Annotated in this window: 41 protein-coding genes (1 of these 41 running past the window's edge); 32 read left to right on the forward strand and 9 right to left on the reverse strand. The window is 46.2% G+C overall.

What is annotated here, in order from left to right:
- From D2V93_RS07025 to D2V93_RS07065, 9 genes are all read left to right on the forward strand, one after another.
- A partial coding sequence (locus tag D2V93_RS07025; protein ID WP_147377364.1) for a 3-keto-disaccharide hydrolase occupies window positions 1-720 on the forward strand: 720 nt, incomplete at its 5' end.
- Window positions 721-736: 16 nt separating this feature from the next.
- Window positions 737-2,164, forward strand: a complete 1,428-nt coding sequence (locus D2V93_RS07030; protein WP_119618936.1) for a Gfo/Idh/MocA family protein — start codon at window positions 737-739, stop codon at window positions 2,162-2,164.
- Between the two features lie 79 nt (window positions 2,165-2,243).
- Entirely contained in the window at window positions 2,244-3,092 is an 849-nt protein-coding gene (locus tag D2V93_RS07035; protein WP_119618937.1) for a fumarylacetoacetate hydrolase family protein, read from the forward strand.
- A 180-nt stretch (window positions 3,093-3,272) separates the two neighbouring features.
- The gene (locus D2V93_RS07040) at window positions 3,273-5,084 is read left to right on the forward strand and encodes a sodium:solute symporter family protein (RefSeq protein WP_119618938.1); all 1,812 of its coding nucleotides are present in this window, start codon (window positions 3,273-3,275) and stop codon (window positions 5,082-5,084) included.
- A gap of 18 nt (window positions 5,085-5,102) precedes the next feature.
- Window positions 5,103-7,028, forward strand: coding sequence for a glucosamine-6-phosphate deaminase (gene nagB, locus D2V93_RS07045; protein ID WP_119618939.1), 1,926 nt, complete (start codon window positions 5,103-5,105; stop codon window positions 7,026-7,028).
- An 8-nt stretch (window positions 7,029-7,036) separates the two neighbouring features.
- A complete protein-coding gene (locus D2V93_RS07050) occupies window positions 7,037-7,867 on the forward strand; it encodes an N-acetylglucosamine kinase (RefSeq protein WP_119618940.1) in 831 nt (276 codons plus the stop codon).
- Between the two features lie 143 nt (window positions 7,868-8,010).
- The gene (locus D2V93_RS07055; RefSeq protein WP_119618941.1) at window positions 8,011-9,291 is read left to right on the forward strand and encodes an NAD(P)/FAD-dependent oxidoreductase; all 1,281 of its coding nucleotides are present in this window, start codon (window positions 8,011-8,013) and stop codon (window positions 9,289-9,291) included.
- Window positions 9,292-9,481: 190 nt separating this feature from the next.
- Window positions 9,482-10,237: a sulfite exporter TauE/SafE family protein gene (locus D2V93_RS07060; RefSeq protein WP_072882986.1), complete on the forward strand. Its 756-nt coding sequence runs from the start codon at window positions 9,482-9,484 to the stop codon at window positions 10,235-10,237.
- Window positions 10,238-10,455: 218 nt separating this feature from the next.
- Window positions 10,456-11,751, forward strand: coding sequence for a PQQ-dependent sugar dehydrogenase (locus D2V93_RS07065; protein WP_245978121.1), 1,296 nt, complete (start codon window positions 10,456-10,458; stop codon window positions 11,749-11,751).
- 101 nt (window positions 11,752-11,852) lie between these two features.
- Here D2V93_RS07065 and D2V93_RS07070 read toward each other — a convergent pair whose 3' ends face one another.
- The 3 genes from D2V93_RS07070 to D2V93_RS07080 form a co-directional block, all read right to left on the reverse strand.
- The gene (locus D2V93_RS07070) at window positions 11,853-22,637 is read right to left on the reverse strand and encodes a T9SS type B sorting domain-containing protein (RefSeq protein ID WP_119618943.1); all 10,785 of its coding nucleotides are present in this window, start codon (window positions 22,635-22,637) and stop codon (window positions 11,853-11,855) included.
- A gap of 338 nt (window positions 22,638-22,975) precedes the next feature.
- Window positions 22,976-23,992 carry an LLM class flavin-dependent oxidoreductase gene (locus D2V93_RS07075; RefSeq protein WP_119618944.1) on the reverse strand — a complete coding sequence of 339 codons (1,017 nt, stop codon included), beginning with the start codon at window positions 23,990-23,992 and terminating at the stop codon, window positions 22,976-22,978.
- A gap of 37 nt (window positions 23,993-24,029) precedes the next feature.
- On the reverse strand, window positions 24,030-24,299 hold the full coding sequence (locus tag D2V93_RS07080) for an ArsR/SmtB family transcription factor (RefSeq protein ID WP_119618945.1): 270 nt from the start codon (window positions 24,297-24,299) through the stop codon (window positions 24,030-24,032).
- Window positions 24,300-24,605: 306 nt separating this feature from the next.
- Here D2V93_RS07080 and D2V93_RS07085 point away from each other — a divergent pair, with 306 nt between their 5' ends.
- The 9 genes from D2V93_RS07085 to D2V93_RS07120 all read left to right on the forward strand — a co-directional run bounded on the left by D2V93_RS07085 (window position 24,606) and on the right by D2V93_RS07120 (window position 33,470).
- Window positions 24,606-27,515 carry a hybrid sensor histidine kinase/response regulator transcription factor gene (locus D2V93_RS07085; protein WP_119618946.1) on the forward strand — a complete coding sequence of 970 codons (2,910 nt, stop codon included), beginning with the start codon at window positions 24,606-24,608 and terminating at the stop codon, window positions 27,513-27,515.
- 126 nt (window positions 27,516-27,641) lie between these two features.
- Window positions 27,642-27,806, forward strand: a complete 165-nt coding sequence (locus tag D2V93_RS18630; RefSeq protein ID WP_177190126.1) for a hypothetical protein — start codon at window positions 27,642-27,644, stop codon at window positions 27,804-27,806.
- A 5-nt stretch (window positions 27,807-27,811) separates the two neighbouring features.
- Window positions 27,812-28,390: a lipocalin-like domain-containing protein gene (locus D2V93_RS07090; RefSeq protein WP_182849958.1), complete on the forward strand. Its 579-nt coding sequence runs from the start codon at window positions 27,812-27,814 to the stop codon at window positions 28,388-28,390.
- A gap of 13 nt (window positions 28,391-28,403) precedes the next feature.
- A complete protein-coding gene (locus D2V93_RS07095) occupies window positions 28,404-29,024 on the forward strand; it encodes a hypothetical protein (protein ID WP_119618948.1) in 621 nt (206 codons plus the stop codon).
- A gap of 4 nt (window positions 29,025-29,028) precedes the next feature.
- Window positions 29,029-30,423 (forward strand): hypothetical protein, encoded by a 1,395-nt coding sequence (locus D2V93_RS07100; RefSeq protein WP_119618967.1) that lies wholly within the window; start codon window positions 29,029-29,031, stop codon window positions 30,421-30,423.
- Window positions 30,407-30,835, forward strand: a complete 429-nt coding sequence (locus D2V93_RS07105; RefSeq protein ID WP_119618949.1) for a hypothetical protein — start codon at window positions 30,407-30,409, stop codon at window positions 30,833-30,835. The genes D2V93_RS07100 and D2V93_RS07105 overlap by 17 nt, the downstream gene beginning before the upstream one ends.
- The gene (locus D2V93_RS07110) at window positions 30,832-32,571 is read left to right on the forward strand and encodes an OmpA family protein (RefSeq protein ID WP_182849959.1); all 1,740 of its coding nucleotides are present in this window, start codon (window positions 30,832-30,834) and stop codon (window positions 32,569-32,571) included. Before D2V93_RS07105 ends, D2V93_RS07110 begins: the two co-directional genes overlap by 4 nt.
- Before the next feature lie 55 nt (window positions 32,572-32,626).
- On the forward strand, window positions 32,627-33,163 hold the full coding sequence (locus D2V93_RS07115; RefSeq protein WP_147377378.1) for a hypothetical protein: 537 nt from the start codon (window positions 32,627-32,629) through the stop codon (window positions 33,161-33,163).
- Window positions 33,153-33,470: a hypothetical protein gene (locus D2V93_RS07120; RefSeq protein ID WP_119618952.1), complete on the forward strand. Its 318-nt coding sequence runs from the start codon at window positions 33,153-33,155 to the stop codon at window positions 33,468-33,470. Before D2V93_RS07115 ends, D2V93_RS07120 begins: the two co-directional genes overlap by 11 nt.
- A 74-nt stretch (window positions 33,471-33,544) precedes the next feature.
- Here the strand turns inward: D2V93_RS07120 and D2V93_RS07125 are convergent, their stop codons facing one another.
- The 4 genes from D2V93_RS07125 to D2V93_RS07140 are packed head-to-tail and all read right to left on the reverse strand — an operon-like array spanning window position 33,545 to window position 38,396.
- Window positions 33,545-36,784: a M1 family aminopeptidase gene (locus D2V93_RS07125; RefSeq protein ID WP_119618953.1), complete on the reverse strand. Its 3,240-nt coding sequence runs from the start codon at window positions 36,782-36,784 to the stop codon at window positions 33,545-33,547.
- A gap of 11 nt (window positions 36,785-36,795) precedes the next feature.
- A complete protein-coding gene (locus tag D2V93_RS07130) occupies window positions 36,796-37,656 on the reverse strand; it encodes an ABC transporter ATP-binding protein (protein ID WP_072882959.1) in 861 nt (286 codons plus the stop codon).
- A gap of 23 nt (window positions 37,657-37,679) precedes the next feature.
- The gene (locus tag D2V93_RS07135) at window positions 37,680-37,883 is read right to left on the reverse strand and encodes a helix-turn-helix domain-containing protein (RefSeq protein ID WP_072882958.1); all 204 of its coding nucleotides are present in this window, start codon (window positions 37,881-37,883) and stop codon (window positions 37,680-37,682) included.
- A 3-nt stretch (window positions 37,884-37,886) separates the two neighbouring features.
- Entirely contained in the window at window positions 37,887-38,396 is a 510-nt protein-coding gene (locus D2V93_RS07140; RefSeq protein WP_119618954.1) for a DUF2975 domain-containing protein, read from the reverse strand.
- Between the two features lie 285 nt (window positions 38,397-38,681).
- On the opposite strand from D2V93_RS07140, the gene D2V93_RS07145 reads away from it, so the two are divergent.
- On the forward strand, window positions 38,682-39,746 hold the full coding sequence (locus tag D2V93_RS07145; RefSeq protein WP_119618955.1) for a cellulase family glycosylhydrolase: 1,065 nt from the start codon (window positions 38,682-38,684) through the stop codon (window positions 39,744-39,746).
- 11 nt (window positions 39,747-39,757) lie between these two features.
- Here D2V93_RS07145 and D2V93_RS07150 read toward each other — a convergent pair whose 3' ends face one another.
- Complete coding sequence (locus tag D2V93_RS07150; RefSeq protein ID WP_147377380.1) at window positions 39,758-40,441, reverse strand: NUDIX hydrolase; 684 nt, start codon at window positions 40,439-40,441, stop codon at window positions 39,758-39,760.
- 96 nt (window positions 40,442-40,537) lie between these two features.
- Here D2V93_RS07150 and D2V93_RS07155 point away from each other — a divergent pair, with 96 nt between their 5' ends.
- The 9 genes from D2V93_RS07155 to D2V93_RS07195 all read left to right on the forward strand — a co-directional run bounded on the left by D2V93_RS07155 (window position 40,538) and on the right by D2V93_RS07195 (window position 50,802).
- Window positions 40,538-41,368, forward strand: coding sequence for an SDR family oxidoreductase (locus tag D2V93_RS07155; protein WP_313791662.1), 831 nt, complete (start codon window positions 40,538-40,540; stop codon window positions 41,366-41,368).
- Window positions 41,369-41,384: 16 nt separating this feature from the next.
- Complete coding sequence (uxuA, locus tag D2V93_RS07160; RefSeq protein ID WP_119618969.1) at window positions 41,385-42,599, forward strand: mannonate dehydratase; 1,215 nt, start codon at window positions 41,385-41,387, stop codon at window positions 42,597-42,599.
- Between the two features lie 41 nt (window positions 42,600-42,640).
- Entirely contained in the window at window positions 42,641-44,023 is a 1,383-nt protein-coding gene (locus D2V93_RS07165; RefSeq protein ID WP_245978122.1) for a 3-keto-disaccharide hydrolase, read from the forward strand.
- 1 nt (window position 44,024) lies between these two features.
- The gene (locus D2V93_RS07170) at window positions 44,025-45,353 is read left to right on the forward strand and encodes a Gfo/Idh/MocA family oxidoreductase (protein ID WP_119618957.1); all 1,329 of its coding nucleotides are present in this window, start codon (window positions 44,025-44,027) and stop codon (window positions 45,351-45,353) included.
- 6 nt (window positions 45,354-45,359) lie between these two features.
- A complete protein-coding gene (locus D2V93_RS07175; protein ID WP_119618958.1) occupies window positions 45,360-46,556 on the forward strand; it encodes a Gfo/Idh/MocA family protein in 1,197 nt (398 codons plus the stop codon).
- A 381-nt stretch (window positions 46,557-46,937) separates the two neighbouring features.
- Window positions 46,938-47,873: a hypothetical protein gene (locus D2V93_RS07180; RefSeq protein ID WP_119618959.1), complete on the forward strand. Its 936-nt coding sequence runs from the start codon at window positions 46,938-46,940 to the stop codon at window positions 47,871-47,873.
- Window positions 47,874-47,920: 47 nt separating this feature from the next.
- Window positions 47,921-48,622: a hypothetical protein gene (locus D2V93_RS07185; protein WP_147377381.1), complete on the forward strand. Its 702-nt coding sequence runs from the start codon at window positions 47,921-47,923 to the stop codon at window positions 48,620-48,622.
- Window positions 48,623-48,729: 107 nt separating this feature from the next.
- A complete protein-coding gene (locus tag D2V93_RS07190) occupies window positions 48,730-49,674 on the forward strand; it encodes a hypothetical protein (RefSeq protein WP_147377382.1) in 945 nt (314 codons plus the stop codon).
- A gap of 3 nt (window positions 49,675-49,677) precedes the next feature.
- Window positions 49,678-50,802 (forward strand): gliding motility-associated C-terminal domain-containing protein, encoded by a 1,125-nt coding sequence (locus D2V93_RS07195; RefSeq protein ID WP_245978123.1) that lies wholly within the window; start codon window positions 49,678-49,680, stop codon window positions 50,800-50,802.
- Between the two features lie 20 nt (window positions 50,803-50,822).
- Here D2V93_RS07195 and D2V93_RS07200 read toward each other — a convergent pair whose 3' ends face one another.
- Window positions 50,823-51,830 carry a glycoside hydrolase family 43 protein gene (locus D2V93_RS07200; protein WP_119618963.1) on the reverse strand — a complete coding sequence of 336 codons (1,008 nt, stop codon included), beginning with the start codon at window positions 51,828-51,830 and terminating at the stop codon, window positions 50,823-50,825.
- A gap of 199 nt (window positions 51,831-52,029) precedes the next feature.
- On the opposite strand from D2V93_RS07200, the gene D2V93_RS07205 reads away from it, so the two are divergent.
- The 4 genes from D2V93_RS07205 to D2V93_RS07220 form a co-directional block, all read left to right on the forward strand.
- Window positions 52,030-52,638 (forward strand): RNA polymerase sigma-70 factor, encoded by a 609-nt coding sequence (locus D2V93_RS07205; RefSeq protein ID WP_083569781.1) that lies wholly within the window; start codon window positions 52,030-52,032, stop codon window positions 52,636-52,638.
- A 70-nt stretch (window positions 52,639-52,708) separates the two neighbouring features.
- Entirely contained in the window at window positions 52,709-53,653 is a 945-nt protein-coding gene (locus D2V93_RS07210) for a FecR family protein (RefSeq protein WP_119618964.1), read from the forward strand.
- Window positions 53,654-53,793: 140 nt separating this feature from the next.
- Window positions 53,794-57,168, forward strand: coding sequence for a TonB-dependent receptor (locus D2V93_RS07215; RefSeq protein ID WP_245978125.1), 3,375 nt, complete (start codon window positions 53,794-53,796; stop codon window positions 57,166-57,168).
- Between the two features lie 18 nt (window positions 57,169-57,186).
- Window positions 57,187-57,671, forward strand: the 5' portion of a protein-coding gene (locus D2V93_RS07220; RefSeq protein WP_119618966.1) for a RagB/SusD family nutrient uptake outer membrane protein. 1,093 nt of this gene lie beyond the right edge of the window; the window shows 485 of its 1,578 coding nt (coding positions 1-485); it begins with the start codon at window positions 57,187-57,189; its stop codon lies beyond the right edge, outside the window.

Here is a 57,671-nt window from a genome sequence, read left to right on the forward strand (position 1 = left end):
ACAGAAGAAACAACAACCGCCCAACCTGAAGAGAAGAAAGCCGAATGGGTCCATCTTTTTGACGGTACCAGTCTGGAAGGTTGGAGAGGATACAACATGGACTCCCTGCCCCCCGGATGGACCATCAGGGACAGCATCCTGACCTTCGACACCGAACTGGGCATGGAACAGGACTATACCGGTGGAAAGGACATCATATATGGTGCCGAGGAGTTCGACAATTTCGAGCTCTATCTGGAATGGAAGATCCCCGAAGGGGCCAACAGTGGCATTTTCTACCATGTGAAGGAAGGCTATGACGGCCCCCCCGTGGTGGCCCCGGAATATCAGATCATCGATGACGAGAACTATGCCAGGATACATGATCTGACAGGGTACAACTCGCAATTTGGTGCCGAGCACCCCGAGCTGCTCCAGGACTGGCAGAGGACAGGGGCGGACTATGCCATGCACGTGGCGGACGAATCCCAGAAACAGTTGAACCCGGTAGGGGAATGGAATTCTTCCAAGATCGTGTTCACCCCCGAAAAGGTGGAGCACTGGCTCAATGGCAAGAAACTGTTGGAGTTCGTGCCGTGGTCCGAGGAATGGAACGCCAAGAAGGCCTCGGGGAAATGGGACAATGCCCCCGATTACGGAAAATTCAAAACGGGCTACATCGCTTTGCAAGACCATTCGAGCCCCATTTGGTTCAGAAACATAAAAATCAAGAAACTATAACCTCCAATACCTAACCATGAACAAAAGAGAATTCATCAAAAAAAGCAGTGTGGGAGCCCTAGGGATCATGTTGGCACCTTCTATTTTAAAAGCAGGTTTCCCAAAAGAAAAGTTACGAACGGCCCACATTGGCGTGGGCAATATGGGGATGGAGGATCTCAAGGCGATTTCATCGCATGCCTCGGTCGAGGTGGTCGCCCTCTGCGATGTGGATGCCATCAACCTGTCCACAGCACACAAAATGCACCCCGGTGCCCGTGTGTTTTTTGATTACCGTGCCATGTTGGAGGAAATGGGCGACGAAATCGATGCCGTGATCGTTTCCACACCGGACCATACCCATGCGCCAGCTTCGTTGATGGCGATGAACATGAACAAACCTGTGTACTGTCAAAAACCATTGACCCACTACGTGTCCGAGTCACGGGAAATGAAAAGGATGGCGGCCGAAAAGGGACTGGTCACCCAGATGGGCATCCAGGTACACTCTTTTTATGATTACAAACTGGCCACCTTGCTGATCCAATCCGGAATCATCGGAAAGGTACACACCGTGCATGCATGGTCTCCCAAAAATTGGGGATATGATGGGCCGCTTCCCGAAGGGGAGGACAACGTCCCTGCCCAGTTGGACTGGAACCTTTGGTTGGGCACTTCCAAGGAAAGACCCTATAAAGAGGACATGTACCACCCGGGCAATTGGAGAAAATTGATGGATTATGGTTGTGGGACTTTGGGCGATATGGGTGTGCATATTTTTGATACACCATACAATGCTTTGCAATTGGACGTGCCGACCACCATCACCACTGAGTGTAGGCCCACCAACGGTTTCAGCTACCCGGAAAACAATGTGGTGACCTATGAATTTCCAAGTACTCCTTATACCTCAAAATCCTTCAAGTGGATTTGGTATGATGGCCCTGGTGTTCCTGACATGCATGAAGATCTGGTTTTGCCTGGTGCTAAAAAGACAGTGGACACAAAACCGAAAAAAGATGAGAGTGTAGCCGATAAGATGTCACTCGACACCAAAGTGGCCGGAGAGGGCGAACTACCTGAACAGGGTGCCATGTTCGTTGGTGAAAAAGGCAGGTTGCTGCTTCCCCACTTCATGCAGTTGCCCAAAAAGATCGTGAAGGGCAAGTATGTGGACATCTCCAAGGAGATCGCCAAGGTATCGGCGGCCAACAACATGGGCGAGCCCATCCGAAATTACGAAACCGAAGGCCCAAAGCATTACCACCAATTTGTGGATGCCTGTTTGGGCAAGGCCACCACTACGGCACCTTTCGATTATGGGGCACGGTTGACCGAGACCATTTTGCTGGGCACCATTGCTGGCCGTTTCCCTGGTGAGACCCTGCATTGGGATGCGGAAGCGGCCCGGTTCAAGGAAGAAAAGGCCAACCAATATCTGTCAGGAGATTATCGCGATTTTTAAAGATATCCATTGATCGGCACGGACAATGACCGAGCGGTAGGAACGCTATTATTTTTTAAAACAACAAAATATATTCAATATGAAATTGATACGATACGGGAAGATGGGAATGGAGAAGCCAGGAATATTGATAAATGATAAACGATACAGCCTATCGGCCTACTTTAAGGATTTTGATAGGGATTTTTTTGCGACTGATGGTCTTGCCCAAGTGAAGGAATTGCTCTCCCGGGGAGAAGATTTGCCATTGGTAGGAGAGGAAGAACGATGGGGAGCCCCAATTGCAAGGCCAGGCAAGGTGATGTGCATAGGATTGAATTACTCGGACCATGCCAAAGAAGCAGGAATGCCAATTCCTGCGGAGCCAATCATCTTTCAAAAGGGAAGCAATACCGTGGTCGGGCCCTATGATCCTATTTTGATTCCCAGGGGAAGCGAAAAGACCGATTGGGAAGTGGAACTGGGAGTGGTGATAGGCAAAAGGGCCAGATATCTGGATTCGATAGAGGCATCCAAGGATTGTATTGCTGGGTATTGCTTGGCCAACGATGTTTCGGAAAGAGCTTTTCAATTGGAGAGAGGGGGCCAATGGACGAAGGGCAAATCATCTGATAATTTTACGCCTATAGGACCCTTTTTGTTGGATGCGGACCGCATTGAAAATCCCCAAGACCTGGACATGAAACTATGGGTAAATGGACAGCTTATGCAATCTGGCAATACGGACAACATGATTTTTTCTGTCCATTTCATCGTCCATTACCTATCCCAGTTCATGACCTTGGAAGAGGGTGACCTGATTCTTACGGGCACCCCCCCGGGTGTTGGCATGGGCCAAAAGCCGCAGGTATACCTAAAGTTGAATGATGTTGTCGAGCTTGAAGTTGAACATTTGGGCAGACAAAAACAAATATGTCATAATGCATAAGATTGGACTTTTTGATTTTATGCTCGATGGGTACATAGCAAGAATCCAATACTGTTATTTGAATAGTTAGTTTTTAGTTGTTGAGTTAGTTGATGAAGGCGGGCAGGGGTTGCTCCCTGCCCATTCTTTTCCCTACAGAAAATAACTATTGCCCATTGCCAACCTTTCCATACCATAATCATGATCACATTACAACTGCTGGATTATGCCATCATAATCACATTCTTTGCCATTACGCTGGGGATTGGCCTCTATGTCTCGAAAAGTTCGGGAAAGAGCAGTTCCGAGTTCTTCCTTTCCGGAAGATCAATGCCATGGTGGCTCTTGGGCATTTCCATGGTGGCCACCACCTTTTCCACAGACACCCCCAATCTGGTCACGGATATCGTCCGCACCAACGGGGTAGCGGGCAATTGGGTATGGTGGGCCTTTCTGTTGACAGGTCTGTTAACCGTTTTTATCTATGCTAGGTTATGGAGAAGATCCAATGTGAATACCGATCTGGAGTTCTATGAGCTGAGATACGGAGGGGCACCGGCCCGGTTCTTGAGGGGATTTCGTGCCGTTTACCTTGGGGTAATCTTCAATGTGATCACCATGTCGGCAGTCACCTTGGCGGCCATCAAGATTGGGGGCATTATGTTGGGGCTGGAGCCTTGGCAGACTGTTTTCATCGCAGGAATCGTCACGGTCACTTTTAGCGCCATTGGGGGATTTAAGGGAGTGGTGTACACCGATTTTGTCCTATTTTTTGTGGCCATGGCAGGAACCGTGGGTGCTGCCTATTATTTGGTGAACATCCCAGAAGTTGGTGGTTTGGACGCCATGTTGTCCAATCCCCAAGTGAAACAAAAACTGGCAATTGTGCCCGATCTGGACAACACAGAGGCATTGGTCACCTTGATTATTATCCCCTTGGCGGTACAATGGTGGAGTTCTTGGTACCCGGGATCGGAACCGGGAGGCGGGGGGTATATCGCCCAACGGATGCTTTCGGCCAAAAATGAAAAGCATGCCATTGCGGCCACCTTTTTCTTTAATATCATGCACTATGCCGTGCGACCTTGGCCGTGGATCTTGGTGGCTTTGGCCTCACTGGTGGTCTTTCCGGACCTTGAAAGTTTGCAACAGGCTTTTCCGATAGTTTCCGAGGATAAGCTTGGGCACGACCTTGCTTATTCCGCCATGTTGACCAAATTACCCACAGGGCTTTTGGGTCTGGTACTGGCTTCATTGATAGCAGCATACATGTCCACCATATCCACCCAGCTCAATTGGGGTTCGTCTTACATTGTGTATGATTTTTATAAAGACAGGGTCCATCCAGAGGCATCGGAAAAGAGGTTGGTGGCCGTAGGAAGGATTTCCACAGTCGTTTTGATGATTCTCAGTGCCGCACTGGCACTCTTGCTACAAAATGCGCTCCAACTCTTTGAGATATTGCTTGTTTTTGGGGCCGGGACAGGACTGATTTTTATCCTGAGATGGTTTTGGTGGCGGATCAATGCTTGGAGCGAGATCACGGCCATGTTCGCTTCGGGAATACTCTCGTTGGCACTCAAATTGACACCTCTGGGCGACTTTTTATTTGCTGCTGATGGGGGACTCCTACCCAGTTGGTCCGAATACCCCTTTGTGGTCCTGCTGACGACAGTTGTATGGTTGGTGGCCACTTTTATTACTTCACCGGAGCACAAGGATGTACTCTATGCGTTCTGCGAAAAGATCAGACCGGGAGGCCCGGGGTGGAACAAGATTGTTGTACAGGGAAAAAAAGAGGGAATCGATTTGGAAACAGGGGAAAAATGGAGCGTGCCTAGTGGAATACTGGCAATGCTTTTGGGAACAGTCCTCATATATAGTGCCCTGTTCGCGATGGGCTATTGGATTTATGGGAAATGGTTATGGGCATCGGTCTTGAGCATCATTGTCGTGGTCTCAGCAACGAGTCTTTCACTTTTATGGAAAAAAATTAAAACAATCATTAGATAAAATACTTCAAACTAAATTATGGGAACGGGTCAACAGTCAATTCAACATGAGCCTGCAGGGCAATTTGAAGCTACTCGGTTTGAAAAAATACACAATGTCATCTTTGATGATTCGAAAGAAGGATCGTTACAAGTGGCAAGAGAGATATCGGATCTGATCAGGGACAGGGCGAGCAAGGGCCTTCAGTGCATACTTGGTCTGGCCACGGGCTCCTCGCCCATAAAGGTGTATGAGGAACTGGTGCGCATGCACAGGGAAGAAGGACTTAGCTTCAAAAATGTGGTCACCTTCAATTTGGACGAGTACCATCCCATGGAAAAAGCCAATATCCAGAGCTACCACTATTTCATGCACCAGCATTTGTTCGACCATGTGGACATACCAGCGGAGAATGTGCACATCCCCGACGGAACCATCCCCTCCTATGCGGTACAGGAATACTGCAGGGCGTATGAGCGAGAGATTGAAAAAGCCGGGGGACTTGATTTTCAACTGTTGGGTATAGGCAGGACGGGTCATATTGGCTTTAATGAACCTGGATCCCACTTTAACTCGGCCACAAGGGACATCACTTTGGACCACATTACACGAGTGGATGCCGCTGGATCCTTCAAAGGCCTTGAAAATGTGCCGAGAAAGGCCATCACCATGGGAATAGGCACTATCAGAAAGGCTAAGCGGATTGTACTCATGGCCTGGGGCCAGAACAAATCGGAGATTGTGAAGGAAACCGTGGAAGGAGAGATAAGTTCTGAGGTGCCTGCCACCTATTTGCAGGAACATCCTAATACCACTTTTGTTCTGGACAAGGAAGCGGCCCAAAATCTCACACGCATTGACACCCCTTGGTTGGTGCAGAGCTGTGATTGGACCAAGGACCTGACCCACAAAGCTGTGGTATGGCTGAGCCAAAGGAAGGGTAAGCCCATCCTTCAATTGACCGACAAGGATTATAATGACAATGGAATGTCGGACCTTCTCAGCACAGAGGAGTCCTCTTACGAGATCAACATTAGGACGTTCAACCGTCTGCAACATACCATAACGGGATGGCCTGGGGGAAAACCCGGTTCAGATGACAGCAACCGTCCCGAACGGGCGGAACCTGCGAAAAAGAGGGTGATCATTTTCAGTCCCCACCCAGACGACGATGTGATTTCCATGGGGGGTACTTTCGATCGTTTGGTTTCACAAGGGCACGAGGTGCATATCGTCTATCAAACCTCAGGTAACATTGCGGTGGCCGACCATGAGGTGTTAAAAGTTGCCGAGGTGGCGAATTCCATTCAACCCACAGCATACTTTGAACAGGTGATCCAAGATTTGGGGAACAAAACGGACATGGACTTTGATTCGGAAGCGGTGAGAAAGGTCAAGGGAAGTATCCGAAGGAGTGAAAGTTATGGTGCCACACGATATATGGGTATACCGGACAGTCAGGTACATTTTTTGGACCTTCCGTTCTATGAGACTGGCACTATCAAAAAGAACCCACTAGGGGAGCAGGATATTCAGATCATGAACGATATCATAGAAAAAATAAAGCCACACCAGATTTATGCTGCGGGCGATTTGGCAGACCCCCATGGAACCCACCGCGTATGTTTGGAGGCCCTATTTGCTTCCTTGGATGTGTTGAAGTCAAAACCTTTCATGGAAGAATGTTGGGTTTGGCTCTACCGTGGTGCATGGCATGAATGGGATACCCACGAGATAGAGATGGCAGTTCCGATGAGTCCGGAGCAGGTTCTGAGAAAGCGTAAGGCCATATTTTTTCACCAGACCCAAAAGGATGGGGTCATGTTCCAAGGGGAGGACCTCAGGGAATTTTGGGTACGTGCCGAGGACAGGAACAAGGAAACAGCACAACGGTACCAGTCCCTTGGATTGGCCAGTTACGCTGCCATGGAGGCTTTTGTGCGATATGATTTCTATAAAAAATAGGTTCGGGCATGGTCTTGATTGCGGACAGTGGCTCCACCAAATGTGATTGGCTCGGACATGACTCCAAGGGTGTAGGGATCTTTCAAAAGAGGACCATAGGGGTGAATCCAATGTTGCTCTCCGATATGGAAATAGAAACAGTTATTCAAGAAGTAAGAAAAGATATTCCACAAGGTGTGTCGAGGGTAGAGTTCTATTGTGCCGGTGGCAATCATGATGAATCCAAATCAAGGTTGGGTGATTTGTTCCAAAAGCATTTTCCGCAAGCAAATGTGTTAGTTGCCGATGATTTGGAAATGGCCGTGAAGTGTGGCCAAGGATTACCGGGTGTAGTCTGCATTTTGGGAACGGGATCCAACAGCTGTTTTTTTGACGGTGCCCAAATCCATAAGCGATTGCCCGATCTGGGATTTCATGTTATGGATGAGGGAAGCGGCAATTACTTTGGAAGAGAACTTCTCCGCAGCCATGCTTATGGTTACATGCCTACTGACCTCCGAAAAATTTTTGGGGACCAGTATGATCTGGAGGACAATACCATAGTAAAAGAACTCTATCACGGGGACAACCCCAGCTCTTACTTGGCCAACTTTGCCCAATTCATGGTCCAGTACCAAGAACATGTTTTCATGCAAGGTATGATCAAAGATGGGGTTGATAAGGTTTTTGAACATGTGTTGGGGCCATACAAAAAGGAAATGCAGCGACATCCCATATACTTCATAGGCTCAATTGCCTTTTATCTGCAAAAAACAATTCAAAATGAAGCCCGTAAAAGAGGGTACGACACAGTTTTCTTTATCAAAAATCCTATCCAATATTTTACAACGCTGTCCTGAACATTTCTTTTTTTAGCTTTTGAATGACTTATGCGACAATACCATTTTCAGGGTACAATGATGATTATGGATTTTTAATTTATTAAACTGGTTTAATAAAGAAGCAATTTTATACCCGTACTTTTGAAGTAAAGACGTTTTTGATGGAAAGTAAGCAAAAAGTTGTCGTTGTGGGAGGTGGGTTCGCAGGACTTGAACTGATCAAAGGATTGGGCAGCTCAAAGAAATACGACGTCACATTGGTGGATGTGAACAACTATAACTTTTTTCCACCATTGATCTATCAGGTATCCACTGGCTTTATGGAACCGTCCGCTATCAGTTACCCGTTTAGGAGAATACTTAGAAAAAGTCCAAGTGTCCGGTTCAGGCTTGGAAGTTTGGAGAAGGTGGTGCCTTTGGAGAATAAGATTGTTTTGAACAACGGGGAGCTGTCCTACGACATCTTGGTGATGGCCACTGGTGCGGAGAGCAATTTTTTTGGCAACAAGAATGTTGAGAAATACAGTCTGCCCATGAAGACCATAAGCGATGCCCTTTCGCTCAGAAATACCATTCTTACGAGATTGGATCGTGCCACTCGTTTGCCCAATAAAGTGGACCGCAAGCGTTTGTTGACCTTCGTTATTGCCGGTGCAGGCCCTACAGGTGTTGAGCTGTCCGGAATTCTTGCAGAAATGAGTACTTCCATCCTAAAGAAAGATTACCCCGAACTGAGCCAAGAGGACCTTGGCGGGATTTATTTGATCGATGGGCAAGACGCCGTACTGGCGGCCATGTCGCCAAAGTCACAGCAATATACATTCAAAAAACTCAGGCAGTATGGGGTTGTGATCAAGCTCAACACCTTTGTAAAGGACTTCGACAATGAAAAGGTCTATTTGTCCGACGGAACAGAGATCCAGACCAAAAACCTCATATGGGCCGCAGGGGTTTCAGCCAAGACTTTTGATGGGTTCCAAAAGGACAGCTTTGGCAAAGGCAACCGCCTTAAGACCAATGCCTATAATTTGGTGGAAGGTTACGATAATATCTATGCCCTGGGTGATTGTGCGTTGGTCTCCGGTGATGAAATCTTTCCGAACGGACACCCCCAATTGGCACAACCGGCACTACAACAAGCTAAGAATTTGGCAAGGAACCTAGAGGTAGACAATGGGAAGTGGAGACCTTTTTCGTACAGGGACAAAGGGTCTTTGGCCATCATAGGAAGAAATAAGGCTGTATTGGACTTTCCGGGCCAAAAGAATTCCATTAAGGGATTTTTGGCTTGGCTCATCTGGATCTTTGTACACATTATGGGGTTGGTCAACTTTAAGAACAGAATACGGGCCTTTTTCAACTGGATCGGCTATTATATCTACCGTGATCAATATTTTAGGATGATCATCAAACCCAAGGAACGGGAAAATATCAATGCTTGAGCTCTTCAATATTTCCAAAATACAGTTGGTTCACAACTGCTTTTGATTGTATTGCAAATATTGACATGGGGATTGTCGGACAAAACAACCATCTTAAAGTTTGTATATCCCTACATTGGGCCATCATTCTTTTATAAATTGCGATGAGTGCTCAAAAAAATGAGCATTTTTACCCAAGCTGAAAGTCGATATGTCCATAGAATATTTACCGATTGTTTTTTTTCTGATAGCCCTTTTTTATAGCTCCGTAGGTTTCGGGGGCGGATCCAGTTATTTGGCCATTTTGAGTCTGTTCTTGACCGATTTTTACGAAATACGGTCCACGGCCTTGATCTTGAACATCTGTGTGGTCACCATCGGCACCTTGGTCTTTATCAAAAACAGGGTTTTCAACCTAAAGATGTTCTGGCCATTTTTGGTGGTCAGTATCCCTTTTGCCTACTTGGGCGCACAGGTGAGGCTTTCCCAGACGTCATTTTTTTTAGTGTTGGGCGGTGCTTTGATCCTGGCGGGCATTTTTATGTTGTTGCGATTCGTGAAGAAAAAACTCGAGTCAAGGGAGTTTTCAAACCCCAAGAAACTTCTCTTGGGCGGCAGCATTGGCCTGCTTTCCGGCATATCGGGAATAGGAGGAGGTATATTTCTTTCTCCAGTGCTCAACCTGTTGAAGTGGGCCAATCCAAGAGTGGTCGCTTCCCTGGCCTCTGTTTTTATTTTGGTGAACTCCGTTTCGGGGTTGATCGGATTGAACGTGGCCGGTACTTTCAAACTGAACCAAGAACTGATGTTCAAGCTCATCATTGCTGTGGTCGTAGGTGGTGCTATTGGATCATATTTGTCCAACAAAAAGTTCAACCTGAAGTTTTTGGGTGTCCTTACAGGTATATTGGTGCTTTATGTGGGATTGAGACTGATCTTGTTGCATGGATTCGGAATCAAAATTTAGGGTACTTCCCAGAGGCATACTATCCCAACATGTCAACCCCTTTTTTTGGACTGGTCCAAAACCGATAATGCGTCAAGGTTTCCCGAAGTAACGGACCAAACTCCTTTTTATCCCTTATCAAAGGCTATTTGCATGAAAATGAAGGGGATTTCGTTGAAAAAAGTTAAATAAGTGCTGTGGTCAACACATGTTTGGTAACTTACTAAAAACAGCATTCTATGAAATTTTCAGCAAAATATATAGTATTGATAGACCTTTGTGTCTTATTAGGGGGCATGGTATATTCTTGTGGTTCGGATAATGGCCCTCCAGATTTGGAGTCTGAGGTGCCCAATGAACCAGAAGACCCGAACGATGACGACCCAGAAGGACCAGGAGAACCACAGGACCCAGTGGAAACCAATGATCCCAATACAGATTACTCCCCTGCGTTTGAAGGCCAGACCAGAATCAATGGGGTTACTACAGAGACCACCTATACGGTTACCGTTTTTGCTTCGGGACTATCCAATCCATGGGGGATGGCCCACTTGCCGGATGGTCGTATCCTGGTAACAGAAAAGGCAGGCACCATGCGGTTGGTGTCAACTTCGGGAACTGTGAGTTCCCCCATTACAGGAATCCCCGCGGTCAACAGCTCGGGCCAAGGGGGGCTTCTGGACGTTGCGGTGGACCCAAACTTTCAGGAAAACAGAATGATTTATTGGTCTTTTTCACAAAATGGGCCAGGAGGCACGGCCACGGCAGTTGCCAAAGGAAGATTATCGGATAGCGAAACTGCCATTGAGGATGCCGAAGTGATCTATACCGCCATACCCGAATTTGAAAGCACGGCCCATTATGGATCGCGACTGGCTTGGGACGGCGAAGGAAACCTGTTTGTCAGCACAGGCGACAGGTCAAGTAGGGTAACCCGAGGGGAGGCCCAGGAATTGGATGCCGCTTTGGGCAAGGTGCTCCGGATTACCACAGATGGTGCACCCGCAAGTGGAAATCCTTTTGTGGGTGAGGATGGGGTTCTGCCCGAAATATACTCTTATGGACATCGAAATGTACAGGGATTGGCAGTACATCCTGTCACTGGGGAGCTTTGGGAATCCGAGCTAGGTCCAAGGGGAGGGGACGAGGTCAACCTCATTGAAGCAGGGGCCGACTATGGTTGGCCTACTATTTCCTATGGATTGGAATATAGTGGTGCGGCAATCGGTTCAGGCATCACACAACAAAATGGTATGGAACAGCCTGTTTATTATTGGGATCCCGTGGTATCGCCAAGCGGTATGGATTTTTATTCGGGGAATGCCATTCCAGAATGGACCAACAATTTGTTTTTGGGGGCTTTGAGTGGCCAACATATCGTGCGTTTGGTGATCGAGGACGATAGGGTAGTGGGTGAAGAACGCTTACTGGAAGGTCAAGGCCACCGTTTCAGGGATATATTGGACGGGGCCGATGGGGCACTCTATGCCCTGACCGATGGTGGCGGTGCTGTGATCTATCGCATCGGTCTTTAAGATTTTCAATAGGAAGGATTTATGGGTAATTCCCGATAGATCAAAAATAAAAGGGCAGCATCAAACCTGATGCTGCCCTTATTGGTTGGGTATTCGGTGGGTTATCTGTATAGGGTAAAATGCCCTATGAATTCCCTGGTGTCCGTATCTCCATTGAGTTTGATGATGTACCAATAATCTCCCATCGGCAGGTTGGCATCGTTGTAGAACCCATCCCAGCCTTCAGTATCTTGGACCATTCTGTACAGTTTTCGTCCATATCTATCAAAAATGGAAATGGTGATGTTCGGGAAAATTTCAATGTTCTTGGGTTTCCACCAATCATTGATCCCGTCACCATCAGGGGTGAAAAAGTTCGGGATTTCAATGTCGATGAATTCCATGTAGATTTCTTGGGTGACACTACATCCATTTTCATCGGTCACGGTCACGGTGTAGGTATCGGTCCTTGTAATCAAGAACGTATGGTCGCTGGACGCTATGGCATCATTCGCATTGATTTGGAAGGTATAGTTTGGGTTGCCTCCCAGCGCCTCGGCCGTGATTTCATTGATATTTTCATTGCTCAATTCCAAGGTAAGGGGTTCGTAATTTTCAACGGTAAAGTCGAATGTGCGGATACACCCATTGGAATGTGCAATGGTCAGGGTATGTTCCCCCGGGGTTAAGTTGCTGAAGTCTGGATCCAAAACCAAATCGTTCGGGTCATTGGAATCCAAGCCATACATCAATTCCTGGACCACGGATGCATCCTCCATCTGGATGGCCAGATAGTTGGTGGGCAAATTGCCGTCACACTCATAGACCACGTCCACCGTACCCGCCAAGTTGACCCCAGATGCTATGGTGAACACCTCGTAGATGGTACAGCCGTTGGCATCTCGGATGAAGGCCACATGTGTTCCGCTTGGTAGATTGCCATAGCTCATGATGCCTTCAGTAAAATCAGCATCCGCATTGGAATTTAAGCTGGTGCTATAGGGGGCGGTACCTCCCTGAACATCCAGATAAACTACACCATCTTCGCTGCCAAAGCAGACTTCATCCTCAGTGGTCACGGTTGTTGTCAAGGCCTGTGGTTCGGTCAAGGTAAATTCGAGCACCTCGAAACAACCATTGGCATCCTGTACGATCACCGTATAGTCCCCTGCGGCCAAATCCGTGAAACTACTGTTGTCATCAAACTGGTTGAGGTTGGGTGAAATGGCATATTGGTAGCCCGCGGTTCCTCCTGTTACAGTGAGGGTTATGGTTCCGTCATCAGCACCCATACAGCTTACATTTGCGGTGTCCGCAGTGATCATAAGAGGAGCAGGTTCGTCGATATCAATGGCCGTGGAGACCCATTCACAATCCACACTGGTCACCCCGATATAGTAGGTGCCTTGTGGCAGTTCTCCAAAGAAGCCATTGGTATTCGTTGGGGCTGCTGAAGAGCTTAGGGCCGCATCGTGATACAGTCCGTAGACATAGCTGCCCAAACCACCTGTGGCCTTTGCAGAAATGGCTGCGGTGCTGTCCCCGTTACAATTGATGGATGCTCCACTTTGGTCTATTTCCACGCTCAAAGGAGCAACTTCATGGACGGTTATGGCATTGGAAAGGACAGGTTCACATCCATTGGCATCCATAATATAATATTGATATGCTGTGTTACTGGGCGTCACATCGAAGACATGGCTATTCCCTCCGTCCATGGCTATATATGGCCCTGTTTCCGAAGTACTCCAATGATACACATTTCCAGTAAAGGGTGTTCCTCCGCTCACGGTAAGGGTCAATTGGGCATCCGTGTCACAGGTCAGTGCACGGGAAATGACCAAGGCTCCCCTCACATTTTGAGGATCTTCTATTTCAACTTCGGCAGTGGTGAAAGTACAGTCTGCTCCGTCCAAAATAGTGATGGAATAGGTTCCTGCGCTTAGGTTGTTGAAGGTATTCGACGTTTGGGTTGCCGAAGTCGAGGTAATGGTTCCGTTTTCAATGCGATTCAAGCTGTACAACACAGTACCCTGACCTCCAGAGGTCAATGTCGCGCTGATGCTACCGTCTGTATCCCCGATACAATCCAAGATCTGTGTAGCCGGATTGATATCTGCCATCAATGGATCTACGGTCTGAATGGTTCCGCTCAATGTGGTGTTGTCACAACCCACGGCATCGGTCACCTCAATGGCATAAGTGCCATCTTCCAAATTGGTAAACACATAACTATACACTCCGGTCTGGGACAATCCCAAAGAAGGGATGGAAATGGTATAGGGTGCCACTCCACCTGTAGGGGCAACGGACAACCTTCCCTGATTATTGGAACACGAGGCATTTCCTATTTCAGTGATATAGGCATCCAAAGTGGCTTCCGCTCCTCCAACGGTGACCATGGTCTCGTCGGTACATTCCGGAAAATCCAATTGGGTCACCACGATGCGATAGCTGCCTTTTGGTAGGTCGATGTTACCGCTTGTGGTACCCGTGCCACTTCCGCCAGGACCGAACACTACATCATCACTGGTATTGGAAAGGGTTCCATTGGTGTCGTACACTATGAAGGTAAACCCACCGGAATAGCCGCCGGTCAGTTCAAAATGATATTGGGCGGAGTCTCCGGCACAGATTACGGGATTATCTTCGATTACATTTATGCCAAATTGTGGAATTTCCTCCACTAGATGTGTCCTGACAATAGAACAGCCTGTCACCACATTGGTAATTCTGAACGAGTGCAGGCCAACTTGTAATCCACTGAACGATCCAGTAGTATTGGTGGTTCCTGTGGACACTTCCTCAAAACTGTAGTTATGTGGTCCGACCAATGAATTGGACAATAAACCTTGGGCAGTAATGGTGATGACCTCACCTCCATTACAATCAATATCGCTCACTACAGTTATGTTGGCATCTTGCAATTCATCAAAGGGATCAATCATGACCGTGGTGGTGCCGACACATCCCGAATCATCATAAACGTTGATGGTATAGGTTCCTCCCGAACGGTTGGACACGATCAATCGGTTGTTGTTCCCTTCCTGTGCAACATTATTCGAAGGATCTACAAATTCATATCGAACGTAAGAGCCTGTTCCTCCAGAAATGGAAGAAGAGTTTACGGTGATGGAGGCATTATCTGGATTGTTGCCAGCGGCACAGCCAAACTGAACCACATCCGCAGCAGGAATGGTGACAGCAATGGCTGTGGGTTCCCCAATTTGGATTATGGCAGAGTCAAAGTGACAACTGTTTGTTCCTGTTGCTCTAACGATATAATCTCCAGGTGCCAATCCTTCAAACCTGCGCAAAGTTGCATTGTAGGTGTAATCGGCAGGATTTATAGGGTTCAATACAGCATCCAATAGTTCGTAGGACAAAGGCGTAATACCATTATCGGTCTGTACCATAGCAATGCTTCCATCCGCAGCGCCATTACAGCTTATATCTGTTGGGGTAGCTGCAAAGCTGGGGTCAATCGGGTCTGGAACCGATATGTTAAATGTCCGTTCGCAGGCTTCGTGATCAGCGGTGGCATTCACATATACTTTGATCTCGTAGGTTCCGGCAGCGGATGGTTGGTATAAAACAGTGTTACCTCCCATGGGGGTTCGGGGAACCTCCATGGATGATGTTGTGATATTTTCCACAGAATATTCATACGCGCCTGAGCCTTGTAGCGCTTCAATCTCTATTGTAGCGTCTGGGGTGGTTGAACAATCGATCAATTTGGTCAATTGGGCACTGGCCTGCAAAGCAGGATGGACGGTGAATGTGGTCTGGGTGACGGAACAGCCATTGGCATCGATCACATAAAAGTCATAATCCCCTGCAACTACATTGGTAAATACACCCCCATTGTTAAAATAAGTAGCTGGGGTTGCGGCACCGGCTGTTATCATGGCGTAGCGGATACCTCCTGCTAGAGAAGAGGCCGTAACGGTCACGTCGGCACTGCCATCACAATTGGCCACTTGGATATCGTCAATAGTTGGGTTGGGGGTCAGGGTCATTGCAACCGTATATGGAACACTGGTAGTACATCCATATACATCGGTCACAGTAACATAGTAATCCCCAGCAGGTGAGTTTGCAGGTATTTCAATCGGGTTTTGTGATGTGGCGGTAATCATAGTAAATCCAGCCGGTCCTGTCACATTGAACGTGTATGGGGCAGTACCTCCATTAATATTGGTCACCGAGATCAATCCAGATTGGTTACAACCGATTTCCCTTATGGCCGTTGCGGTCGCAGTGATGGGGAGTTGTTCCCCTACAAAAACATTTTCGCTTCCTCCATTACAGCTATCCACATTGGAAGCATCCACTTGGGTTACTTCGATATAATAATCACCAGGGGCCAGGTTGATAAAATCAATGGTGGACGAATAGGGTACATTGCTGGCAGAAGCACCGCCACCACTAAATTGTACAGGGGTGGCATTGCCCACTTCAAAGAGTTCCCACCTCATTTGAGGCTCAGCAGTATCAGGATTCAGAGTAAAACTGATAGAGCCATTGTTGGCACCATTACAGCTTGGCTCTACGGTTTCCGTAATCTCTATGGGAAGATCGACACCTGGTATTTCATTTACGTTAACGGTACTCTGTTTGATACAATTATTGGCATCCTTTACAAAGAACACATAGGTCCGTCCGGGAATCAAGTTGTTGAACGTATGATTTCCACTTGTTGGAACAGCGGGTTCCCAACTTGAAGTTGTTGATGCATCAAAATTTATGGGATCGTCGGTATAGGTATAGACATAAGGAGCGGTACCAGCGGTTCCTTGCACGGTAACTTCCAAGTCTGTACAATCCACTACCACAGCAGATACATTGATGTTGAGATCATCCAAAGGATAACTCAAGGTATATCTTGGTAAATCATATCTACAGAGGGTATTCCCACTGCCATCCACTGTTCTGATAGAGGGGTACACTTCATCCCCTGAAGTCAGCCCAAGATCGTCAAACGTATCACTGGTTCTCCAGTCTGTTCCATTATTATGACTGAACTGGAGTGTTCCATTTAAACCTGTAGGATAATTTTCAAATGTAAAGCCAAATGCAGGTGAACAAACTCCAGTTGCAAAATCTGTTTTCACGTCCGCAGTCAATACTGGAGGGTCCACTACATCAATAGGAGTTTGGAAGAGAGTGCAACCCATGCCATCCGTAATACGGATTTCGTAGCTACCGGCCATCACATTGTTGAAGGTGTGCGATACATGGGCCAAATTGGATATAGAGGCCAATTCTGTCCCTCCTTGGTATAGGGAATAGGTGAATGGTCCAGCTTGTGCAATTTGTGCAGCAGAAAGGCTTCCTCCCCCGTTCAGTTGCACGTTGGCTACAATACTGCCGTTACCACCATTACAGTTGGGATCTTCGGCTACAGCATCCACCTCCCATTCCACGGCAGGGTTCACGATGATATCTTCTTCAACAACCTCACAATACCCTGGATTGCCATTGTTGTCACGCACATAGAGGTCAAACCCGGTCGGATTTGCTGTTGCAGTGGCATTGTCAATAGGGAAATTGATTGTTGCCCCAAAATCAGTTAGGACCGGTGTTACCCCATTGGCAACAAGGGCATAGATCAATGTCCCATTGCCTCCTGTAGCAGTCACTTCTATAGATCCATCGGCACAACTGCTCACATCTGTCGCCGTAACATTCACCACTAATTGTGGTTCAATGGTTACCGGGGTGGCCACATCGGCGCATCCCAAAGCATCTTTTACATTTACCGTATACGTGCCATTGGAAAGCCCCGTAAAGGTATATATGTTGGATGTGGATGGGCTTGGAGCCTGCCATGGGCCGCCATCGATTTGGAAAAGGTATCCACCGTTTCCTGAGGTCACCGTAAGTTGGATGGTTGCATTGTTTCCGCCGTCGTAGCATGTGGTGAAATCGACATCATAGGCCAATAGGTCCGGCGCATCCAAGGTTATGGTTCCACTTCGCGCTTCACATCCGTTGACGTCGCGAGCGATGATCACATAATCTCCTGCCGCCAATCCGCTGAAGGTATTCCCTGTAGCATTGGGGAAGGGGACCAGATTGTTGCCCAATCCGTCCTCCAAAGCATATTCATAAGTGGGTGTTCCCCCTGTAAAGGTCGCTTGAATGGAGCCCAATGGGTCGTTACAGCTCGGATTTTGAAGGACGGTGGTGCTGTCTATGGAAAGAGCCGCTGGCTCGTCTATATCTTGATTCAAGGTGATGGAACAAGCAGTATCATCCGCTTTGCGAACGATCACACTTTGTGTGCCGGAAGACAATGTTGTAGCCGTGGTCACCGGTGATGTTGTGGAAGTGATCCAGTTGCTTCCCCCATCTATGGAATATTCAAATCCTAAAGTGGCATCAAAGTTCTCCACTTCAAAAGTGATGGAGCCATCGTTTGCTCCGTTACAACTAATATCGGTATGTCCCAGAACACCCGCACCAAAGGCATAGCCGGATTCGATCACTACGGGAATGTCCATGGTTCGTGGACAACTTTGCGGAATTTGTTCCACCAGAATATCGTCTATGGCCACATCGTTTCCACTGTTCCCACTTTTCTTGGAGATGAGCACAAAATCCAGTTCTTCATGGATTCCTGGGTTGATGAAAAATTCAAATTCGTCATGCCAGGCCCTATCTTTGGGAATATCGTGTGTCTGTACTTCGCCAATCACTGTACCGGTACCGGGAACACGCATTTGCACATAAATATCGGGGTCGAGCTGACTTCCGCTACCGAGCAAGTTGATGGCGGCAAAGGAAATCCGCATATCTTGATTAGGGATGATATCTTTGATGGCTTTTTTATAAATGATTTGGGTAGGCGTGGGCGTTCCCACATTGATAACCAAATAGCGACCATTGGAATCTGCCCCATTGCTGGTATGGTCAATAGGTCTGATCCATGGTCCAAATGGGGATACAATGTAACTTGTTATGGAATATTCAAAATCATTGATCTGGGTGTTGCTGCCCACTTGATCTTCATAGGTATATCCAAAAACATAAGGGCTGTCCACAGTGGGTCCACTTCCAAAATCCTCATGCAAGAGCACACTTGGGTTTGGAGGGTCATTCTCTGTATATTCCACGGTTATGGTATAGGTGCCCGGTGTGATACCTGAAAAAGTACCGTCCGTTGAACTCGTACTGGGTGCTGTATTGATGGTGTAGTTATAATCGTATATGGTTTGATCGGCGGATAGGACCACATTTCCATTGCCATCACAATCGTATTCCAGATCCATATCAAAATTTGGAATGGGAAGAGGTTGATCTATAGTGATGGGCAATGTGATCTGGCATCCACGGGAATCCCTGGCAATGAGGATATGGTTGCCCGGAGGCAATAGACTGGTCCTCACCGATGGATCCATGGGGTCATCTGCAATGAAGGAGCTTCCACCATCAAAACTGAATTCATAAGGTGCAGTTCCACCCTCTATATTGGTGAACCTGACTTCGGAATTTCCATTGGCGTCACAGGTCCCGGTACTAGAGATACCTGCATTGGCCTTGAAGGTCTCCGGATCGTTCAAGGTAAAGGTTGTTTGGTCCTCACAGCCGTCCTGGCTACGGACCCGTATGGTATAGGTTCCTGGCGAAAGGTTCACAAAGGTGGGATCCGTCTGTTGGGTGGCCCAATTGTCTATACTGAAAACATAGGGTGTCTGCGCTCCCGATACGTTCATGGTGACCTGGCCCGTATTGGACCCTTCACAGGTAATTTCGGAGTCTATGGTTGGGGCCGCTAGCGTAAGACCTCCCAAATCGTTTATGGTAACCTCATTGGAAAGTGCAAAACAGTTGTTACTGTCCACGATCACAAATTGATATGTGCCATTTTCTCCTGAAGGGAAATTGAACACTCCGGGAGCAATGGTATCCCGTTGGAACTCATTGATCGGAATATCCGTGATATTGCTGTATGGTGCGACCCCATTTTTTTTCCAAATGGCATATGAATAGCTCGGTAGCCCTTGCGAAGGGGTCAATGTAATGATACCATCGGTACAGGTAATCTGTTTGGTGGTCGTTGCACTTACCACTGGATCGGGAATATCAATAATGGAGAAGGTCTCTGTCACTTGGCACCCATCATCGGTGGTGACCACAATCACGTAGTCCCCTTCCGTGAGTCCTGAAAAAGTATGGTCGCTACTGCTTTGGGCCAGCGCCTCTCCGGCCGAGGTCCCTGGGGCTCCCGAACCATTGTCAAAGTAGAGTCTATAGTGATAATTGGCACGGGCCTGACCGGCCTGTATCCTCACACTTCCCTGACCGTTACAGGTCACAGGTACCGTGGAAAGGGTCAGGGTAAGATTTCTTTCCCTTATCCCTATGTCTTCGGTACTGAAAACACAACTTCCATCCAGAGGATCTCCAGTTACAGGGTCTAGTTGGGTAAAATCCACGCGATAGGTCCCCGAAGTCCCAATGGTAAAATTGGGGCCGTTGTTGGCGGCATAGGGAACCACTACGGAACCAGAATTGGCGTCCACCAACTGGAAACCATATCCGGAACCGACATTCTGAATACGTATAAATCCATCGGTGGAACAGAAAATATCCTGACTGTCATAGTCAAAGTCCAGATTGTTCTGGAACACGTCAAAATAAAAAATACTGTTACAGCCACCAGCGTAGGAGAGGACCAATCGGTAACGTCCCTCCGCATTTGCAGTGAACGCATTTCCCGTGGCCACCTGGTTCCATGTACAGCCCATTTGGTTGTTGGGACAGTCTGGTCCGGTTTCGGAACAACTGCCTTCGTTGAGTCTTTCCCAAGAAATGTTCTGGGCATCGGTGATGTTCAATAGGATATTTTGGGTGTCATTGGCACCACAAAGAAATATTTTGGGCAATTGTGATCCATCGTTGGCACAGGTGACTATTTCCCCTTGGATATCATTGCTGGGGTCTGTATCACCGTTCAACGTATTGAAATAATTGATGATGGGGTTGGTTTGCGTATTTCCAAAACGGGTCACTTCGGTGGTCTCTATATTGGTGCCGCAGGTCGCGGACTCTTTCACCACTAAATAAAATCCCGTTTCTTGAACAGTGATGGTAGTTGGGTCGTTATCAGGGTCACTATCGCTATAGACCGTATCGGAAGCATCCAATTGGCCATTTGCGTTGAGGTCCCTGTACCAAGTGTAGGTGTCATAACCTTCACCAGCCGTTAGCTCAGCGTTGGCACCACAGATCTGTACCTCACTTTCAAAACTACAATTGGTAAGGTCGTCCAGAAGGAAATTGGTGGCCCCCACGGTCACAAAACCACAGTTGTTCACATTGGAAACACTGGCATCTCCTAAACCGGTTTGTCCACTTGTCACACCATCATAAGAGGAAAAAGCCGTATTGTTGATAGTTGAGCTGCATGCGGCCACAAAATCGTGGCAATCATCGGACACATCGACTCTGATCCGTATTTCGTAGGTATTGCTTCCTTGAGTGACCAGGGCATCCGGTACATGGAAGGTCACCTCCCTTGGATTGGACGGATTGGTGGTCATGGTGGTGCCGGGAGCATCGGTAAGGTCAACGTTCTCCAAGGAAACATTATCTGGTAGAACGTCGAGAATCGTAAAGTTTTCAGCATCGTCGTTGCCTCGGTTCCAGAACCGCAGCACGTATTCCAAGGATTGTCCCAAGTTCACACCCGCACCGGTAATGTCGTTGCCTGCCAAATCCTCTACCTTTTTCTCCACAAGGATCTCTGGGTTGATGATTTCTACGGCAACAGTGGTCAAAAATAAAATGACACCTTCGCTGGAGGTGCTGATCAAGATTTCGCCACTGTCATGGTCGTTGGGCAATACGGAGTTTCCAGGATTGGTAAGCTTCAAAATATCCGCATCCCATCCCAGCGTATTGTGACTTGCCGGGTTTCGGTTATCCACCCAACTACCTTGGTTACTGATCGTACTGTTGAAAACATTGTTGCTTGGGTTGATGGCATCGCTCAAATAGGTCCAACTGTCCGTTGGGTTGGCCCTGAAGCGCATGCTGGGTCCTGTCACCCGATCCCCATCGATGGTACTGGCACCGATCACGGCATTTACGGGTAGGGGAGCTGGTAATGTCCTAAACCCGCTGAACGGAAAGTTCACACTTGTGTAGGTGCTTCCCATTGCGGCATAACCATCAAATGTGGAGATATATTTACTCGTTGAGTTTTGGTTCTCATAAATAACGACCATGGTCCAGCCAGCGCTCACGTTTTGTTGGTTGGTCGAGGCCACCACGTTTGCCACAGTATATTCGCCGTTGGGATCGGCCAATCCTGAAAGCAAGTGGGTCACGTTGGCATAGTTGAGGTAGGATGTCATATTTACCCCACTTAGGTAGTCCACATCTATGACCCCTGGGTCGGTCGACCCATCCCCGTCACGGTCCCCATCCTTATCATAGATCTGCTCATATTCGAATATAGGATCACTGCTTGGCCCAATATCGATATAGGATGAACTGCCCGGAATCTTGAACTTTACCGATTTGTAGGGGTCGTCCCGATCAGTGTCCCGGTAGATACCCCCCCAATAAAGACCAGCATAGATGACGGCCGAACACGAAGGGGCGTTCAACTCTGCACTACTGGAACTGAATGTGTTGGGGTCACCATCAATATCTACATAGTTCATGGTCACATTCTGGTTGCTCGAGCTACCATGGTAGGCAACGTTGGGATCACTGCCTGTACTGACAATGTTATTGGCCACATAGACCAAATCTCCCTTTACTTTGATGTTTCCTTCGGGCAGCCTTGGATTAAAAGGCACCGAAAGCTGTGCATGGGAAATGGACACAAAAATGGTGAACAACAAAAAGGCAATAAGTATTTGGGAAGTCTTGGTCTGAGGTTGTAAAGACATTACTAAATATGGTTTGGTCGTGGTCTAACAATGCGATTTCAAAGCTATTTCAAGAGATTGGACCTCGAAATGTTATGTTGTGGAGACGGCCTAACTTGTTGTAAACCCCTTGTTTTTTAAGGATTCGTAGGTTTGAAATCGCTTATTTGTAGGGGATATTGGCTTTTGGGAAGCAGTAGATGGATGATTTTCAATGGCTTGATGAAACAGGATTTACTCTGTAAAGGGCAATGACGTTTTCTCCCGGATCGAGAACTTTTCAATTCGGGTTTATGGAAATTATTGTATTGAAAATGGATCGGAAGGGACCGGTTAGACCCAATCAGAAAAAAGGAACGTTATCTACCAGTGTTGATTTCGGTCATGATTTCTCCAAACAACTGTATCGATTTGATCCTATCCGCAATATCGTACATAGTGGTGACGCTTATAAGTTCGTCCACTTGTGTATCCTCTAGAAATGCCTGGATCTGTTTTTTGACAGTTTCCTTGCTCCCGATGAACGAATATCTCGCCATTTGATGGATCCTTGGATGTTGCATGATCTCTTTCAGGTCGGAGGTCATTTCTGTTGGTTCTTCGATATAGGGCGTACTGGTGCCCGATAGAATATTGACTACCAGCCTTAAATTGGAGGTGTACAATCTTTCGGCCTCTTGGTCCGTATCGGCAACAAATACATTGATTCCTGCCATGACATAAGGATGCTGCATTGAAGCGGAGGGTTTGAATTGGTTGCGATAGATTTGGATGGCATCGTAAAAATGTAGGGTGGAAAAGTGACTTGCAAAGGCATAGGGCAACCCTTTCTGGGCCGCTAAATGGGCGCTACTGGTGCTGGAACCCAAGATGAAGATGGGCACGTCCATACCCTCGGCCAGCGTGACCCTTACCTTGGACGCCCTGTTTTCCTTGGAAAAGTAGGTCTGGATTTTATCCACATCCTCGGGAAAGGAATGTGTGGACTCAATAAATCCCGGTTTTATGGCGCGTGTGGTTTCAGGGTCGGTGCCAGGGGCCCTTCCCAAGCCGAGGTCTATACGATTGGGGAACAAATGGGCCAAGGTCCCGAACTGTTCCGCTACGATAAGGGGGGAGTGGTTGGGCAGCATCACCCCGCCAGACCCTACTCTTAGCGTAGAAGTGGCCTGTGCCACATGGGCCATCAGTATAGGGGGGACGCTGCTGGCAATGGCAGGCATGTTGTGGTGCTCCGCAAACCACATGCGTTTGAACCCGGCGACCTCTGCTTTTTGTGCCAACGCCACGGTGTTGGCAAACACTTCTCCTGTACTGTTTCCCTTGCTCACTGTGGCCAGTTCCAGAATGGAATAGGCAATTTTCTTTACATTCATATATTTATATGTGTCTATATGTTGTCCAAATAAAAAATCATAATTTTTCCAAAGCCTTCAAATAGCTTTCCCATACGTCCTTGTTCAGGGAATAATAATAAAACCGTCCTTCCTTTTGGGGTTCTATCAAATCCGCTTCCACCAATTTCTTGATATGGTGGCTGATGGAGGGCTGGGAAAGGTTCAGAAAGGAAACAATGGTACTGCACTCCAATTTCTCGTGACTGGATTGGATGGCCTTCAAGATTTTGAGACGGTTGACATCACTCAGGGCCTTGGATATTTTTTCAACGCTTTTAAGGTTCAAAATAGGAGTACATATATTGATAGATGCAAATGTATCGATAAATCAACAATGCACCTCTATTCTTTACCTATGATTTTTCCATAGATGTTGATAACGATCGATAAAACACAAAGGATATGTATTGGCCGTTTGGTCTTATTGATGGGTCTTTGGCAGTGCCTTCTCAACATTCTGGAAACAGTCTACTGCCTTTTTCGTCTCACTATGAATGGCTTGGATGAATTTATGTAACTTTAAAATGTTACAGTTCAGCAGGCATTCCAAATTATAATGTTGTAGCATTGCCTCTTCGTATGATTGCATAGTATGAAAAGAATTTTGGTCATTTTATATCTGTTGCCTTTCTTGATGTTGGCCCAGTACGAATCCAAACTGGATTCGCTCAACAGGGTTTTTGAGGAAACAGATGTCATAGAGGAGAAAGCCGAGGCCAAGGTACGGATGGTGGACATCTATCTGTCCATTGATAGACAGAAGGCAAAGGAAGGGATTGAATATGTGTTGGCATTGGGAATTCGAGAAGACTGTGTTCGGTGCAAGGCTCTTGGCCATTATTATTATGGACACTATTATTCCTATGAGGGAAATATTGAAAAATCCATTGACCATTATCAAAAAGCCTCCGCCCTTTCCTTAGAGGCAGGGGATACATACTTGCACAGAAAATCCAAGGCATGGATGGCCCAGGACTATGTGAGCGACAAACAATATGAAAAGGCAAGAAACATCCTTAACGACCTTATAGATGAAGTGGAGAACGATGATGACAAAACAGGGATAGAGGATAACTATTTCCTGTTGGCCATCATTGATTATGAAAGAGGCTTTTTGAATAGGGCCATTGAGAACTATATCAATGTGGAAAAGAACATACAGCCCGATAATCCCTATGCCGATGTCTACAGGTTCAAGGTCTATAACAACATAGCCCAGTGCTATCGTGAACTGAAAAAATATCAAAGTTCACTGGATTATGTAGATACTGGATTGGCAATGGCCCAAAAAATGAAGGATACCTTCAACGTTATGAACCTGTTGCTCAATAAGGGCATCACGGAAATTGCCATGGACAGCTCACAAATAGGGACAAAGCACCTAAAGGATACCTATACCTATTTCTCGACGATTGGGGATAAAAATTTTCAGGCCAGTAGTGCCCTCTTCTTGGGAATTGGATACCGAAAGCAAGACAGTCTGCAGCGCTCAAATACGTTTTTGGACAGTGCCGAGAAAATCTACATGGAGATGGGGGACAGTCTTGGCTTGGCCGAAACGCTTTCCGCCAAGGCTATAAACAACCTGATATTGGGAAGAAATGAGATGGCACTGGAACAATCCGACAGGGCATATGGACTGATCAGGCATAGAGAATTTACCCCCATCCAAATTGAAGTTTTGGGAAACCATCTTAAAGCATTGCAGGAAAATGGGGATTTGGAAGCTGCAGTTCCTTTATTCAGGGTCAAGGATTCACTTGAAGCGATTCTTACTGACCGAATGGAAGCGGAAAAGTTCTATGAACTTGAAACCAAATACCAGACCGAGAAAAAGGAGCAAGAAATAAGTTTATTGTCCGCCCAGAACCAACTATCGGAGCAACGCCGAAAAAACCAGCAATATCTGTACGCCGGAATCTTGGCATTGTTTCTTGCCTTGGCGGGGATATTGTTTTTGGGATATAGGAACAAGTTAAGGACAGCAGATAAAATGAAGGAGTTGGATGCACTCAAATCCCGGTTCTTCGCAAACGTGTCACATGAGTTTCGAACCCCACTTTCCCTTATCAAAAGCCCTGTACAGCAACTCAAGGCAAGTTCGGACGGAGCTGCATCAAGGCAATTGGACCTCATAGATGCCAACGCTGACCGCATGTTGGAACTGGTGGACCAACTTTTGGAGCTTTCAAAGATAGAAGGAGGGCATATGGGGATCATCCTAAAGAGGGGCAACATCCCTTCCTTTCTGAACGCTCTCGTGGAACCTTTTGTATTTCAGGCCAAAGAAGAAGACATTCCTTTTGAAGTGGATACTGATGTTTCCGAAGCCCTGCATTACTTTGACAGGGACATCCTCACCAAGATCGTTGTCAACCTACTTTCCAATGCTTTTAAATATCGGGAGAGTGGCCCCGTCACCTTTACATCAAAAGTGATCAACAATAAACTTGGGTTGGAGATAAGTAACTTCAACAGCCAAGTACAGGAAAAAGAGTTGGAGAAATTTTTTGAACGATTTTACCAAAGAGAGGGCACTTCTGTTGGATTTGGCATCGGGTTGGCGTTGGTCAAGGACTTGGTCACTTTGTGCGAGGGAACGGTCCATGCACATTTGGACAAAGGGAGGGTAGTCATTTCTGCGGAAATGCCCCTCAAGAAGGATTTGAAAAATGCAGTGGTCATTGAGGAAAGCATGGTTCCAGGTTCCATCACCGAAGTTCGGACCATCGATGTGGAAAAAGATGGAATGCCCGTTTTGCTCATAGCCGATGACCATCCGGACATACGGGCCGTGTTGCGGGATATTTTTAAAAATGAATTTACCATAGTGGAATCCGGTGATGGGGAACAGGCCTTTGAACTGGCCCAAAAGGAAATCCCGGATATTATCATCTCGGATGTCATGATGCCCAAAATGGACGGCTATGCCTTGGTACAACAATTGAAAGAGGACGAACTCACCGCTTCCGTCCCAGTGATATTGCTCACCGCCAAAGCTGGCGATGAGGCACACCTGAAGGGATTGCATACCCAAGCCGATGGGTATCTCACAAAACCCTTCAACCATGAAATCGTGAAGGCAACAGTGGCACAGCTCCTTCAGGAACGTAAAAAACTTCAGGAAAGGTACAGCCGTGAACTTATTTTGAGACCCGTGGACATTGCAGTCAACACGGCAGATGAACGATTTATCCAACGTTTGGAAACCGTTATGGAGATTGAGCTCACCAATCCTGATTTTTCCACAGATGATTTTGCATCACAAATGAACCTGAGCCGAATGCAGCTCCACCGAAAGCTCAAGTCCCTTCTCGGGGTCTCCGCAACGGAGTTTGTACGCAACGAGCGATTAAAGGCCGCTGCCAAACTTCTCAAAAACCCTGAACTCAGTGTTGCCGAGGTGGCCTATAGTTCAGGTTTCAATGAAGTGACCTATTTCTCCAAGTGCTTTAAGGAAGTCTATGGCCTATCGCCTTCCGCCTTCCGAAAAAAAGACTGATATATCCCTTCGATTATCTCCCAAAGGGCTCCATTTTGAGTGGATTCCCATCCATGTTACATACTGACATACTATCTGTTACATAATTTCAAGTAGTTGTCCAAGCCCTCACATAGCTTTGGATAAATGAAAGCACGCAGTGGCAAACCCTTACACTACAAAGGGGAAACGGACCATCTTCCGGATACTAGGATATATCTGAACATCAAGTATCTGGACAAAGGCCGGTATGAGTTGAACATCATGAACAAGAATAAGTTGATCAAGAAGATACACTTCAACAAAAAATGACCGATATGAAAAACAAAGTATTGATTCTTATGCTTCTGGGAATTGCATTCATGGTACCCACACATGGGACCGAGGCCCAGTTTCTCAAACGATTGGGCAAGAAAACCAAGGAAGCTGCCGAAAGGGGAGTGGAGAACACGGTGGAACGCAAGGCGGAGCAGAAGGCTGAGGAGGGCACGGACAAGGCCATAGAGACAGTGTTCGGAGTGCCCAAAAAAGTGATGGACAAAAATGGGGACACACTAAATGCCAATAGCCTTGAGGGCATATGGCATTATGAATCGTTGGAAGGTGTTCCCGGCTTTGAAAGTCTGAACGAATGTGGAAAAAAATCGAACATCACCTACTCTGGTACCAATTATCATGTACTCTTTTATGACAATGATTGCAAGCTGCTGACAGATAGCGGTGGCACCTTTGAGTTGGAAGGCAACATCATGACCGTAACCGCCATTGCGCAAGATGAAATGGGAACGACCAAGATGAAGACCACCCAGACCATTCTGGAACACGGTGAAGATTACCTGGTGATCAAAGATGACCTGACCGGTGCCGTGGTGAACTTGACCAAAAGTGAACAATAATCAAATCTATAATATGGAATCCAAGAAAATTTCAATCATTGTTTTTGCCCTGTTGCTTTGCATGGGTTGTGGGCAATCAGGGAAGAAGGAAAAAGAAACCACTTCAGAAAATGGGGTGGAAACTTTCCTGGAGGAAGTTCCTATGGGGAGCAAATTCGACCTTGAGCAAAAAGGGGACTACACGAGGCTCTTCGCTTCTAGTTCGGAATGTAAGATAACACCCGAAGAAGTGGCCACAATCTACGGTATCCCTACGGGCAACTTGGTCGAGATTTCCAATGGCCCGAGTGGTGAAAAGGGATATATATGCAGTTACATTGTTACACTCAATGATGGGACAGAAACAATGTTTGGCCTGACACTGTTCGGAAGGTCCATGGCGGATGTACAATCGGAAATCTCCAATTGGCAAACGGGAACCTATGAACAGAAGTTTTTACGGATAAGCAATTCAGGTGACCATTACATCTGGAAACACCCCAACCAAGGGTATTTTATCCTCTACAATCCCCATTATGCCAATGGCATCAAAATTCAGTACAAAACACTCAGGAATACAAAGGAGCAAAGGGAATACCTCGAGCAAAAGGGCATCCAGGCCATTGATTATTTGATTGAAAAATACAAAAGTTAGTGCCATGAAACCATTGAAAACCATACTGATGATTGGATTCCTTTTCATGGGAGCCTCGCAGGCATTTGCCCAGCCCTATACTTTGGACAAAAGTATAAGACCCATGGAACTCAAGCTAATGGAAGATGCCCGGAAAGGGCACGAAGGAGAAAAGAGCGTGGTGTACTTCAATCGGGTCACTGACTCTGTGATGTACCACTTTGTCACGGGGCACTCCCTGTTCCAATTCGTGGACGTGCTGGTCACTAGTTTGGATGGCAGTCCATTGGAAGTCAGTTTGAACCAGGACATTTGGAACGATGAGTACAACAAGAAGAGCACAGCATCCTCCGAGGATAATATGGTCCGCTTTAAGCTGCGTGCTGAGGGCAAGTTTGGCATCAAGATAGAAACAGATGCTCCCAAGAATTCCCTATACAATATCACAGTATTGGCCAGTCCCGAGAAAAAGGCATATCTGGGCAGTGCGTTCAGGCCTATAAAGGAGAACGAGATGAAAGCAAACGACAAAACTACCGCTGACGATGTTGCTGTTGATGGCCCCACAGGAGGAAACAACAATAACACCTTCCTGTACATTGCCCTTGGAGTGGCCCTGCTGGTCATTGGTCTGTTGGCTGGCAAATTGCTGGGCCGAAAAGGGAAGAACACCACCATGTTACTGGTCTTTATGCTCACTTTTTCAATGGGCATTCATGCCCAACAGCACTGGGGCGGAAATGTTATGACCATGGAGCAGTTCGAAAATTGGAAGACCAAGTTCGAACACGACCAGGATATGCTAAAAACAGAGATGGAAATCCTGAAGAGTGAGCGAGCTGGCGTGAAAAAGGGCATTGAAAACCTGGGCAAGACCATTACCAACATCCAATCCACCTGGAGTACGGTAAAAAACCTGTATACCTCCTATACCGGCCTCAGTGACTGTATCAACTCAGCGCCACCTGCCGGGGCACCTACCATTCCTTCCATCTGCTCGGAGATTACTTTTGACGATCGGGGCAGAATTGTGGAAGGGGAAAATGAGGAATGTGCCAGTTGTTTTCTGGAAGCAAGGCAAAAGTTCAATGATAGGCGCTACCTGTTTGACCGATTGGCCACTATCTATAAGTGCACCAAGAAGTTCAGCAATGCGGCCATTGCATTTGGGGACAATGCCTCTGGCGTGCATGGCGTCGCCGGATTGGCATGGCAGGCAGAACGTATCAAAATTGAAAAATCAGTGGAAGAGCTCGAAAAGGCCTATGACAATAAATATGCTGAAATGCTCCAAGACCTTGCCGATGCCATGATGGAGCTCAACATCTGTGAGGCCAAATACGGAGTGGAGGATTGGTATGACCGATTTGGCTACATGTATTTTGAGTTCATGAAAGAAAAGTATGCAAGGAAAGATTGAGCATATAAGGTCATTCACGCAGATTTTGTTTTTGGTCTTTGCCACCATCTTTTGGCAAGGCTGCAAAACAACATCTTCCAACATTCCTGCCACTACAATGGATAGGGACATTGTGGGTTCATGGAAAGGTTGTGATGGACGTGTGGTGACTTTTACCAAACAAAAAAGCGGCGAGATCATAGGTCGTTATACTCATTTGGGCAGATTGGGGGAATATCGGTTCACCCAAGATGAAATAGGGTACAAGGTTGCCCAAAAAGAGTTGGGTACCTACACAGGTTTGGTGAAATGGCGCAATGCCACTGGCGAAGTTACCTGGAAAAAAGTGATGATTACCATCGGGGATAATGTATACAAGGACAACAATTCCGATGGATGCAGCAAAGAAATGAAACGAATTGGACAACGATGAAACAATCAATCTATATAGCAGTGGTTCTGCTGACCCTCATTTTTTCCTGTAAGCACAAGGAAGAAGACAAAACTGGTGCAGATTTGGAAACAACGGTGGATGGCACCGATGCCCAAGATGATGATGAAGGTGCATCCAAATTGGACGAACTGTTCGGTGTGGATGTCGATGAACTTTCAAAACGGGTCCCGGCGGGTGCCAGTAAAGATCCCGCCTCCATTTTCACTTTGATGATGGGGGGAGAAGTGTCCGTCGATAAAAGCAGTCTTTCAAAATCCGATATGGACACTTTGGAGGCCATGTTGGATACATATCCGGATTTGGGCAAGGCAATCGTCATTTCTGATACCAAGATAACCACGGATGTTTCAAAATTCACTTTGATCCTTTCCCAAACGGAAGGAGCGGACCTCAAAGCCATAAATGATGTCATTCAAAAATTAGTGAACCCATTGAATTCCAAGAACGGCATGACCAACAACCCTTATGCAGGCAGTTTTTTTGAGGAAGACCTTAAAGAACAATCCAGTGGAAGCATACTCAATAGGGTTGCGGGCAAGGAGATGTACCAAGAATTAAAGGCCCTGGAACCCGAGGAGGCCCGTCAAAAACTGGCTGACCATTATAGTATCGAACCCAAAGAAGTAGATCTGTTACAGAGCATTGGGAAACAACCCGCAATCTTAAATGAAAAACAGGCCAGAAACCTCGCCAACCCTGTTTATGGGAAAGAAGTGGAAGCGGCTCTCGCAGATACCAAGACTTCTGCCAACTTCAAGGCATTGGTCCATAAGAGCAAGGAAAAACAGCGAAAAAATGCGGAAAGGTTCATAAAGGAATCGTCCAGTGCCCGGGCAGCATTTTTTAAACTCAATCCTAGCTGGTATTCAGAACAATCCGGAGAGATGGGCAATACCTATCGGGATACTCGCGACCAACTCATCTATCTCCCTTTGGGTGAACGCTCCTTTGCAGATGAGGTGGTCATGTTTGAAGCCGGAAGGGGAGGACTGTATCCAGAAGGTGCTTTGCACGAACCCGATCTACTGGAAGATACAGGACAGGCCAATCCCCAGATGTGCAACATAGGCCTTAAAGGTGTTCTGACATTGCAGTTTACCGATAATGCCATCACCGATGTGAACGGCCCCGATCTGTATGTTTTTGAATCAGGGGCCATTGAGCCAACGATCTTAGAGCTATCGAAAGATGGGAGCAACTGGCTTGAAGTTGGAAAAATAGAAGGGGGTACTGCCATGGTGGATATCCATGACTTTGTGGAACCGGGCGAGACCTTTACCTATGTCCGACTCACCGATTTGGAGACGCCAAGTGGTGTCCCTGGGGCGGATGTGGATGCCGTTGCAGCCATTGGGGGTGCCCTAAGGTTGAATCTGGACAGTTCCGTGCTGTTCGAATTTGGCAAATATGATCTCAGGCCAGAAGCGGAATCCTTGCTTAAAGAACTACTTCCACAGATAGCCGAGATAGGTAAGGGAACCATTGTCGTGGAAGGCCATACCGATAATGTGGGAAGTGCCCAGGCCAACAGCAGACTGTCGGAGCAACGTGCCAATAGTGTAGGGACACTTCTAAAGACATTGATGAAAGGAACAGCGACCCAATTCAAATGGGAGATAAGAGGGCACGGGGATAGACAGCCCATAGCACCCAATGACAGTGATGAAAATCGGCAAAAGAACAGAAGGGTGGAACTTTTGATACTACCCAATTGAAGCATATCCTTCCCACTGAAGGAACAAAAGCATTTATGAATTAAAACACGAAACCATGAAAACAATGAGCAAACTCTTTATTCTGGCACTTTGCCTTGGCCCCCTAACAGCTCAGGCCCAATTGGTGCCCAAGAAGAAGACAACGGTCACCAAGATCAATAAACCAGTGGAGAACAAGCCGACAGTACAGGCCGTACGAACAAACACAGAAAGGGCTACGGCGGAGATTGTAAAGACAACAGGATGTAGGCCATTGGCTGCAGCAAGTGTGAATACCGTTCTTACCAGTAGGGTGGCCAAAACGCTGAGCATAAAATTGGACAGGGAATCATCATATATCCGCTTCAATGGAAGTACACAACGACTGTCGATTTCTGAATATAAGGTTGAAAAGCCCGGGCACGACTGGTTGTATTTTATGAACGATGTAAACTCTACCAAGGCAGAAGCATCCTTTGATGAAGAGACCAGAAGGTTTTATCTAAAAATCACTTTTGAGGGGGACGGCAGTGAGATCAAGGGCAGATGCCCGGGTTGTATCGGTCACTATGAGGACAGTCGTGCCCCAGATATCAATTGGGTTGGGCAATAGGAAACTCATCATAGAGCTTAAGCCGATTGTGCATGGCAATTCCATCGCTTTTGAGGCCATAGGGACCAAGTTGAAGGGGCATTTTGCCATCAATGGCCCCGTTCAGGCCTTTATGCCCGGTCTCACCACTTATTTTGAGCGTCAGATCATGAATGCCGTTGAAGCGCAGGCCAAACGGTTGATGAACACTTCGGCGGTACGGACCATGATGGCCGATGCCTTTCGGGGCACGGTCAACACCTTGGGTCTGGGAGGTATCGACACGGTGGAAACCGGGGAGGACCATTTGTACATTTGCGCAAAATGAAAGTGTTCTCGATTTTCGGCAACAACCCATCACATTGGGAGCATAAATTGAAATTTCTGCAATCCCCTCCCATGTCAGATGGATGCTAGATGTAGGGAAGAACCTATTTTACACTTGCCATCATGTGTATCGGATGAGCTAAGGGAAATGTTTTTTTCTTCAAATAGATCCAAGATCTTACGGTGGAGTTTTTTATCTGAAACCCCTAGGATTTCATGCAATAGATCTGTTGAAATGGGTTTGGCACTGGGGTGACCATGTTTTTCCAAAAAAATCTTCAATGCCAAATTCAATTGTTGTTCCCCAATGAGTTCGCTCAGCTCCACAAAGACAACAGCTCCTTTGGAGTAGGCCATATGAAGATTCTCCGTACTGACCTTCAGCAGGGAACTTTCTTCATGAAACCCCTTCTCTGCATCATAGATCTGCTGATGTATGGCCACACGCTCCATCATTTTGGCTTTGCCGTGCATCTGTTTGTAGAGCATCATTTCGGTATACATGGCCAAGCTCTCAGTGAGCATGGCATGACCCTCACGATAATCAGGGTCGATTTGGTTGGTGCCCCACCAAAAATGGGCCACTTCATGCCCGGCAAGTTCATTGACCACATCTTGGTTTTGCTCAGTGGCTATGTTGGCATTGAAGGTCATGTTCTCGGTCATATAGATCACCGCTGGATAAGCCGTCCCCGCAAAACCTTTTGTGAAAGCGGAGACCTCTGCAAAAGTGACCGACCCAAATGGATAGGGTCCAAAATTCTTGATGCAATAATCCAGTGCCAGCCTGGTATTGGCAATCAAATGGTCCACATTGTGACCTCGGATAGGGTTATAATGCACTCGTATGGCAATACCGTTATGGTCAACTTCTTTAGTGGCATATGCTGCCGAAGCTACTGCAAACCGAAACGGTATGGCGGCTGCTCGATACTCGAAATAGTTTCGCTCCTCATTTTTCCATTGCCTTATCAACTCGCCTGTACCTATGGCAACTTGGTCTTCGGGAGTGGAAATTTGAAGGGAAAGGTTTATAAAATCATCGACTTTGATTCTTTGGGCCTCCAATGGGGGCAAAAGGGTTGCCTCTCCCAGTCTTTGCTTCTTGCGTAATTCAAGATCTGAAATCTCTCTGGTCTCATCATAACCGAACGTTGGAAAGAAGCGACTGATCCGCATAAAGGAACCATTTTTGAGGATGGCATTGAAAGATTCGTGGCCGTTGATTGGCTTCCATTGGTATCGTAATTCAAATGCCAGCGTGGCCGAATCCTGTGGTGACAACCCTTCTTTTAAATGGATTTCCGAGATGTGTGTGCCTATCTTGTGCCGTTCGTTTTTGTGCTGATAGACCAGGGAAACCAATTCAAAATCTTCTGGGATGTTTAAAAGAATGGAGTCGATGGATCGTATTTGTTTGTTTTTGACCACATAATTTCCCTTTATGTGATAGGCCAACGATTCAGGATAGAGATCTATGCGGGCGGTGACATCGGATATGGTCGGCTGTGGACTGTTTTGATAGCTTCTGTAGGTTTTTTCATAGTCGGCCCTTTCAGTTATTCCAACATCCTTATCCTTTTTTTTATAGCCATCCAGGAAACGAAAACCACTTATGGTGCCCAATGACATACAGGCCATAACCCCCAACAAATTTATGGCCTTTCTTCCTTGTGACCTTGCCCCATGATAGATGAGAAAAAGTGCGGTGACCAACGAAAATCCAAAGGCCAATCGCCATAAGAATGAACTCAAGTAAGGACCATAACCAAAAAAGTCGCTATAAGGACCATTGTAGCCAGATAAAAACCGTAGGACAGGATTGTTGATCAAGCTTTTGGAAATTGGAGAGGCAAACAGCAAGAACACCAAGATGGAAATGCCCAATGCAAGGGATTTCTTTTGGGTGATGCTGTTGACCAAAAGCAAAAAGAACGAAAACAACAATAGGGGCAAGGTATTGAAGATAACTACTCCAAAATAGGCCTGCCAATCCACTACGAAAAAGCGGAACAAGATTTGAAAGACCAAAGCCTCAAGGATCATCAATCCTGTGAGGTAACTGACCAAGATGACGATGCTGCCCACATGCCCCAGCCATTTTTCCTTGGCATAATATGTCGTGTCTTGAATGATCGAAAACCCGGAGGCATTGCTACGCCAATAGATATCGTTCACGAAATATACCATGACCAAGGCCCCGATAAAATAAAAGATGGAGTTGATGGTCTGGGCCAAAAGCCCGGAGCTGGCGTATAGCTGCGGCATCCGGATTCCCATATCAATGTCACCATACATTTCCATGCCCACATAAAAAAGGAGCAGTACCGAAACGGCAACCAAAGCAATGCTCTTGAACAGGTAGATCATGTCAATTTTGATGAAGGAGGCAATGGCCTGCCATTTGGTATTTGGGTGGAACCATGTGTCCGCAGCAATGAAGGGGATATGGGCATGCTCCAACTGCAATGGAATGGTTTTCCTTTTCACGTTGTTTTTGTAAATGGGCAAAAACGAAAATGCTCGAATACCCCAATACAACATTCCAAAAGAAAGAATGGCGATTCCCCATCTATTGATCAATAGGGAATTGGAAAAAGGAACCACTCCAAGGTTCCGCTGCGCTAGGGTCAAATCCTTGGCTTCAAAAAAATATGCGGAAAGGCCAAATACATCCACCAATGCCGAAATACGTTGTGCCATCAGTGATTGTGGCAAGGATTGCGCCATGAAAGGGGCATTGGTAAAGACCATGGAAACCATATATATAATGTAGAGCAACAGACCTGTAACGGCCACCAAGAGTTTGTTTTGGAACTTTTGCGCAACGAAAAACAAAATGCCACACACCAATAGGGTATTGGTAATCCCAAACAGGGCAAAGGGATACAGATAATGCCAAAGGTGAAAACCAACGTTCATTTGGCCCGATGACTGGGCATGGAGACCAATTACGTAGGCCACTGTCAAGATGAAAAAGCCAAGCAAGGTCAACACAAAAAAAGAACAGAAGCGCATCAAGGCAAAGCCACGTTTCCGGACCGGGGTAGAAAATATGATCAAACCAAAGTTGGCATCCGCTTCCTTGAACAACACAGAAAAAGCCAATACCGTTGCCATCAAGATAATGGTCAAGCTCATCAGCCCTATCATGAACCCCACAGAGTAGGGAGCATTGATGGCAAGATTGTCACCAACAGATATATTGAGTTTATAGCCCACCCAAAAGCCTATGCCCAAATAGGCCATTAAGGCGCCGTATGTGGATTTTTGCCGCAAAGTCATACGGATATCGTTTAAAAAAATGGAGCCCATGCCGTAGTATTTTATAAATGGTTGAAGTAAACATCCTCCAAACTGGGTGTTATGCCATGGAAGCCTTTGGGACAATCATCGGCATACACCGTCACGTGCATCACCTTTTCTATTAGCTGCTTGCTGATGACCCTGTGTGTGGCCTCAATTTGTGGCAGTTCGGATTTTTTGATGGGTTTTCTCCATAGCTTTTCATTCAATTGCGCAATGAAATCATTTGGTGTGCCTTGGGAAATGATCCTTCCTTTTTTGATGATGGCCATGGTGGAGCAAAGATTTCGAACATCTTCCACCAAATGGGTAGACAGCACAATGATAATGTCCTCACTGATATCACTCAATAGGGTGTTGAAACGGTTTCGCTCCTCCGGGTCCAATCCCGCGGTGGGTTCGTCCACGATCACGATCTTCGGCTCCCCGAGCAATGCCTGTGCTACCCCAAAACGTTGTTTCATACCGCCGGAAAAAGTGTGGACTTCCTTGTTTTTGACATCCAGCAGATTGACCTTTTGTAGAAGGCTCATGATTTGCTCATGGCGTTGTTGTTTGTGGCGGACACCTTTTAATTGGGCCAAATGGTCCAGTAAATTATAGGCTGAAACCTTGGGATACACCCCAAAATACTGTGGGAGAAAACCCAGGTACTTTTGCAGGTCAAGCGGATTTTTTACAATGCTGGATCCATTGAAGTGGAGTTCTCCTTCCGTTGGTCGTTGTAGCCCAACGATGGTTTTCATGAGGGAGGATTTCCCAGCGCCATTAGGCCCAAGTAACCCAAATATACCGTTCCCTATCTCTAAATTTATGGCAGTAAGCGCCTGGTATCCGTTGCCATAGACAAGGGATACATTGTCAATTTTCAATGTATTCATGGTATTGTATTTAAAGCAGAGGGCTATTCTACATAGTCTATGATGTCTCCTGGTTTACAATCTAGGGCTTTGCATATCGCTTCGAGGGTTTCGAACCTCACGCCCTTGGCCTTTCCGTTTTTGAGCACGGACAAATTTGCAGGTGTAATGCCAATGGCCTCGGCCAAGTCCATGCTTTTCATCTTTCGCTTGGCGAGCATCACATCGATATTGATAATAATTGGCATACTTTAGATATATAGGTCCTGTTCGTTTTGCAAGGTAAGTCCTTGGTTGAAGATCTCTGATATGATAAAAATGAAAATCCCAAGGAATAGGTGCAGTACCGAGATCAAATACATTTCATTTTCAATTTCGATGAAAAAAGACGAGAAGGTAATCAACAGGGCAGGCAAAAACAGGTTGGCCAAGTAAAATCGTTTTAGTTGGCCAATATTCTCCAAGGTAAACAACTTGTTTTGAAAGAACACCTTGAACACTTTAGAGAGCAGCCAAAAAAATAGGGCATAGGAGAAAACGGGCAGCAAAAATGCAAATACCAAATAGGTAGTGTTACTGTCCAAGATCAAAAATGGACTGTCCGTGAACGGGAAATTGATTGTTGTTTGGTGGTCTTGTATCTGTATGTTGGTTTTACTGATCCAACTAAAAGCACCATATAAGCCTGTAATCAAGTACAACCAGGCCAAGACCCTTGTGATCATATATAGGACTTTGGAAACCAATGCTGTTTTTTTCATTTTATAAAACACTTGTTTGTTGTTGCAAATATATAATAATATATCGTTTTACGATAAAAAAATATTATTTCATTGAAATTGTCTTTCACTCGATACCTTTGGTGGTAGCTCCAAATGAGGATGCTTGATGGGAATTGATTTAGTCAACCAAAAAAACTCAGTTCAATTATCGGTTTGAGGATCAAAATGGCCTTGCGGGAACATAAGCCAAGGATTTTTGTATATTCAAACGATTTTTAGAGCTTGATCACGAAAATCATCAAACCTTAATAGCCAAAAAAAGAAATGGGAGCAAAGAAGATAACTGCAATTGCCTTTTTGATGCTGTCCGCCCTCGTATGGGCACAATCTACTCAAAACGAAAAATGGTCCATTGAAAAGGCCGAAAAATGGTATGCCCAATACCAATGGCTCAATGGGGCCGATTTTATCCCCAGCAATGCCATCAACCAGTTGGAAATGTGGCAAGCGGACACCTTTGATCCCGTGACCATAGATAGGGAGTTGGGCTATGCCGAAGACATTGGCATGAACGTAATGCGGGTATACCTCCACAGTCTGGCCTATAAGCAAGACCCCAAAGGGTTCAAGGAACGGATGGACACATATCTCGATATTTCACAAAAGCGGGGCATCAAAACCATGTTCGTGTTCTTTGACGACGTTTGGGGCAAGGAACCCAAAGTGGGAAAACAGCCAGAGCCCAAGACTGGGACCCACAATTCCGGGTGGATGCAAGACCCGGGAGATCCTGCCTCCAAAGAACCTGCCAATTTCCCTTTTCTGGAAACCTATGTCAAGGATGTATTGGAGACCTTCAAAAACGATGATAGGATATTGCTATGGGATTTATATAACGAACCCGGCAACTCAGGGAAAATTAACGAATCCATGCCTTTGTTGCAGGCCATATTTAAGTGGGCAAGGGAAGTAAACCCCTCACAGCCCCTCTCGGCCGGGATATGGTCATGGGGGTTGGTGGACCTGAATGCTTTCCAGGCGCTCAACTCCGACATCATCACCTACCATCACTACGGTCCTCCTGAAGATCACAAACTGATCATAGAACTCTTAAGGACCCATGGAAGACCCATGATCTGTACCGAATATATGGCACGTACACGGAACAGTCGTTTCTCCAACACCATGCCCATGCTGAAAAAGGAAAACATCGGGGCCATCAATTGGGGGTTGGTAAAGGGAAAGACCAATACCATCTACCAATGGGACACTCCCATCGATAGTGGTGAAGAGCCTGTGGAGTGGTTCCATGACATTTTTAGGAAGGACGGAACGCCCTATCGGCAGGATGAAGTGGACCTCATCAAGAAATTGAATGGGATAAAATAGGGAGTAAAATACTATTCCAATTCGTAGAGCATGGGGCCTCCTTTCACTCCAGCCTTTACTTTACCAGTACTTTTAAGGATGTCCATTTGGAAGATACGCTTCCTGAAGTTCCGTTTGTCCAGTTGAAGGCCTAGAATATCTTCATAAAGGTTTTGCAGCTCGGTCAGGGTGAAGGTCTTGGGCAGCAGTTCGCCCACAACAAGCCTATCTTTGAGGTTGCCCTTTAAAAAAAGATGTGCATCGTGGATGATCTGGGCATGGTCGAATCCCAAATTCTTGGGAATATCATCTATATCGAACCAAGCAATCTGCTCCACGTTTCCCTTTAGGGAAAAGGGATGGTCCTCTGGCTTCACCAAGGCATAGAACGAGACCGTGATGACCCTTTTGATGGGATGCCTGTCCAGCGCCGAATATACTTTCACCTGTTCAAAATGGATGTCCTTCACTCCGGTAAGGGCAAACAGGATTTTACTGGCACAATCTTGGAGAGTTTCATCTGCTTCCATAGCCCCTCCGGGCAACAACCAATGGTCGGTAAACTCACCGACTGCCCTTTTGGTCAAAAGCAGTTTCAAGCGATTGTCAACATACCCAAAAACAGCGATATCCGTGGTTATGGGACACGCAAACGAATCAATGTTTACTTGAAAATTTTGAGGAATTTTAGGCGTGTGGCCACTTTTATTGGTCATTTGTTTTTTTTCGTGAAGCAAAACATATAATTTAGCAAATGTGTCAAAGGTACACAGAAATAACTTTTGAATAAAGAACGCATCAAAAATTTTGGCTTGGGAGAAAAGATGGGAAATGAGTTGTTCAACATTTCGGGAAGAGTGGTCCTGATTACAGGGGGGACGGGTGTTCTGGGAGGAAGTATGGCCGAGTACTTGCTTGACGAAGGCGCAAAAGTCGTTCTCTTGGGACAGACTGAGGCCAAGGTAGAAAGCAAAGTGGAGCAGCTTAAAAAGAAGTACCCAGATGTCATGGGTTTTGCAGGGAACGTCCTCGATAAGGATTTCTTGGAACAGGTGATGGGGAGTATTGTCAAGACTTGGGGGAAACTGGACGTACTGATCAATGCGGCTGGGGGCAACATGCCCGGTGCGGTGATAGGTGAGGGGCAGACCATATTCGATTTGAAGATGGACGACTTTAGAAAGGTTTCCGAACTGAACTTGGATGGTTCCGTGGTCCCTTCCCTGGTTTTTGGAAAGCTAATGGCCGACCAGGGCCATGGGTGTATCCTGAATATATCCTCCATGGCGGCCACTAGGGCACTTACGCGTGTGGTGGGTTATTCCGTGTCCAAAGCTGCCATTGATAATTTCACCAAATGGATGGCCACTGAACTGGCCTTGAAATTTGGAGAGGGATTGAGGGTCAATGCCATTGCGCCAGGATTTTTTATCAGCAACCAGAATAGGAATCTTTTGCTTAACGAGGACGGTAGCTACACCGAAAGGGGCAAGACCATCATTGCCAATACTCCCATGAAACGATTTGGAAAGGCGGATGAATTGCATGGTGCCGTTCATTGGCTCATCAGTGATGCCGCCAGTTTTGTAACGGGTACCATTATTCCAATTGATGGTGGATTTAATGCATTTAGCGGTGTATAGGGATCGTAAAAGCAATATGGGTATGGAGCAGACTTGGCGATGGTACGGACCTGCAGACCCTGTTTCATTGAAAGACATTAAAATGGCCGGAGCGATTGGAATAGTCACTGCCCTGCATGAAATTCCCAATGGCGAGATATGGCCCGTGGAAAAGATCGTGGAACGAAAGGCCCTTATCGAAGCCGAAGGTCTAAGATGGTCGGTCGTGGAATCCCTTCCGGTGCACGAACAGATCAAGACCCGGTCGGGGCATTTTGAAGCTCACATAGAAAATTACAAAAAGAGTCTGGCCCATCTGGCCCAATGCGGAATAGAAGTGGTGTGCTACAATTTCATGCCCGTTCTGGACTGGACCCGCACCGATTTGGCCTATGAAGTGGCAGACGGCTCCAAGGCCTTGGCCTTTGAGTTCAATGCCTTGGCTGCATTTGACCTGTTCATTTTGAAACGCCCCCCTGCACAAGAAAGCTACACACAGGAACAAGTGAGGGCAGCAAGGCAGTATTTTGACGGAATGTCCAAAGCGGCCATCCAAGAGTTGACCAAGAACATCATAGCTGGATTGCCGGGATCTTCGGAAGGTTATCTAGATGCTCAGGGAGATGGGCTTAAAAGGTTCCAATCCATTTTGGACACATACGCTGGCATTGATGCAGATGCCATGCGGAGCAATCTGGTCCATTTTCTCAAGGAAGTAATCCCTGTGGCCGAGGGACATGGGGTGCGCATGTGCATCCACCCCGATGACCCGCCCTTTTCTATCTTGGGCCTGCCCAGGATCATAAGCACCGCTTCCGATTATGACCATATATTCTCGGCAGTGCCATCACTGCACAATGGGTTCACTTTCTGTACAGGTTCGTTGGGGGTCAGGGCCGATAACGACTTGGGAGAAATGTTTGACCAATTTGCGGAAAGGATTCATTTTCTGCACTTGCGAAGCACACTGCGGGACGGCAATGGCAATTTTCATGAAGCCAACCATTTGGAAGGGGATGTGGACATGTTCGATATTGTACAGAGGGCCTTGAAGGAGCAAAATCGACGAAGGCAAGCGGGCCGAAAAGATCATCAGATACCCATGAGGCCCGATCATGGGCATCAAATGCTCGATGATCTTAGCAAGAAGACCAATCCTGGATATTCGGCCATAGGACGACTCAGAGGATTGGCCGAACTAAGGGGACTCATGCTGGGCGTTGAACGGTCCATGCAATCAGGGCCTTCTTAGCAAGGAACTGGAGTGATATGAAAAAATAAATTTTTTTAAGAATGGCACATAGAAAAAACAAAGTAATGTATTTGGCACTGACCCTCTTTTTGGCATGGGCCTGTGAAGAATCCCCAAAGGATGATACCCCTTGGATAGGCCTTTTCGATGGTTCAGCATTGGAAGGTTGGACCCAAAAAGGAGGCAACGCCAAGTATGAGGTAAAAGATGGAGCAATCGTGGGATCTACGGTCCATGATACTCCCAATTCCTTTTTGACCACGGACAAAATGTACGATGACTTCATTTTGGAACTGGATTATAAGGTAGATTCCACCATGAACTCTGGAATCCAGATCAGGAGCAACAGCTTTCCCTACTACCAAAATGGCCGTGTTCATGGCTATCAAATTGAGATTGATCCATCGGATCGGGCTTGGAGTGCAGGTATTTATGATGAAGGTCGGAGGGGTTGGTTGGTCACCTTGGACGATAATCCAGAAGCACAGAAAGCTTTCAAGCAAAATGATTGGAACCATTACCGTATCGAAGCAATCGGGGACACCCTTAAAACATGGATCAATGGGGTGCCTGCCGCCCATTTGATCGATGATAAGACATCGAACGGATTTATCGCCCTTCAGGTGCACAGCATCGGCAAAGATCAGAAAGAAGGTACCGAGATTGCTTGGCGAAACATCAAAATCTTGACCGACAGTCTTTCCAAGTACACCAAGGAGACGCCATTGGCCCCTGTAGTGACCCGGAACCAACTCACCATTGACGAGGCAAAGAATGGTTGGAAACTGCTTTGGGATGGCAAGACTACCAATGGTTGGAGAGGTGCCCGTTTGGACAGCTTTCCAGATAAAGGCTGGATAATGGAAGATGGCGTGTTGACCGTTCTGTCCTCGGGGGGAGAAGAATCGGCTGCCGGAGGGGACATTGTCACCACAGATCTTTATGCCGATTTTGAACTCAAGGTCGATTTTAAACTGACCGAAGGGGCCAATAGCGGTATCAAATATTATGTGAACACCGATTTGAACAAAGGCCCAGGATCATCCATTGGTCTGGAATATCAGATCTTGGATGACGAAAGACATCCAGACGCTAAACTCGGCAACCATGAAGGTAGCCGTACTTTGGCCTCGTTGTATGATTTGATCAAGGCGGACCCCAACAAACCAGCCAATCCTATCGGGGAATGGAACACGGCCCATATCATTTCCAAGGACAACCATGTGGAGCATTGGCTCAATGGCATGAAGGTCTTGGAATATGAGCGGGGAAGCGATGATTTCAAAAAATTGGTCTCCGAAAGTAAGTATGTGGTGTGGCCCAATTTTGGCGAAGCCCCCCAAGGCCCAATTTTATTGCAAGACCATGGGGACAAGGTAAGTTTCAAGAACATTAAGGTAAAATCCATTAACAAGGAGCAGTAATATGGGAACAAGACGCGATTTCATCAAAAAGACAACAACGGGAACCGCAGCCGTCACCTTGGGCGGGTTGGCTTTTCCTTCATGGGCCAACGCCCGAATTTTAGGTGCGAATGACCATATCAACTGTGCCGTAATCGGTGTTAGGAGTAGGGCGAAGGCCCACGTACTGGCCATCCACCAAGATCCCAATGCGAAGATTTTGTACAACTGCGATGTGGACGACACCATTATTGAAGAGCACAATGCCTGGTGCCAAGAACGCATAGGCTATCTGCCCAAAGTGGAAAAGGACTTTCGCAAGATTTTGGAGGACAAGGATGTGGATGCTGTCTTCATTGCGACCCCGGAGCATTGGCATGCGCCCATGGCCATCATGGCCCTTCAAGCAGGAAAACATGTCTATGTGGAAAAACCGTGTAGCCATAATCCCCACGAAAATGACCTTCTCGTAGCTGCCCAGAAAAAATATGGCAAGAAAGTACAGATGGGCAACCAGCAGCGGTCTGCCAAGACGTCCATGATGGCCGTCGAGGATATCCGCAAAGGAGTGATCGGCGAGGTCTTCAAAGGAGAGGCCTATTATTCGAACAACCGGGAATCCATCGGTAAGGGAAAAGCGATAGCTGTGCCACAGACCTTGGATTGGGAACTTTGGCAAGGCCCTGCACCCCGTGAAAACTACAGGGACAACATCCACCCCTATAACTGGCATTGGTTCAGAAATTGGGGTACCGGTGAGATCCATAACAATGGTACCCACGAGATTGATATCTGTCGCTGGGCATTGGGTGTCAACTTGCCCGAAACAGTCACTTCGTTTGGAGGGAAATATACCTATGACGATGACTGGGAATTTGTGGACAACCAACAGGTCACCTATACGTTTCCTGGTGACAAGTTCATCACATGGACATCCCATAGTCGGGGAATCATGAAACCCGAAAGACCGGGTAGGGGAGCTACTATTTATGGTAGTAAGGGAGTTATCGAATTGGACCGTAATTTTTACAAACTATATGATTTGGCCGGAAATCTTATCAAAAATGAAGAAGAGGATTCCATCAGTGCCACTTTGAACACGCAGGGTATTGGAGGATTGGACATTGACCACGTGTCCAATTTCTTCAACGCCATTCGAAAAGATATATCCTTGAATTCCGATATCAATGAAGCCAGTGTTTCCACTATGCTCTGTCATTTGGGAAATATGGCACAAGATGCCGGACATACACTCAAGATCGATACCCAAACGGGCAAGGTGATGAACAGTGATAAGGCTATGGAAAGCTGGAAAAGGGAGTATGAAAATGGATGGGAACCCACACTTTAAACAAACATGAAACGACGTGATTTTATTGTAAAAGGGAGTTTGGCCAGCTCGGCTGCCCTGTATGCCCCGACTGTTTTGGGATATGGGACCCCGAGTGCCAACCAAACCATCAATGTAGGGGTAATCGGCACCGGAGACCGTGGCGGAGGAATGATTCCCTTCATCAACCAAATCCCGAACATGCGGGTAGTAGCTTGTAGCGATATCATACCTTTCAGATTGAGTTCAGGCCTTTCAAAGGTGGACGGAAAGGCAAAGGGCTATTCGGATTATCGAAAATTGTTGGACAACAAGGATGTGGATGCCGTTTTGGTGGCCACTCCGTTCAGTACACATTCCCAAATTGTGGTCGATGCTTTAAAAGCCGACAAGCATGTGTATGGCGAAAAGACCATGGCAAAAGGATATGAAGGCATAAAGGACTTGGTCCATGCTGCAGACACCTCGGACAATATATTCCAGGCCGGTCACCAATACCATAGTTCCAGATTGTACACCCATATCGTAGACGAAATAAAAAAGGGGAAAATAGGCAAAATAACCGCTTTTGAATGCCAATGGAACCGAAATGGTAATTGGAGAAGACCCGTTCCGGACCCCAAATGGGAGCGCATGATCAATTGGCGTATGTACAAAGAGTTTTCCGGTGGCCTTCTGGCCGAACTCTGTTCGCACCAGTTGGACTTTGTCAATTGGGTGTTAGGCTCCATGCCCGAAAGGGTGATGGGAATTGGGGGCATAAACTATTGGAAGGACGGTAGGGAAACGTATGACAATATCCATCTTATCTATAGTTATCCCCAAGGTGTAAGGGCCACGTTTACCTGCCTTACCAGTAATGCCATGGGCGATTACAAGATAAAGGTGCTGGGAGACAAGGGAGCATTTGTGTTGGACTATGTCAAGGCTTGGTTCTATCCCGAGGGCAGCTACCAAAAGGAAGTGGGCGAGGTCGACGGTGTCTCTGGGGCCACCTTGAATTGGGACGAAGGAAAGGGTATTCCCGTTCAGTTTGACCATGAAGACCCAAGCAAGCAAGCATTGATTGATTTTAGGGACAACATAGTAAACAATACCCTTCCCATACCGAATGCCAAGACGGGTGCCATGGCCGCCCTTTGCGTACAGATGGGCCTAGATGCCATGTACAACAATACCATTGTAGAGGCAGACCAAAGGTTTTTGAAAGAAATCTTGGGTTGATCCCAAGTGATTCTTGACAAAAGTGTGATTTTAAAGTAGCATCTTAAGGTATCATTTTATTTACCTATTGATTTATCCATTCTTCACATTCTAGTGTCATTCAGTACACTTAGAATGGAGGAAATTTTTTCCCTCATCTGTTCATTTATCAAGATATTATTTTGGATCTTTCTGAAATTCATTGTGTTACACTCATTTCTTATTTTCTTTTGATCGATTGACCAATCCAAGTACATAGCAAAATTCATTGAATTTCAAGAGTATATATTTATTTGTAAGTTTTTGACTACATTTTTTGTGGTTTTCACAACAAATATCTCTTTTGGCTCAATAATAATTCTACTTTAATGTCAGTATTTCAGTTACTTACGTTTTTGGAGGATGAAATTTTATATCATTTTCATAGGCCTGATCGGTATGGGGCTGCATTTGTGCAGGGCACAGGTCAAGATTGGTGACAACCTACAAACTATAGATGGCTCATCGCTCTTGGAACTGGAAAGTACTTCCAAAACTTTGGTGTTGACCCGGGTCAACCTGTCCCAAATGAACACCATATCCCCATTAAACGGTGCAATGGTCTATAACACTGATGCCAACTGTGTATTCGTATTTGATGGTTTGACATGGAAAAACCTTTGTGGTGCGGGGATTTCCGTGACTACATCTGCCTTGGCTCCCTCTGGAAGCCAGATAGGGGATATATGGATAGATTCAGGCAGTGATGTGGTTAGTGTATGGGACGGAGCGGTTTTTGTGCCCATAGGTTCCAACCCGAAAAGTGGAAATGGTTCTCCATCTCCAATGACGGTGACCAATGCCAATGCAGGCGATATTTATGTGGATAGGACCACTGGCGATCTATTTACCTATGATGGAGCCCAATGGATCATACAAGGAAATGGGATTGTGGCCACAAATGGTCTTACTGAAACCACAAGTAACAACATTGAACTTGGTGGTACGCTCACCAAACCAACCCTTATAGAGACGGACAATACCAATACACTGGCCATAACGGGGTTATCGGAGGACAATGATCCTTCGGATATGTTGGTAACCGTGAATGGCACCACAGGAGTTCTGGGGAAAACCTCCAGGTCATCATTGGTCCAGCGGCAAGAATCGGTGATTGTGGCCAGCAACGGACAAAGCCAGTTTATAACACCAATGACCATTACAGATGCTGAAAAAATAGATGTGTACCGAAATGGCATCAAGATTGGTTTTTCTGTGGTCAATGGCAATACCATCGAATTGGATCCCAATGCCACCTGCTTTCAGGACGATGAGATCCGTATCGTACAAGTTTTTTGATAAAGCTCAATTGAAACAACAAAAAGCACATTTTTAAATCTACAACTATGAAAACAACTAGACAATCAACACTTCTAAAGAAGGCCATTTTTGCCATTGGAATGCTCTCTCTCGGCGTGGCCAGTGCACAACAGACCTCGGGCGATGTCGCTAAAGCGGCCGACATTGATCCTGGGACCACGACCACTGGTGGAGCGGTGCGTGTCGTCGACAACCGCGGGACCATTAAATACCTACAGACCCAGAATGGTATAACACTATTGTCCAATACCACCAATGATGTCACCACGACCACTTGGCAATTGGGCGGAACATTGACCGATGACACCTTTATTGATGTGGATGGCAATGTATTTGGCCTTGACGGCATTGAATTGATCAGTACGGAAGTCCCTTCCACGGATGCAACTACCGAATCTGATCATGGAACGGGAACGGGATATACCATTTTGGTAAGGGACGAGGCTACAGGGGCCGTAAAAAAATTATTGACCTCCGATTTGAGTTTGATCCAAAGCGGCCATGAAAGCTTTACTGCCACGGCAGGACAAACAGCCTATGCCTTGACCGGGAGCCCAACCCTACCTTCCTTCAGTCAAGTTTGGGTCTACAGGAACGGTGCCAAATTGGTGGCCAGTGTGGATTATACCGTGGCGGCATCCACAGTGACTTTGGTGCCCGGTGGGACAGCTCCCAATGATTGGGCAGTTTATGCAGGAGATATCATTGAGGTCCAATTCGTTAGATAGGAAAAAGGGTCAGAGCACTGTTTTTCGATATAGCATTATGTTGGGACGCATTGCTATTGTATCCATTCGTTAAGACCATGGATCGTTCCCGGCGCATACCTTCGATTATGATCAAACATTGGAACTTTGGACATATCATCGTTTTAATGCTCATTTGGGCAGTGCCGATGATTGTCTATACCCAAGAGGTTAGGGTCATCGACAACAAGGGAACGAAAGTATTGGTAAAGAACACCTCCGTGAGCACGGGCACAACTGCTCCATTGGCCCCTGTACAAAACGATATTTGGATCGATACCTCCGATGCAGACCATCAAAGGGTGAAAGTATGGAACGGAAGTGAATGGGCAGAGCTAACGTTTACGGGTATTTCGGGATCTATCTTTTTTGCAGGCCCCGATGGTGTCCCAACGCAGGATAACAATGCACTTTTTTGGGATGCAATCAATGAGAGACTGGGGTTGGGAACTTCATCCCCTACCCAATCTTTGGATGTGAACGGTTATGCCCGAATACGGTCCATGGATGAAGCAGCGACCATGGACCAATTATTGAAAGCCGATTCCAATGGGGTGCTCCATACGTCCAAGGTCAATTTTGGGGGCAGGTGGACCAATACCAATACTACTGAAAACTTGAACGTGACCAATACCGTGGTACCTATTTTTGGCTCCAATGATTATGTGGATGATGGTACGAATCTGTATGAGGTCAGTGGAAACACACTGATTGTAAAGGAAGCCGGGAGGTATGATATTCGGGTCAATATAACTTTGGAGGGGGTTGATGACAGTCTCTTGACCACTACTGAGTTCGATACGAATGTCAATGTGCGCTTGGCCATAAACGGCACCCCAATTGGGTCCTTCGGAGCAACAGGACATATCAGTTTTGATAATTTCAACAACTTCTCCAGTGTCCATTTGAACGATATCTTGGAACTGGGTGCCAATGATGTGATCACGATCATTTCCTATAGGGAGGCCAATTCGGGTACTGTTCGTTTGTACAGTAGTGGCACGTCGAGTTTCGTTATCAACAAACTGCGTTGACCTATGGAGCGAGCAACTCTTTTATTTTTTCTTTTGACTGTGTATGCTGCAATGGCTCAGGATGGGTTGCGGAGTATAGGAGCTTTAAGGATACATGATGCCGGAGGATTGGGACTTTATGCAAGCTTGGTGAATGATGGGGTTCTGGACAACAACCAAGGCCTTGTAGGTTTCTATGGGGATAACGATATAACGGTTGCAGGGGCTTTTTCCCCAGTCTTCCATGATATCGAGGTAATGGCCAACAGTGGAGTTCAATTGGCTATTGCAATGGGAGTGGAAAACAATATCAATTTCATTCAGGGGGATATTAGGACCCCAAGGACGAACGCTTCAACAGCCCTTATTTTTGAGCAGGATGCCTTTTATACCGGTGCTGGCAACATGGGTAAAGTAGATGGATACGTTGTCATAAAAAATCAACAAAACTTCATTTTTCCGGTAGGGGATGAGGAGCAGTTGCGCCCCTTGATTTTGGATTCGGAAAATAGCAATAGCACTTCAAGTTGTGCATATTTTTATAAAAACCCTAATTGGGATACCAATGCCAAAGAAACTACTCTGCAACGCATCGGCAACAGGGAGTTTTGGCGTTTGGAAGGGTCAGTTCCATCTTCGATCCAAATATCTTGGAACGAACGAAGTATCATTTCCCTATTGACGAACAATATTGATGTAATTGTCGTAGTGGGTTGGAGCAAATCCAATCATCAATGGGAAAGCTTGGGAGGAAACGCTGTTGGAGATCTATCCCAAGGCATGGCCGTTTCCAATTCTTTTGTGCCCAATGATTATGAGGCACTTACTTTTGGGTCAGCAAACGTTCCTAAGCAGATGATGGACCTTCCCAATTATTTGTTGACCCCCAACGGCGATGGTATCAACGACTTTCTCAAAATCGATGAGTTGGAACAATCACCCCATAACCATTTGCGCATCTATGACCGCAATGGTTTGTTGGTCTTTGACAAAGAAAACTACACCAATGAATTCAATGGGTATGCTACGGAAGGTGACATGGTGATCAACCGTGGTAGTGGTCTGCCATCAGGCGTCTATTTCTATCTGGTCCAATTGCATGACCTCAATTTGGAATATCAAGGATATTTATACTTGGCGAACAACTGATTCCAGGAACTGAACATTTTTTAGTGGCTGCCCACACCCTCGAAAGTCATTTTTATCGGTTTGATGGTGCCATCCGCATTGAACTCCATTTTGTCCATACAAGTGACCCGGTGATCACGATCTAGGTTTGGGATGGGCCTTCTGTGATAGACAATGATCCATTCATCCGTACCTGGCCTGTTGATCACGGAGTGGTGCCCGGCACCCGTGGCAATGTCGCCTTCCTTGGATTCCAGAATAGTTCCAATACGCTTATAGGGGCCTGTGGGTTTGTCTGCCATGGCATAGGCCACTTTGTAACTTCCATTGGTCCATCCACCTTCGGACCACATGAAATAATAGATTCCGTTGCGCTTGAACATGAACGGGCCTTCCACGTAGCCCTCGGGCGTGATTTCCTTGAACAAGTTGCCATCCTCCCAAGGTAGGAAACCAGTAAAATCCGCATTGAGTTGCCCAAGATTGCAATGGCTCCAGCCCCCATAGAAAAAATAGTAAGTGCCCTGATCTTCAAAAACAAATTGATCAATGGGCTGGGCATTGTTGTGGAATTCAGAAATAAGGGGCTTGCCCAAAAGATCTTCAAAAGGCCCACTGGGGCTGTTGGCGACAGCTACCCCAATACCTCCAAAATGATTGATGTCATTGTTGGGGTCGTATCCGTCCCTACCCGGTCTTTGGATGTCATTTGCCCCAAAGAACAGGTAATATTTTTCGTCCTTTTCAATAATGGAAGGTGCCCACAGGGCCTGTCGCAACCATTTGATCTTGGTGGTGTCCAAGATCCGTTCATGCTTCTGCCAATGGACAAGGTCCTTGGATGAAAAGGCATCAAAATGAAGCTGCTTGTCATAGTCATCGGAAAAAGTGGGATACACCCAATAGGTGTCCCCGAAAACGATTCCTTCAGGGTCGGCATACCATCCCTCAAAAATAGGGTTGTTGTGTTGCTTTTCGTTGGATGTTTGTGCAAACGCCCAGCCACTCAGCAGTAAGTTGCCTACTAAAAAAAGAACCTTGGTTTTCATGGTATATTGCTTTGTTGAATTGATGGCTAACCACAAAGATTGCAGCAAAGCCACCCCAATAATATGACAATAAATGCATTTCTGAAATTATTTCATCGAAGGCTGAAGATCTCTTAGGTTGGTTTCCAGTACATTTTACAGCCCAAAAAAGGAATTGTGGATAAAAAATTTGTTCTTAATCCGAAATTTGTAAATTGCAATGAGCAATTCTTTGCATTTTTCAAAAATGACCCCAGAATATTCACATAACCTCAAAATGAAAACCGCATCGGATTATGGTGATGAGGATGATTTCAATGTGATGTATGGTTTTTATCGGCCTAAGCTCTTCGTGATAGTGAATAGCTATATCCCTTCACGGGAAGATGCCGAAGAAATTGTGCACGATGTTTTGGTGAAGCTGTGGGAAAAAAAGAAAACCCTGAAAATACATTCCAATTTTACGGGCTACGTCTATAGCATGACACGAAATGCTTGTCTGGATTACCTCCGTACCCGAAAGAACCAACTTTCAAAGGAAATGACCATGGAGCAGCAAGAGTTCTGGTTGAACCATGGTGCTCTGGCCGATGATGCAGCCTCGTCCATTTTGGCTGAAGAATTGGAAGCCTTGGTGGATATGGCCATAGGACAGCTTCCCGAAAAATGCAAACGGGTCTTTGTGAAGAGCCGGATGGATGGTCTCAGCCACCAAGAGATTTCAAGAGAACTCCAAATTTCTCCCAAAACAGTGGAGAACCACATTACCAGGGCTTTAACGCAATTCAGGGTAGCCCTGAAGGACTATTTGCCATCTATTTTTCTATAAAATCCACAACCCGACTAGGGGGTACTTTTCTTTTTTACGTCCTGTTTATAAATACTGTTCTTAAACTACGATGAACAAGAAGGATATCATTGCATTGGTGGAAGACCGTCTACCTGCGGAAAAAAAGCAGGAAGTGATCAAGTGGTTGCTCAAGAACCCCAAGCAACAACAACGTTACCACATCCTAAAGGCCAAGCATGTGGCCAAGTTGTTGAGAAAAAGTGGGGATGATAGGACGCAAAAGCCAGGAACAATTCAAACTAGATGGTACAAGTATGCTGGATATGCAGCAGGTATTGCCTTTTTGCTCTCTTTGGCGTATGTGCTGATGATACCAAAAAATGGCGTGGAAACACCGGTATATGCTACAACGGAGACCGTCACTTCTATTGGGGAATACAGAACGGTGGAACTTTCCGATGGCACCAAAATAACCCTGAATGCCAACACGACACTTTCATATCCCAAAACCTTCTCTGGGGAATCCAGGGAAGTCAGTCTAAAAGGTGAGGCATTTTTTGATGTGGCGCACAATCCAGATAAACCATTCGTGGTATCAACGGACAATGGCATGAAAATCCAAGTATTGGGAACAGTTTTTAACGTAAGGTCATATCCGGAAGACCTTAACGTGGAAACCACATTGGTCTCGGGAAAGGTGAAAGTTGTGGAGGAGAAGGACCAAAAAACAGTGGTGCTGAACCCATCCCAAAGGGCTACCTATGTAAAAAATGAGGACAAGCTTATTGTGGACAATGTCCAGACGGAAAATTTTACCGCTTGGCGACAAGGCAAGCTCATTTATGACGAGACCCCTATCCGGCAGGTGATCGGGGATCTAAAAAGGAAGTACAGGATTGCGATTTCTGTCGAATCCCCCAAAATAATGGATTATAAATACACCGGGGAATTTGACAACCTGAGCATTGAGCAGATCATGGACCTATTCGAGGTTTCCTCGCCGATACTATATAAAATGAAAGACAACCAAATAACATTGTATATGGAGAACTAAGCAAAAAAAGAAAGGGAAGTGCTGCAACACTCCCCTTTCGGCAAAAATTATTTAATCACATAGTAATTAAACAACGTAAACTCATCAAAATTATGGAAAAAAAGGAACATTTTTTTTCAAAGATTCCAATTGTCAGGATAATGAAAATCTATTTAATCTTAGTGGCGCTTACTTTGGCTAAGTTATTCGCTTCAAAAGCAAATGCCCAAAATATTTCGTTGGAAGTAAATAATGTAAGGTTAAAAAGGATATTGAACGAAATAGAACGCAAGAGCGACTTCAGTTTTTTCTACAATAATAGCATTGTGGATGTATATACGAAGAAATCACTCAAGGTTGAAAACAAAACAGTTGATGAAGTATTGCATGAACTGTTTTCTGGGTCGGATATCGATTTCAGCTTTGTCAGGGACCAGATCATCCTTTTTCCCAAGAACAACCCGGAAGTAAAACGGAAAATAGAAAGCCTGCTCAATAAACACGTGGACAGGTTGCCCACTTCACTGAGCCCCGACAAGATCAACGAACTCATCAGGACCTCCATACAGTTTACCGTGAGTGGTAAGGTGACTGATAATGCGGGAACTCCCATCCCAGGGGTGTCTATATTGGTCAAGGGCACTTCCAAGGGAACAACCACCGACTTTGATGGCAATTATAGTATCATGGCAGATTCTGGTGATGTGCTGATGTTCAGTTATATAGGCTTTACCACCCAAGAAATCGAAGTGGGTGATGAAGAGGCCATCAATATCGTGCTCAGGGAAAATGTTGCGGCATTGGACGAAGTGGTTGTCGTAGGATATGGAACACAAAGGAAATCGGACCTGACCGGAGCGGTCGGTGCCGTGGACAGCGAAACCCTATTGAAAGCCCCAGTGAGCAATGCACTTCAGGGAATGAGGGGCAAAATTGCCGGTGTGAACGTGTTTTTGAACTCGGGATCGCCAACAGGATCGCCAAGGATCGTGATTCGGGGGGTAGGTACCATCAACTCTTCCACAGACCCATTATATGTTGTGGATGGGGTGGTCATGGATGATATCCAGTTCATCAACCCCAACGATATAGAGCGCATGGAAGTATTGAAAGATGCATCCTCCGCTGCGATTTATGGAGCAAGAGGTGCCAATGGCGTTGTGTTGATAACCACCAAACGTGGGACCAAGGAAAGCAAGGTGGCCATTGGATATGATGGTTTTTTAAGTGTGGGACACATTCGCAAAAAAATGGATCTGCTCAATGCTGAGGAGTGGTTGGAAGTTGTAAGGACAGGTATGGAAAATACGCCAAAATACCGACCTGGCGACCCAGCCCCAATTTTCACGACCAACGACCCCAACCTTTTTGATGCAGAAGGAAATCCTCTTTATGATACCGATTGGCAAGATGAGGCCACCCGTACCGCATATTCCAATAACCACCAATTGTCCATCCAACAGGGCAATGACAAATCTTCCGTCGGGGTATTCCTCAACTATTCGCACATCGAGGGAATCATGTTGAACAACAAACTGGATAGGATCAGTGGCAAGATCGCCTATGATGTTACCCCGAAAGATTGGTTAAAGCTGGGCGTGAACCTTTTGGTAAATGATGTAAAGGATACTGAATTTGAAGAAGGTGGTGGAGGTCAATCGCCAAGGAGGACCATGATAGAAATGCCCCCGATCTTCCCGGTGAAATTTCCCGATGGCACATGGAGCAATAGCCAGATGATCGATGACGCATACAATTTGGAGTCCATGTCCAACCCAGTCCATGTCCTGGAAACACAGGAGAGATTCTGGGAGAGGAACCAGATATTCGGAAACTTCTATGCAAGTTTCAACATCATGCCAGGGCTGGATTTCAGGACGCAGTTTGGTTTTGACAAGAATATCAGGAACAAAAAAGAATATTCCCCAAGGGATTTGGTGAACATTTCTGCCCCCGATGGGTATGCCAGGATATTCAATGAAAAGAGTACCTACTGGCAGCAGGAAAATTATTTGACCTATAATAAGGAGTTTGGTGCCCACAGGATCAATACCATGTTGGGTCTGAGCTGGCAGGAACGCAACTACGAATCCTCCAACATTTTTGCCAGAGGGTTCAGCGATGACTTTTTCCGCTATAACAACATAGGATCGGCCAGCAACCCAAGTGCTCCTGAGTCTTCAACAGAAAAATGGGCATTGAATTCCTACTTTGTACGTGCCGGTTACACCTATAAGGACAAATATTTGTTGACCCTTACAGGAAGGATCGATGGTTCTTCACGCTTTGGAAAAGACAATAAATATGGATTCTTCCCTTCCATTGGAGCAGGTTGGAACATCAGTGAGGAAAGTTTTATGGAAGGAGTTTCGGCCATCAACCGTCTTAAATTGCGTGGTAGTTATGGAATTACGGGTAATACCGAAATTTCCCCCTATAGCTCATTGGCAACGGTTTCTTCTGGAACGGTTCTCTTGAACGGCACCAGAGTCAGTTCCAGTTCAGTGAACCGTTTGGCAAATCCAGGTCTGGAATGGGAAAAGACCAGTCAATTTGATATTGGGATCGATCTTGCAGCATTTGATTATAGGTTGAGCTTGGAGTTTGACTATTATGACAAGTTGACCAAAGATCTATTGTTGGATAGACCTGTACCCTATACTTCAGGATTCACTTCCGTTAGGGACAATATCGGTTCCGTTTCCAATAAAGGTATTGAATTGATGATTACTGGCGAGATAATCCGAACTGCAGATTTTGGTTGGGAATCATCCTTTAATATGAACTACAACAAGAACAAGATCGAGAGTTTGGGCGAGAACGATGAAGATATCGAGCCAGGACCATTTTGGGTGTCAGGTAGCCAGACCATACTTAGGGTAGGGGAATCCCTTAGCTCTTTTTGGGGTTACGAGCGCTTGGGAACCTGGGGCACCGATGAAGCTGCCGAAGCGGCATTGGTAGGAGCGGTTCCAGGTGAGGCCAAACGATCTGCGGACAAGAAAATTCTTGGAAAAGGATTGCCAGACGTTACAGGTAGTTTCATCAACACCTTCCGTTATAAAAACTTTGACTTCACTGCGGACATCCAATTTGTGGCTGGCGTGGAAATCATGCAGCAATTCTATCACTCTACGGAAGACCGTTCGGGAATTGCCAACGGATTGGCGACCATTCTCTATGATGGATGGACAGAGAGCAACCAAAACACCATGGTACAGGAAATCAGGAACCAGGCCTATGCCGGGCAGAACAGCCAAGTAGATAGCAGATGGGTGGTCGATGGATCCTATATCAGGGGAAATCTTTTCTCTTTGGGATATAATTTCAACCAACAGTTTTTGGATTTGTTGGGCATGGATCGCCTAAGGGTGTATGCCAGTTTGGAAAATGCCTTTGTGATCCACTCCAAGGACTTCCAAGGATATGATCCTGAAGCCACCTCATGGGGAGGAAATCAATGGGGACAGAACATCTTTTTCTTCCAATACCCCAAACCTAGGACTTTCACCTTGGGTTGCAGCCTCAAATTTTAATACATAAAAGAAAACATCATGAGAATTAAATATATAGTATTTCTAATCGGAATAATTTTATTCGGTTCCTGTTCGGACTTTTTGGAAGAGAAACCGCTGAGCGAACTCGACAGCGACCAATTTTTTTCTGAACCGGACCATGCGTACAGTGCTGTCAACTCGTTGTATAGAACGGGATCTCCGAACATGACGGATGGAGGCGTCTACAGTGGTACGCCCCTCATGTTGGGCGGTTATATGTCCGGCTATTTTACCAATGAATATGCGGGTCAGGAACTGCATGTGAGCAATACCCAAGAGTTGACCCTGAACGGTGACAATATAGGGGGCTATCTCCAGGACAGATGGAGAGAGCTTTATTTGGGAATATCAAGGGCAAACAATGCCATAAAGTATATCCCGGAGACCCCTGAGCTCAGTGATGCTGCAAAAAATCAATTATTGGCAGAAGCTAAGTTTTTCAGGGCCTTTTCCTACTACTATTTGGTCAGGTGGTTTGGTCC

It is taken from the genome of Flagellimonas taeanensis, assembly GCF_003584105.1.
Lineage (GTDB): Bacteria > Bacteroidota > Bacteroidia > Flavobacteriales > Flavobacteriaceae > Flagellimonas > Flagellimonas taeanensis.

What these genes read in the sequence shown, in the direction of transcription:
- D2V93_RS07215 (WP_245978125.1), top strand. Translation starts at nt 53,794, where the DNA reads ATGAAAATCTATTTAATCTTAGTGGCGCTTACTTTGGCTAAGTTATTC.
- D2V93_RS07040 (WP_119618938.1), top strand. Translation starts at nt 3,273, where the DNA reads ATGATCACATTACAACTGCTGGATTATGCCATCATAATCACATTCTTT.
- D2V93_RS07110 (WP_182849959.1), top strand. Translation starts at nt 30,832, where the DNA reads ATGAAACAATCAATCTATATAGCAGTGGTTCTGCTGACCCTCATTTTT.
- D2V93_RS18630 (WP_177190126.1), top strand. Translation starts at nt 27,642, where the DNA reads ATGAAAGCACGCAGTGGCAAACCCTTACACTACAAAGGGGAAACGGAC.
- D2V93_RS07090 (WP_182849958.1), top strand. Translation starts at nt 27,812, where the DNA reads ATGAAAAACAAAGTATTGATTCTTATGCTTCTGGGAATTGCATTCATG.
- D2V93_RS07135 (WP_072882958.1), bottom strand. Translation starts at nt 37,883, where the DNA reads ATGCCAATTATTATCAATATCGATGTGATGCTCGCCAAGCGAAAGATG.
- D2V93_RS07190 (WP_147377382.1), top strand. Translation starts at nt 48,730, where the DNA reads ATGATCAAACATTGGAACTTTGGACATATCATCGTTTTAATGCTCATT.
- D2V93_RS07150 (WP_147377380.1), bottom strand. Translation starts at nt 40,441, where the DNA reads ATGACCAATAAAAGTGGCCACACGCCTAAAATTCCTCAAAATTTTCAA.
- D2V93_RS07115 (WP_147377378.1), top strand. Translation starts at nt 32,627, where the DNA reads ATGAAAACAATGAGCAAACTCTTTATTCTGGCACTTTGCCTTGGCCCC.
- D2V93_RS07095 (WP_119618948.1), top strand. Translation starts at nt 28,404, where the DNA reads ATGGAATCCAAGAAAATTTCAATCATTGTTTTTGCCCTGTTGCTTTGC.
- D2V93_RS07130 (WP_072882959.1), bottom strand. Translation starts at nt 37,656, where the DNA reads ATGAATACATTGAAAATTGACAATGTATCCCTTGTCTATGGCAACGGA.
- D2V93_RS07145 (WP_119618955.1), top strand. Translation starts at nt 38,682, where the DNA reads ATGGGAGCAAAGAAGATAACTGCAATTGCCTTTTTGATGCTGTCCGCC.
- D2V93_RS07170 (WP_119618957.1), top strand. Translation starts at nt 44,025, where the DNA reads ATGGGAACAAGACGCGATTTCATCAAAAAGACAACAACGGGAACCGCA.
- D2V93_RS07060 (WP_072882986.1), top strand. Translation starts at nt 9,482, where the DNA reads ATGTCCATAGAATATTTACCGATTGTTTTTTTTCTGATAGCCCTTTTT.
- D2V93_RS07055 (WP_119618941.1), top strand. Translation starts at nt 8,011, where the DNA reads ATGGAAAGTAAGCAAAAAGTTGTCGTTGTGGGAGGTGGGTTCGCAGGA.
- D2V93_RS07195 (WP_245978123.1), top strand. Translation starts at nt 49,678, where the DNA reads ATGGAGCGAGCAACTCTTTTATTTTTTCTTTTGACTGTGTATGCTGCA.
- D2V93_RS07100 (WP_119618967.1), top strand. Translation starts at nt 29,029, where the DNA reads ATGAAACCATTGAAAACCATACTGATGATTGGATTCCTTTTCATGGGA.
- uxuA (WP_119618969.1), top strand. Translation starts at nt 41,385, where the DNA reads ATGGGTATGGAGCAGACTTGGCGATGGTACGGACCTGCAGACCCTGTT.
- D2V93_RS07075 (WP_119618944.1), bottom strand. Translation starts at nt 23,992, where the DNA reads ATGAATGTAAAGAAAATTGCCTATTCCATTCTGGAACTGGCCACAGTG.
- D2V93_RS07175 (WP_119618958.1), top strand. Translation starts at nt 45,360, where the DNA reads ATGAAACGACGTGATTTTATTGTAAAAGGGAGTTTGGCCAGCTCGGCT.
- D2V93_RS07205 (WP_083569781.1), top strand. Translation starts at nt 52,030, where the DNA reads ATGAGCAATTCTTTGCATTTTTCAAAAATGACCCCAGAATATTCACAT.
- D2V93_RS07165 (WP_245978122.1), top strand. Translation starts at nt 42,641, where the DNA reads ATGGCACATAGAAAAAACAAAGTAATGTATTTGGCACTGACCCTCTTT.
- D2V93_RS07210 (WP_119618964.1), top strand. Translation starts at nt 52,709, where the DNA reads ATGAACAAGAAGGATATCATTGCATTGGTGGAAGACCGTCTACCTGCG.
- D2V93_RS07140 (WP_119618954.1), bottom strand. Translation starts at nt 38,396, where the DNA reads ATGAAAAAAACAGCATTGGTTTCCAAAGTCCTATATATGATCACAAGG.
- D2V93_RS07050 (WP_119618940.1), top strand. Translation starts at nt 7,037, where the DNA reads ATGGTCTTGATTGCGGACAGTGGCTCCACCAAATGTGATTGGCTCGGA.
- D2V93_RS07180 (WP_119618959.1), top strand. Translation starts at nt 46,938, where the DNA reads ATGAAATTTTATATCATTTTCATAGGCCTGATCGGTATGGGGCTGCAT.
- D2V93_RS07105 (WP_119618949.1), top strand. Translation starts at nt 30,407, where the DNA reads ATGCAAGGAAAGATTGAGCATATAAGGTCATTCACGCAGATTTTGTTT.
- D2V93_RS07065 (WP_245978121.1), top strand. Translation starts at nt 10,456, where the DNA reads ATGAAATTTTCAGCAAAATATATAGTATTGATAGACCTTTGTGTCTTA.
- D2V93_RS07085 (WP_119618946.1), top strand. Translation starts at nt 24,606, where the DNA reads ATGAAAAGAATTTTGGTCATTTTATATCTGTTGCCTTTCTTGATGTTG.
- D2V93_RS07125 (WP_119618953.1), bottom strand. Translation starts at nt 36,784, where the DNA reads ATGGGCTCCATTTTTTTAAACGATATCCGTATGACTTTGCGGCAAAAA.
- D2V93_RS07035 (WP_119618937.1), top strand. Translation starts at nt 2,244, where the DNA reads ATGAAATTGATACGATACGGGAAGATGGGAATGGAGAAGCCAGGAATA.
- D2V93_RS07200 (WP_119618963.1), bottom strand. Translation starts at nt 51,830, where the DNA reads ATGAAAACCAAGGTTCTTTTTTTAGTAGGCAACTTACTGCTGAGTGGC.
- nagB (WP_119618939.1), top strand. Translation starts at nt 5,103, where the DNA reads ATGGGAACGGGTCAACAGTCAATTCAACATGAGCCTGCAGGGCAATTT.
- D2V93_RS07070 (WP_119618943.1), bottom strand. Translation starts at nt 22,637, where the DNA reads ATGTCTTTACAACCTCAGACCAAGACTTCCCAAATACTTATTGCCTTT.
- D2V93_RS07030 (WP_119618936.1), top strand. Translation starts at nt 737, where the DNA reads ATGAACAAAAGAGAATTCATCAAAAAAAGCAGTGTGGGAGCCCTAGGG.
- D2V93_RS07185 (WP_147377381.1), top strand. Translation starts at nt 47,921, where the DNA reads ATGAAAACAACTAGACAATCAACACTTCTAAAGAAGGCCATTTTTGCC.